Genomic DNA, 57,671 nt, shown 5'->3' on the forward strand with positions numbered 1-57,671 from the left:
GCCACGATCTCGACCTTCTCGGCCCCGGTGGTCTCCCGCACCTTCGCGATGAAATCCGCGATCTGCCCTGCCTCGGCGGGCATGTCGCCGTACCACCGCTTCCCGTTCACCACACCGCCCTGGAACAGCAGCGTGCAGTATCCGGCCCCGCGCAGTGCGCCGACCATGGTCTCCCACTGCGCGGCGGTCTGATCCGTGGAGCCGTCCCCGCCGGGCAACACCACCACCGGATACGGATGCGCGGCGGTCGGCCCGCAGTCGATGACCGGTTCGATGGTGTTCCCGGCCGGCAGCGGCCGATCCGCGGACCCGGTCTCCGGTCCGGCGTGCGCGGGCGCGGCCGACCACAGGACGGCGGCGCTCACGGCGACCGCGACAGTGCTGATGATTCTCATGGGCAACAACGCCTTTCGGCCATAATCTTGCAGTCCTCCCCAACCATGCGCTGTGCACGATACCGGCCGTCCGCGGGAATTCGGTGAAGCGAATTCGACTCGCGCACGCAGCTTCCTGGGCGAGCGAATGATTGGCAAATATATTTGCTCCGGACATAAACCCCAGTCACCACGAAAGAGTCCCGGAGCGCCCGTACTCGCGCAATCGCTGAAGATTAGCTATGAGAGGGAGATATGAGCCGGCCCGAGCCCCTGGAACCACACGTGATCGGTCTCTACTGGGACCGGGACGGCGATATCTGGCAGCGGGAGGACGGCGGCTGGCGGCTCATCCTGCAGAGCGGCGTCGCCGTCGACCCGGTCTCGCTGTGGGAGTGGGACAACGGGCACGTCTGCGACTACGCGCCGTTCGTCCCGTTGACCGCGCTGAAGGCCTAGCCCTCCCGCCTTCGAAAAGGTTCAGCGCTCCGGCGTGTCGGCGCCGAACAGGGTGACCTCCATCAGCCGGATCACCCTGGGCGGCGGGCAGATCGACGCGTGATCGCCGAACTCCCGCCCCAGATCCACCACCAGACCGAACCCGGCCTGCACCAGGATGCGCGCCTCGTTCTCGGACAGTTCCGGGCGCACCGCCACCAGCAGCCGCACCCACTCGGCCACGATGAGCCGCTGCACATTGCGCAGCATGGTGCGCTCCTCGGCCGAGACATGGCCGAACTCCGCGTAGTACACGAAGGTCAGCTCGCGCTCGGCGAACGATCCCGCGACATACAGATCCACCAGTTTGCGCAGCGCCTCGGCCGGACTCGACGAGGTCGCCACGGCGGGGCCGATCGCCCCGGACACCCGGTCCGCCGCCCGGCGGAACGCGGCGGCCAGCAGATCGCCCTTGCTGCGGTAGTACCGGTACACCGCCGAGGCCGCCGACAGATCGGCCGCCGCCGCGATGTCCTCCACGCTCACATTGGGATAGCCGCGTTGGTGGAACAGCTCCACCGCTTTCTTCAACAGCAGCTCATGCTTGAAGCTGCGCGGGATCTCCACCGCCCGCGGCGGCTCCGCCGCGGTGCCCTCCGGCGGCAGCTCGGTGTCGAGGATGGCGTCGCAGGCCGAATGCAGCAGGGCCGTCAGCGATTTCGCGGGCAGCGTGGCGTGGTGGTCGCCGATGCTGGAGATGACGCTGAGCATCGACACCGCCCGCACCGCGCGGTCGTGCCCGTCGAGTTCGGGCCGCACGTCCGCGATGAGCGCGCGCAACGTGGTCAGCGCCACGATGAACTGCTCCTCCAGGATCTGCCGATCGGTGTCGTCGAGATAGCGGCGCTCCCAGCGCACCAGGGTGACGGTGGCGCGATTGGCGATGGTCTCGGCGATCATCCGATCCAGCACTCGGTTCAGCCGGGCGCGCGGGGACAGGCCCTCGGACTCGTCGGGCAGCGTGGCCGCCTCGGCGGTGAGCCGCGACAGGCGGAGCAATTCCTCCCGGAACAGCGCGTACTTGCTCGGATAGTGCCGGTACAGGGCGGCCGACGAAATACCGAGCCGGGTGGCGATGTCCTCCATGCTCACGCCGTGGTAGCCGAGCGATCCGAAGGCGGCGGCCGAAGTGGCGGCGATCTGCGCGCGCCGATTCTTCGGGCGGCGGCGGATCACGCGCTGCGGCTGCTCCTCGACGGTCATATCGCAATGGTAGTCACCAGGCATTTCGGCCGACGTCCCGCCGCCGATCTGGGTAGTCTGCCGGGATGCGCACGGTTGACGTCGAACGCACCATCGCCGCCCCGCCCGCGGATGTCTTCGATTGGCTCACCGATGTCGCGAATTATCAACGGGTTCCGTTCGTCCGCCGCGTCACCCTGGTCCGCCCCGGCAATACCGCGGGCAACGGCGTGGGCGCGGTGCGGTTGGTGGTGACCCCGCTCATGCGGCTCACCCAGGAGATCACCGAATACGATCCGCCCCGGCTGATGCGGTACCGCGGACTGAAATCCGTTCCGCGCCTGCGGCATCAGGAGGGTTCCATCAGCTGCGAGCCGGTCGAGGGCGGCACCCTGGTGCGCTGGTCGACGACCTTCGAGATCGCCGCGCCCGTGCTCGCGCCGATGTGGACCTTCCTGTCGGCCCCGGTGGTGAGCCTCAGCTTCGACATGGTGTTGCGGACCGCCGCGCGCGAACTACGCGGTGCGTGAACGCGGCGGCCCGCACGCCGTTACCATCTGGGGCCATGGCCGAGATCAAGGTGGAGCGCCTGAACTCCGTGGCGCTGGTGACGGTGCACGACCCCGACAAGCGGAATGCGTTGACGCTGGATCTATCCGCCGATCTCGCGGACGCGGTGGCCGACGCCGAGGCCGACGAATCGGTGCACGCCCTGGTGGTCACCGGCACGCCACCGGCCTTCTGCGCGGGCGCCAACCTCACCGCCCTGGGTGAGGCGAAGGAAGAGGGCCTGCGCGCCATCTACGAAGGCTTCCTCGCGGTGGCGCGCTGCAAACTCCCGACCATCGCCGCCGTCGGCGGGCAGGCCGTGGGCGCCGGCCTGAACCTGGCCCTGGCCGCGGACCTGCGCTTCGCGAATCCCAACGCCCGCTTCGACGCTCGCTTCCTGCGCCTGGGCATCCACCCCGGCGGCGGCATGACCTGGATGCTGCAGCGCGCCGTGGGCCCGCAGCAGGCGACGGCCATGACGCTGTTCGGTGAGGTGCTCGACGCGCACGAAGCGGCCGCGGCCGGACTGGTGCACCGGGTCGTCGACGGCGACCACGCCGCCCTGGTCGCCGCCGCCGTCGAATACGCCTCCGCGACAGCGGAAGTCCCGCGCGAGCTGCTCATCACCACCAAGCGCACCATGCGCGCCACCCGCGCCCTGCCCACCCACGCCGAAGCGGTCAGCACCGAGGTGGTCCCGCAGCTGGCGTCGCTGGAGTCCCCCGAGTTCGCCGCCCGCCTGGCCGCGGCGCAGACCCGGATCAGCGGGTCGTCCGCGAACTGAGTCGATCGGAGCGGTGAAACAGCCTGTGGCGTGGACGGATTCGATTCCGTCCGCGCCACCGCTCGTTCGGGCGGGTGGGGGAGCCGGTCGCCGGTGGGGGAGTCAGTCCAGGGCGGCGAGCGCCATGCGCCGCAGGATCGGCCGTGCCTTGGTGGCGCTGGCCGGTGCGCTGTGCGGGGTCGAGTTGATCAGGCCGAAGGTGGCGTGCGCTTGGACGCGCGCGGCCTGCTCGGGTAGCTCGGGGCGTAGTTCGCGCAGCACCGCCACCCACACCTCCACGTACTGCCGCTGCGTGCGCCGCACCTGACGGCGCGCGGACTCCGGCAGATTCTCCAGGTCGCGATCCTGGATGCGGATCAGCTCGGGCTCGCCGAGCGCGAAGTCGAGGTGGAAGTCCACCAGGCCGCCGAGCGCCTCGCGCGGCGAACCCGCCGCGAGCGCCACGGACCGGCCGCCGTCGAGCAGCCGCTGACTGATGCCGACCAGCAGCTCGACCAGCAGTGCTTCCTTGTTGGGGAAGTGCCGGTACACGGCGGGGCCGCTGATGCCGGCCGCGGCGCCCAGATCGTCGAGCCGCATGCCGAGGAATCCGCGGTCCGCGATGAGGCGCGCGCCTGCTTCCAGGAGCTGCTCGCGACGTTGCGCCTTGAGTTGCTCGCGCCGGGTCAGCCCCACGGATTCCGTCGCACTGTTCACCGTGGCTCCTTTCAGCGGTGCTGGACAACTCAGTTAGTGAAGATTATCTTATTTTCCAGTTATTGGTGACTAACCGAGCGGACCGGATCGGACGCACGGGGAGGCGGAGCGGATGACGCTGAGCGAACAGACGCGGACCGGGAACCGGGACGCGCACCTGGCGTTGGTCGAGGAGCTGCGGGAGCGATTGGCCGTCAGCGCGCTGGGCGGGCCCGAGAAGTCCCGGGAACGGCACCTGGCCCGCGGCAAGCTGCTGCCGCGCCAGCGGGTGGACCAGCTGCTCGACACCGGCAGCCCGTTCCTGGAGCTGTCGCCGCTGGCGGCCAACGGCATGTACGACGACGAATGCCCGGGTGCGGGCGTGATCGGCGGCATCGGCCGGGTCTCCGGGCGCGAGTGCGTGATCCTCGCCAACGACGCGACGGTCAAGGGCGGCACCTACTACCCGATGTCGGTCAAGAAGCACCTGCGCGCCCAGGAAGTGGCGCTGCAGAACAACCTGCCGTGCGTCTACCTGGTCGACTCCGGCGGCGCGTACCTGCCGCGCCAGGACGAGGTGTTCCCCGACCGTGAGCACTTCGGCCGCATCTTCTTCAACCAGGCGAACCTGAGCGCCAAGGGGATCGCGCAGATCTCCGCGGTCATGGGCTCGTGCACCGCGGGCGGCGCGTACGTCCCCGCCATGAGCGACGAGACCGTCATCGTGCGCAATCAGGGCACCATCTTCCTGGGCGGCCCGCCGCTGGTGAAGGCGGCCACCGGCGAGGTCGTCACCGCAGAGGAACTGGGCGGCGGCGACCTGCACTCGCGCACCTCCGGCGTCACCGACCACCTGGCCGAGAGCGATCAGGACGCGCTGCGCATCGTGCGCAATATCGTGGCCACCCTCGGCCCGAAGACGCCCACCCCGTGGGACGTCGCGCCGACCGTGGACCCGATCGCGCCGCAGGACGAGCTGTACGACGTGGTGCCGGTGGACCTGCGCACCCCCTACGACGTCCGCGAGGTCATCACCCGCATCGTCGACGGCGGCGAATTCCAGGAATTCAAGGCCGAATACGGCAAGACCCTGGTCACCGGCTTCGCCCGGATCCACGGCCACCCGGTCGGCATCGTCGCCAACAATGGCGTGCTGTTCAGCGAATCCGCCATGAAGGGCGCGCATTTCATCGAACTGTGCGACAAGCGCAAGATCCCGCTGCTGTTCCTGCAGAACATCACCGGCTTCATGGTCGGGCGCGACTACGAGGCGGGCGGCATCGCCAAGCACGGCGCGAAGATGGTGACCGCGGTCGCGTGCGCCCGGGTGCCGAAGCTGACCGTGGTGATCGGCGGCTCCTACGGCGCGGGCAACTACTCCATGTGCGGGCGCGCGTACTCGCCGCGCTTCCTGTGGATGTGGCCGAACGCCCGCATCTCCGTCATGGGCGGCGAGCAGGCGGCGTCGGTGCTGGCGACGGTGCGCGGTGACCAGTCGGAGGAGGATCTGGAGAAGTTCAAGGCCCCGATCCGCGAGCAGTACGAGGCCCAGGGCAATCCGTACTACTCCACGGCCCGGCTCTGGGACGATGGCGTCATCGACCCCGCCGACACCAGAACCGTTGTCGGCCTGGCCCTCTCGGCCTGTGCGCAGGCCCCGCTCGAGCCCGTCTCCTACGGCGTCTTCCGGATGTGATGACCATGATGAACAAGGCAACCCCCGTCGTCTTCGATACCGTGCTGGTCGCCAATCGCGGCGAGATCGCGGTCCGGGTCATTCGCACCCTGCGCGACATGGGAATTCGATCGGTCGCGGTGTACAGCGACGCCGACGCCGACGCCCGCCACGTGCGCGAGGCCGACGCCGCGGTCCGGCTGGGCCCGGCCGCCGCCCGCGAGTCCTACCTGAACATCGACAAGGTGGTCGCCGCCGCCGTGCGCTCCGGCGCGCAGGCCGTGCACCCGGGATACGGCTTCCTGTCGGAGAATTCGACGTTCGCGGCCGCGCTCGAGGCGGCGGGCATCGCCTTCCTGGGCCCGTCCGCGCGCGCCATCGAGATCATGGGCGACAAGATCACCGCCAAGAACGCGGTCGCCGAATACGGCGTGCCCGTGGTGCCCGGCATCGCCAAGCCGGGTCTCACCGACGCCGAATTGATCGCGGCCGCCACCGAGATCGGCTACCCGGTGCTGGTCAAGCCGTCCGCCGGTGGCGGCGGCAAGGGCATGCGCCGGGTCGACGATCCCGCCGACCTGCCCGCCGCCCTGGTCAGCGCCCGCCGCGAGGCCGGGGCCGCCTTCGGCGACGACACCCTGTTCCTGGAACGCTTCGTCACCCGCCCCCGCCACATCGAGGTGCAGATCCTGGCCGACCAGTTCGGTCACGTGCTGCACCTGGGCGAACGCGAGTGCAGCCTGCAGCGCCGCCACCAGAAGGTGATCGAGGAAGCCCCGTCGCCGCTGCTGGACGCGCGCACCCGGGCCCGGATCGGCGCGGCCGCCTGCAATACCGCGCGCAGCGTCGACTACGTCGGCGCGGGCACCGTCGAGTTCATCGTCTCCGCGGACCAGCCGGACGAGTTCTTCTTCATGGAGATGAACACCCGGCTGCAGGTGGAGCATCCGGTCACCGAACTGGTCACCGGCGTCGACCTGGTCGAATGCCAGGTGCGGATCGCGGCCGGGCAGAAGCTGTCCGCCGCGCAGGAGGACGTCCGGCTCACCGGGCACGCCATCGAGGCGCGCGTGTACGCCGAGGACCCGGGCCGCGACTTCCTGCCCACCGGCGGCACCGTGCTCGCCCTGTCCGAGCCGGAAGGCCCGGGCGTGCGGGTGGATTCGGGCCTGCGCACCGGCACGGTCGTCGGCTCCGACTACGACCCGATGCTGTCCAAGGTCATCGCGCACGCCGCCGACCGCGGCGCGGCGATCGCCAGACTCGACGCGGCCCTGCGGGACACGCAGATCCTCGGCGTGCGCACCAACACCGACTTCGCGCGCTTCCTGCTCGCCGACCCGGACGTCCTCGCCGGTCGGCTCGACACCGGCCTGCTGGACCGCCGCGCCGCCGACTTCGCCCCGGCCGCCGTCACCGACGAGCAGTTCATCGCGGCCGCCGCGCGGCTGTGGCTGCGGCACTGGCCGGACGGCCCGGTGGACCCGTGGCAGCTGCCCACCGGCTGGCGGGTCGGCGCGCACGCGCCCTTCGGCATCCGCCTGATCGGCGGTGACCGCACCGCGCACGTGTTCTTCTCCGGCACCCCGGACCGGGCCACCACCTGGATCGAGGACGGCGAGCGGCGCACCCTCACCGTCGATTCCGACGGCGACGCGCTCACCCTCGCCATCGACGGCCTGCGCGGCCGCTACCGGGTCGCCACCGCGCCCGGGCACATCTGGGTCGCCGACCGCACCGGCACGGCCCTGCTGCGGGAGGTCGCCGAGGCCGACGTCCGCGTCGGCGACGCCCACGTCGGCGACGCCGAGATCCAGAGCCCCATGCCGGGTTCGGTCATCGCCACCCCCGCCGCCGACGGCGATGTCGTCGCGGCGGGCGCCCCCATCGTGGTCGTGGAGGCCATGAAGATGGAACACACCCTCACCGCCCCCATCGCCGGCCGCGTCGAACTGCTGGTCGAGCCGGGCGCGCAGGTGAAACTCGAACAGCCGCTGGCTCGCATCATCGCCGAGGAGAACACCCAGTCATGACCGATTTCCTGTCCACCGGAACGCTTCCGGACGAGTACCGCGAACTCGCCCTCACCGTCCGCGACTTCGCCAACCAGGTGGTGGCCCCGGTCGCCGCCAAGCACGACGCCGAGCACAGCTTCCCGTACGAGGTCATCTCCGGCATGGCCGACATGGGCCTGTTCGGCCTGCCGTTCCCCGAGGAGTTCGGCGGCATGGGCGGCGACTACTTCGCGCTGTGCCTGGCGCTCGAGGAGCTCGGCAAGGTCGACCAGAGCGTCGCCATCACCCTGGAGGCCGGTGTCTCGCTGGGCGCCATGCCGATCTACCGCTTCGGCAACGACAAGCAGAAGGCGGAGTGGCTGCCGCTGCTGGCCAGCGGGCGCGCGCTGGGCGCGTTCGGCCTCACCGAGCCGGGCGCCGGCAGTGACGCGGGCGGCACCCGCACCACCGCGGTCCTCGACGGCGACAGCTGGATCATCAACGGCTCCAAGCAGTTCATCACCAACTCGGGCACCGAAATCACCCGGCTGGTGACGGTCACCGCGGTCACCGGGGCGGTGGACGGCAAGAAGGAGATCTCCACGATCATCGTTCCCGCCGACACCCCGGGCTTCACCGCCGAGCCCGCCTACAACAAGGTCGGCTGGAACGCCTCCGACACCCACCCGCTCAGCTTCGTCGACGTCCGGGTGCCCGAGGAGAACCTGCTCGGCGAGCGCGGCCGCGGCTACGCCAACTTCCTGCGCATCCTCGACGAGGGCCGGATCGCCATCGCCGCGCTGTCGGTCGGCGCGGCCCAGGGCTGCGTGGACGAGAGCGTCCGCTACGCCAAGGAGCGCGAGGCCTTCGGCCGCCCGATCGGCAGCAACCAGGCCATCGCCTTCAAGATCGCCCGCATGGAGACCCGCGCCCACATGGCCCGCACCGCCTACTACGACGCGGCCGCGCTCATGCTGTCCGGCAAGCCGTTCAAGAAGCAGGCCGCCATCGCCAAGCTGGTCGCCAGCGAGGCCGCCATGGACAATGCCCGCGACGCCACGCAGATCTTCGGCGGCTACGGGTTCATGAACGAATATGCTGTGGCCCGGCACTATCGCGACAGCAAGATCCTGGAAATCGGTGAGGGCACCACGGAGGTGCAGTTGATGCTGATCGGTCGGGAGCTCGGCCTGTGACCGAGCGCAGCGAGCGTCCGTCGGACACGGTCGAGGTGAAGCGGGTCGTCCAGCGCGGCTTGTGGTTCGACGAGTTCGAGATCGGCGTGGTGTACGAACACCGGCCGGGGCGGACCATCACCGAGGCCGACAATGTGCTGTTCACGACATTGACCATGAACACCCAGGCCCTGCACCTGGACGCGGCGTTCTCCGACGCGCTGCCGCCGTTCCATCAGCGTCTGGTGAACTCCATGTTCACGCTCTCGACGCTGGTCGGTCTGTCGGTCGCGCAGCTGACCCAGGGGACCATCGTCGCGAACCTGGGCTTCTCCGATATCGCGTTCCCCAAGCCGCTCTTCCACGGCGACACGCTGTACGCGGAGACCGTGGTGACCGACCTGCGGGAGTCCAAGAGCCGTCCGGGCGAGGGCATCGTGACCTTCGCGCACACCGGACGCAATCAGCACGGCGACGTCGTGGCCACCGCCGTCCGCAAGACCCTGGTGCGGCGGAACCCCCTGCCCAGCTCGCTGGAGGAATCGTCATGAGTTGGGAAATGCCCGGCCCCGCTTGGCTTTTCTGCCCCGCCGACCGCCCCGAGCGCTACGGTAAAGCGCTCGCCGCGGCCGACGTGGTCATCATCGACCTCGAGGACGGCGTCGCCGAATCCGACAAGGCCGCGGCCCGCGAGGCACTGATCGCCAACCCACTCGACCCCGAGCGCACCGTCGTGCGGGTGAACGCCGCGGGCACCCTCGAGCACATGCTCGACCTGGACGCCCTGGTGCGCACCGAGTACCGCCGCATCATGCTGCCGAAATGCGAATCGGCCGAGCAGATCACGCGGCTCACCGACTACGAGGTGATCGCGCTCATCGAATCCCCGCTGGGCGCGCTCGCCGTCGGCCGGGCGGTCATGGTGCGCAATGCCATCGGTGTCATGTGGGGCGCGGAGGACCTGGTCGCCGCGCTCGGCGGCAATTCCAGCCGGCACGCGCACGGCGGCTACCGCGATGTGGCCCGGCACGTGCGGTCGCAGTCGCTGCTGGCGGCCAAGGCGTACGGCAAGTTCGCGCTGGACTCGGTGTATCTCGACATCCCGGATCTGACCGGGCTGGCCGCGGAGTCCGAGGACGCGGTGGCCATCGGCTTCGACGCCAAGGTGGCCATCCACCCCAGTCAGCTGCCGGTCATCCGGACCGCCTACGCGCCCGCCCCCACGGAGGTCGACTGGGCGCAAAGGCTTTTGGTGGAAGCACCCAACCATCGGGGTGTCTTCACCTTCGAAGGGCGCATGGTGGATATGCCGGTCATCCGGCACGCCGAGCGCATCGTGCAGCGGGCCGACGCGGCCGGCAGCGCGGGATACGCGTCGTAGGAGGTATGGCGGTGGAACCACAGTGGGTGCCGAGCGACGACGATCTCGCCGAGGCCCAGGTGACCAGCTTCGCCCTGTTCGCCGAGAAGCGGACAGGACTGTCCTTCCCGGACTATCAGGCCTTGTGGCAGTGGTCGATCGACGACCTGGAAGGGTTCTGGGGCGCGCTCTGGGACTACTTCGACCTCGGCGATCGGACCGGCGAGGTGCTCGGCTCCGCGGAAATGCCGGGCGCGCAGTGGTTCCCGGGGGCGCGGCTGAACTATGTCGAGCAGGTGCTGCGGCAGGTTCGTGACGACCGGCCCGCGATCCTGTCGGTCGACGAGACCGGCGAGATCACCGAGATCTCCTGGGCCGCGCTGGTCGCCACCGCCGCCGCGTTCGCGCGCACCCTGCGCGAACTGGGCGTCGGCCCCGGCGACCGGGTCGCCGGATACCTGCCGAACATCGCCGAAGCCGTCATAGCCTTCCTGGCCACCGCCGGTATCGGAGCCGTCTGGAGCGCTTGCGGGCAGGACTATTCCGCGCAGGCCGCCCTCGACCGGCTCGGCCAACTCGACCCGAAGGTGCTGGTCACGGCCGACGGGTACCGCTTCGGCGGCAAGGTGCACGACAAGACCGCCGATATCGCGGCGCTGCGCGCGGGCCTGCCGTCGCTGGCCGGGACCGTGGTGGTGTCGCGCATCGGTGCGGCCGTCCCGGACGCGATCGCCTGGGCGAATGTCGATCCGGGCGACGCGGATGTCGACTTCGGCATCGAGGCCGTGGACTTCGCGCACCCGCTGTGGGTGCTGTACTCCTCCGGCACCACCGGCAAGCCCAAGGGCATCGTGCACGGACACGGCGGCGTGCTGCTGGAGCACCTGAAAGCCGTTGCCCTGCAATCGGACATCGGGCCCGACGACACGTTCTTCTGGTACACCAGCCCCAGCTGGATGATGTGGAACTTCCAGATCGCCGGACTGCTGGTCGGCGCCACCATCGTCTGCTACGACGGCAGCCCCGCCGCGCCCACCCCGGACGCGCTGTGGCAGCTGGCCGCCCGCACCCGCGCCACCGTGCTCGGCACCAGCCCCGGCTATGTACTGGCCTGCGCCAAGGCCGGCTCCGTGCCGCGCACCGACCACGACCTGTCCGCGCTGCGGCTGGTCGGCATCACCGGCTCGTCGCTGCCGCCGTCGTCCTCGCTGTGGCTGCGTGACAATGTCGGCGAGCGGGTGCCGGTGGCCTCGATCAGCGGCGGCACCGATGTGGTGTCGGCGTTCATCGGCGGCGTCCGTACCGTGCCGGTGTGGCCGGGCGAACTGTCGGCCCCGTATCTCGGTGTGGCCCTGGACGCCTGGGACGAACAGGGCAATCCGGTTCGCGACGAGGTCGGTGAGCTGGTCATCACCAAGCCGATGCCGTCCATGCCGGTGTCGTTCTGGAACGACGCCGACGGCTCCCGCTACCGCGACGCCTACTTCGAGATGTTCCCCGGCGTCTGGCGGCACGGCGACTGGATCACCATCACCGGCCACGGCAGCATCGTCGTGCACGGGCGCTCGGATTCCACCCTGAACCGGCAGGGCATCCGGATGGGCAGCGCCGACATCTACCAGGCGGTGGAACGTATTCCGGAGATCGCCGAAGCGCTGGTCATCGGTGCCGAACAGCCCGACGGCGGCTATTGGATGCCATTGTTCGTGGTGCTCGCCCCCGGCGTCGAATTGACCGAGGAATTGCGCGGCCGGATCAATGCGACCATTCGCGCCGAGGTGTCCCCGCGGCATGTCCCCGACGAAATCATCGCCGCCCCCGGCATTCCGCACACCCGCACCGGCAAGAAGCTGGAAGTGCCGATCAAGAAGCTCTTCCAGGGCGCGGAAGCCGCCACCGTGGTGGCCCCCACCGCCGTCGACGTGCCCGAACTGCTCGATTGGTACGCCGCCCAGAAGCCTCGCGGATAACCGGAAACCCGCTGATGAGCGGAGTTACTCAGTGCGCACCGGGCAGGCGCCGCCGCCCGGTGCACACCTCCGACGCCAAATCCTCGTAGCCGACGGCCAATTCGGCCAGATGCTCCCAGGCCACGGTGAGATCCCGGCCGGACTCGCGCGCCAAGGCGGCATAGGCGGCGGCGGTGAGCCGGGCCAGCCGGTCGATGACCGCGCCGAGCGTCTCGGTGTGCACGCGGGCCGCGCCGTGCGATGGTGGCAATTGCGCCGTCACCCAGCAGTCGATCTCGTGCACCAAATTCGAACGGCGCGTGTCGAGTTCGGTGAGCTGCTCCGGCTGGGCGCTGAGCAGGCGCTCGTGAAGTCCGGTCAGATCGTGCGCGGCGCGCAATAGTGGATGTCCGGGAAAACCTGTCCCACGGCAAGCCTGAAGGACTTGGTTCTTGGATGGCAGTGTGTCCCTCATCGCTACTGCTCCTAATACCGCGACCTGCGAATTTCAAGAAGATTAGTCAGCGCAGATGACAGGCACATGTCTGCCGGTTCAACAGCCCACTGCCATTCCGCTAGGGGAACCTCGCGGCGCGCGGCGCGTAATCGGTGAGATCAGGCGGTGGCGCCACCGTCGATCACCAGATCGTGCCCGATGACGAAAGCGGATTCCGGCGAGGCCAGCCAGACTACCGCCGCCGCGATCTCGGCCGGATCCCCGACCCGGCCCAGCGGAATCGCCGAGGCCACCCGGGCGTCCCGGTCCGCACGAGTTTCACCGGGACGGAACGACATTCGCGTATCGGTCGCCCCCGGGCTGACCGCATTGATACGAATGCCGTCACCGATATGGTCGCGCGCCGCGGTCTGCGACAGCACGCTGACCGCCGCTTTGGACGCCGCATAGGCGGCCAGTCCCGGCCGCCGCCCGTGTGAACCGATATTCGACGCCATATTCACGATGACACCGCCGCCATTGCCGCGCATATGGGCGATCTCGTACTTCATGGACAGGAAAACCCCGGTCAGATTGACATTCAGCACCCGCTGCCAATCCTCGTCGCCGAGATCGCCGACCGCGGCCGGGGTACCCAGAATTCCGGCATTGTTGAACGCCACGTGCAGGCCGCCGTGCCGGCGCACGACCTCCTCGACCATGGCGGCCACCTGCGCCGCGTCGGTGACGTCGGCGACCACCCAGTCCGCCTTCCCGCCCTGGGTGCGAACCCGCCCCGCGGCCTCGGCCAGCTGACCCGCATCGCGGCCGGCCAGCACCACCGTGGCCCCGAGATCGGCGAACGCCTGGGCTGTCGCCCCGGCGATCGTGCCCGCGCCGCCGGTGATCAGCACAATTTTGTCATCGAATCGTGCGCTCATGACGGTCCATAGCTCCTTTTGTAGAACGATCGGTCTTGAACGAAGATAGGCGTGAAACCTGTGGATGGATCGGAAAACCGTTCAGGTGAGGACGGATACGGCGACTCGGGCAGCATCACGCAGGCGCGCAGCGGAATCCGGTGCGCGCTCCAGAACTCGCACGCCTTGAAAGAAAACCAGGATGAATCGGGCAAGTGCGCGCGGATCGGAATCCGCGCCGAGTTCACCCTGCGCGCGGGCCCGGAGCAGGGCCGAAGTCAGCGTCGTCTCGAGGTAGGCCCAACTGGACTCGACGAGTCGCGCCACGGCCTCGTCGCGGTGCGCCAGCTCGACCGCGCTGTTCACCACCATGCAGCCCAGATACGAATCGGGACTGGAAGCTTCGCGCACGAAGCGCTCCACCAGTCCCCGTACCGCCGGCAGTACCGGACCCGGCTGCGACAGCTCGGCCATGATCGCCGGATCGGTGGTCTCGAGGTAGCGCTGCAGCGCCTTCAGGTAGAGGTCGCGCTTGCCGCCGAAGGTGGCGTAGATGCTTGCCTTGGCAATCCCAAGATGCACAACCAGATCCGCCATCGATGTCGCTTCGTAGCCGTGCTCCCAGAACAATTCGAGAGCACGGCGCAACACGGTGTCCGGGTCGAACTCCTTGGTCCTCGCCATGACGAGCAGCGTACGACTATCGAGACCGACCGGTCAATTATTGATCACGGGATGAGGCCGAAGAACCGCTGGATATCAGCCGCATGCGCCCGGGGCACGTCCATGGCCAGGAAGTGGTTGCCGGTATTGCCCTCGGGCCAGTACGCGACCGCGTTGTCACGCTCGGCCAGGCGGCGCATGAGGGGCGAACCGCCGGAGTACACGCCCATCGGGACCAGCTTCTGACCGGTCGGCCAGGCGAAACCATCGTCGCCGAGGCCGTTGTACATCGGCCACGACGAGCTGGCGGCGGTATCGGTGAACCAGTAGACGGCCGCATTGGTCAGCAGCTGATCGCGGTCCACCGCCTCCTCCAGCTGGTCCGCCAGCGGCGAGAACTCCTTGAACTTGTGAACCAGCCAGGCCAGTAGCCCGATGGGCGAATCGGTCCACGCGTGCGCGAAGGTCTGTGGCGCCTGACGGAGCAGGACATGGTGATTCACGCCGGACTGCCACTTCTGCATGAGATCCCACTCCACGCGCTCCGCCGCCGTCATCGTGGGGACATCGGCCTCGGTCGGCAGCCCGATCCCGCCGTCGATGTGCACGCCGATCAGGTGACCCGGATCGGCGATCGCCATCTCCTGCACCACGTACGCGCCCAGGTCGCCGCCCTGTGCGCCGTACCGGTCGTAGCCCAGCCGGGCCATGAGCTCCACCCACATGCGTGCCACCATGTGCGGCTTCATCCCCGTCTCGCGCGGCGCCGCCGAGAAGCCGAAGCCCGGCACCGACGGAATCACGACATGGAACGCCTGCGCCGACTCCATGCCGTGTGCACGCGGATTCGTCAGCAGCGGAATGGTTTTCGAGAACTCCACGAAGCTGTTCGGCCAGCCGTGGGTGAGAATCAGCGGCAGCGCATGCGGATCATCGGAGCGCACGTGCAGGAAATGCACGTCCAGCCCGTCGATCTCGGTCAGGAACTGCGGGAACTCATTGAGCGCGGCCTCCTGTGCGCGCCAGTCGAATTCGGTGCGCCAGTACTCGGCCAGCTCACGCAGGTAATCCACCGGAACGCCGCGCTCCCAGCCGTGTCCCGGAAGCTGCCGAGTCCAGCGGGCCCGCGCCAGCCGGTCGGTGAGGTCATCGAGATCGGACTGTGGGACGGCGATCCGGAACGGGCGGATATCGGCGCTGGTCATCATGGCTCCCAATGGTGTCGGCGAACGATCTGGAGACCACGCTAAAGATTATGTAGGACTATTCTTGTCCTACTTTTGGTGGAGGGTGGTGGACATGAGCGATACGTCGGCGCGACTGCTCCGGTTGCTGTCCCTGCTGCAGACCCCGCGCGAATGGCCCGGCAGCGAACTGGCCGATCGGCTCGGCGTCAGGGACCGAACCGTGCGCCGCGATGTCGACCGGCTCCGAGAACTCGGCTATCCCGTCGAAGCGACCATGGGGGCGACCGGCGGCTATCGGCTGGTAGCCGGAGCCGCCATGCCGCCGCTACTGGTCGACGACGAGGAGGCTGTGGCCATTGCCGTCGGGCTGCGCGCGGCAGCCGGGTCCGCGATCTCCGGTATCGAGGAGGCATCGGTCCGGGCGCTCGCCAAAATCGAGCAGGTTCTGCCCGCCAAGCTGCGGCGCCGGGTGCGGGTTCTGGGTGTCGCGACCATCGCGCCCGATGCGAGCACGAACCCGGTGGATCCGGAACTGCTGACGGCGCTGGCCGCGGCGATCACCAACACCGAGCGGGTGCGTTTCGCCTATGAGGCGGCGGATGGCGTCGAGACTCGACGGAATGTCGAGCCGGTTGGGCTGGTTCCGTATCGGCACCGTTGGTATCTGGTCGCATTCGATATCGATCGTGGTGATTGGCGCAGTTTCCGGGCGGACCGGATTCGCCGGGTGCAGGCGACCGGGGCCCGGTTCGCTCGGCGTGAGCTTCCTGCCGCTGATCCGGCCGCGTACGTCACCGGTGCTCGAACGGACTGGGGTACACCGTCGTTGCACTTCTTGGTGGAGATCGAGGCTGCTGCCGAGGCGGTGATCGGGCGGCTGGGGGAGGGGGCGGGTGATGTGGTGTCCCGTGGGCCGGATGCCTGTGCGCTCGATATGTGGCGGGATGACTCACCTGAGTGGGTGGCGTATCGGCTGTTGCAGTTGGGCGTTGAGGTCACTGTGCACAGCCCGGCTGAGTTGGTGGAGGAACTGGGCAGGATCCGCGATCGTGCGGGGCGTGCGGTTGGAGACGGTAGACAAGAACCAAAAGACGGAAGGACCAAAAGATAAAAGACGCCTGGAGAAGAAAGAAGAAAAGACAAAAGAAGGAAGAACCCAAAGAAGCCGGAGCGGATATCTCGAGAAGGTGATGCGTGCAGTCCCTGGGCCGGGATCGGCGGGAAGCGGCTCTCAGCTTGGCGTCAGCCCCAGTGCGGCAGGGCAGGCGAGGTGACCACACTCTGCGTAGTTCTGCGCACGCCAGCAGGGCACGAGCAGTTCGGGAATCAAGCAGCCCGTGAGCGCCACTTTCGGCAACTGGAATCGATGGCAGCCGCGATCGCCTCGCCTACGTGATGGCGATCGTTCACCCGAGGGGTCCCGGTCGGGTCAAGACTCTTCGGAGCAATCCACCCCGTCCGCCCTCGATACGGTGAATCCTTGCCCATCACAACGGTTTTCCAGCCCTCGGCACTGTCATTCACCAGGGCGTGGCAGTGATCACACGCCAGTGTCAGGTTGTTGATATCAGTGGGACCGCCCTTGGCCCAATCATTGACGTGGTGGGCGGCGCACATCGACGCGGGTTGTTCACAACCCGGACGCGTACAACCCTTGTCGCGAGCCAGAAGCGCGAGACGCTGTGCCCGGTTGGCGGTGCGCCGGGAGCGCTGCAGGTAGATCGGCATCCCGTCACCGTCGAGGACCGCCAACACAGGGTGGGTGCCTTCGGCCATCTTCAGGGCTTCGTTGATAGAAACCTGAGTGCCGGACGCAGTGGTGGCGACGCCGGAGCCGTTTTCGAGGTCGGTCAGGCTCATGGTGAGCACGACCTCGACGGGCAGGCCACGGTGCATGCCGAGGGCACGCATGTTCACACCCGGCTGCATCAGCGCGAGCATGGCGTCGTGAGTGCGCTGCCCGGCATCACGCCGGTCCCGGCGCGCGGCAGCATCGAGAACGCTGTCGGCGATGAACCCGCCCGTGGCGGTGGGGCTTTCAGCGTCTTCGAGGTTGCACATGCCGGGCCGCGCGAGCTTCGCGAACACAGCGTCGAGGCACGCGCGCAACTCGGGGGTGATCCATCCTTCGATCCGCGACATGCCATCCACCCCGGGTCGACACAGGGTGATTCCGCGTCGGCGTCGGCGGTCGGCGTCGGAGACGACCTTCCCGTCCGGGTCGACGCGGGCGAGGATGTTGCGTCCGATCTTGGGCAGATCATCGGGCCACCCCTCGCGGGAGTAGTCGACCAGGATCTGCTCGGCTTCCACCTTCGCTTCCGGCGGGGTGTCGGTGGGCAGGTGGTGGATGACGTCGATGATGTTGCGCACGTGGTCCCGGGAAATCTGGCCAGCGGCAAAGGCTTCCGCAGCGACCGGCAGTGGGATCGGCTTCAAGTGCCCGGTCGGGTCGACCAATTGTCCGCACTGGATGGAGATCTTCGCGCGCACCGACGCATCGTGGGCTGAGAGTCCGAGGGTGTGGCGCAGAAACGGCACCATCCCGTGCATCCCGTCCCGCACGTGCAGGGACCGTTCGCCCGCTTCGATGATCAGCCGCGAATCGAGAGATGACAGTTGCCGCTTGGCCACTTCCAGTTGCCGCATCAACGCGACCACATCACCGTCGGCGAATTGCGTCAGATTCCCGTTCTGAACGGATTCGGCGAGGGTCGAGACCGCGGCCGCCAGTTGCGCGATGCCGCAGTCGTCGAGTGTCACCCCATTCGAATCCATGTACTAATTCTACCGCCGATAGAATTTGCATGGAACCCGAAATGTCCATTCTCCCAAACTAATTCACGCAGCTAGAGCTGATTTCTGCTGTGTCAGAACACCATCCACCATCTGATAGACAGAGTCCATCTGATCCAGATGCGACAGATCATGCGTAACCAGCAAAGTCGCCGCCCCATGCTCCCGCACGATCCCGGTGATCAAGTCGATGATCGCCGCCCCACGCTCCCGATCCAACGCACTGGTCGGTTCATCGATAACCAGCAGCGACGGATCGTTCATCAGCGCCCGCGCGATGTTCACCCGCTGCCGCTGCCCGCCCGAAAGTTGCGCGGGCCGCTTGTTCTCGTGCCCGCTCAATCCCACGGCGTGCAGCAGATCCCGTGCCCGCGAACGAACTCCGCGCCGTTTGCCCGGTGTCACGAACCAGCTCTGCCCCAGGTGCGCCATGGCCTCGAGCTGCTCGATCGTGCTCAATGCCGGCACCAGGTTCGACTGCTGGAACACGATCCCGATCGACTCGCGCCGCAGTGTCGCCGCATCCCGGCGGCTCAACTCCGCGAGATTCACTGTCCCCGAGTCGGTTTCGAGTTCCACCCGCCCCGAGTCCGGCCGCAGCAAGGTGGAGACGGTCGCCAGCAGCGTGGACTTGCCGGAGCCCGACGGCCCCGTGATGGCGGCGATCTCGCCGCCGCGCACGTGCAGGTTCACGTGGTCGAGCGCGGTGATGCGGTCCGCGCCGTCCGGGAAGGTGAGGGTCAGGTCGGAGACGGTGAGTGCGTTGGTCATCGCGATGCTCCTGGGAGACAAGGGGATTGTGGTCATCAGCGGGCCTGGTTCAGGGCCGTCAGCGGATCGGTGGTGACGAGGAAGCGCAGGGCGAAGGCGGCGCCCAGCAAGCCGAGGGCGATCAGGGCCGCCGCCGGGAGCAGGGTGGTGCTCGCGGCGAGGATGAACGGCACCGCGCCGCCCATGAACAGACCCGCTATGACAGTGATCCCGACGCCGACGCCCACACCGAGCAGCAGCACGATCAGGGCCTGGCTCAACGCGTCCCGGATCAGCGATCCGGTGGTCGCGCCCAAGGCCTTCAGGGTCGCGATGTCCGGCTGCCGCTGCACGGTCCACACGGTGAAGAACGCGCCGATCACCAGCGCCGAGATGGCGAACAGCATGACGGTCATCAGCGTCAGCGAGCCGTTCTCGGCCTGGTAGGAGGCCATCGCGGACAGCGAGTCCTTGCTGCTGGTGGTCGTGGTGTGCGCGGTGGCGTTGAGGGCCTTCTGCTCGCTCACCCCGGACACGGCCAGGATGGTGGCCGCGCCCGCGTGCGGGTTGAGGGCCTGCCAGTCCGGCAGCGTCATCCACACCACAGGGGTGTGCGCGTACCAGTCGTCGTCGGTGACGCCGGCCACCGTGTAGTGGGCGGAGCCCAGCTCGACGGAGTCACCGGTCTTGGCATCCAGGTTCTTCGCGGCCGCCTTGGACAGGATCACCGTGCCCGGTTCGGTAGCCACGCGCTTGCCGAAGGGGGTGCCCTGCACGCCGAACAGCGCCACCTGGGTGGGTGACGCGCCGTTGACGGTGGCGCGGGTGCGGCTGATGCCGACCGGGTCGACGGTGCCGCCCGCACGCTCCCAGGTCTGGACCTGTTCGGTGCTCAGGGTGGAGGCGTCGAAGGACGGGGTGGAGCCGGTGTCGGAGAAGACGACCGTGTCGGCTTTCAGGGCCTCGATGGCGGAGATGTTCTGATGCGCCAGACCGGCCGTCAGCCCGCTGAGGAAGCTGACCAGCAGCGCGACCAGCGTGACCACCAAGGTGATGAGGAGGAAGCGGCCGCGGGCCGCCCGCAGATCTCTGAATGCGACGAACATACTTACACTCTGTCCAGGAAAACCCCTCCGGCCATCGCGCCGCGGAACGAATCCCGGTCCGCCAACGGCACGGCGGCGTTTCCTACTTTCGATGGATGCCGGGGTAATTGCCCGGCATAAGCTGGTCGCGTGCACCGGTCCCCCCTGACACCCGTCTTCTCCGCACTGCAGCTCGGGCTGCACGTGCTGGTCGTGGCGTTGACCGCGGTGGTGGCGGTGCAGGAGGTCGTCTCCGGATCGCATCAGGTGCTGGTGGTCGTACTGGCGGCGGTCTTCCTCGGCGTCTACTTCGCCGGCGGCCGGTTCCGCCGGAACCTGATGGGAGCCCGGGTCTGGCTGGCGGCACTGACCCTGCTGTGGCTGGGGCTGGTGCTCGTCGCACCCCTGGCCGTGTACCTGGTCTTCGGGCTCTTCTTCCTCTATCTGCATCTGCTGCCGCGTTATTGGGGCGTGGTGGCGGTGACCGTCACCACCGTGGTCGCAGTGGTCGGGTTCGCGGCGCATCGCGGCTGGACGGTCGCCGGCGTGATCGGGCCGCTGCTGGGCGCGCTGGTCGCGGTCGCGATCGGGCTCGGCTACGGGGCGCTGTTCCGGGAAGCCGCCGAACGGCAGCGGCTGATCGACGAATTGCTCGCGACCCGAGAGACTCTCGCCGAACAGGAACGCACCGCGGGCAAGATGGCCGAGCGGGAGCGGCTCGCGCAGGAGATCCACGACACGGTGGCGCAGGGGCTGAGCAGTATCCAGCTGCTGCTGCACGCCGTCGAACGCGCCGCCCCCGATCATCCCGCGCTGGAACGGATTCGGCTGGCCCGCGAGACCGCCGCCGACAGTCTCGTCGAAACCCGCCATCTCATCGCGGAACTCACGCCGGCCGCGCTGGAGGGCCAGTCCCTCGCGGGCGCGCTCACCCGGATCGCGGAGCGGGCCGCCGCGCCCGGACTGGACGCGGAGGTTCTCGTCGAGGGCGATCCGCAGGCGCTGCCCATGCCGATCGAGGCCGCGCTGGTCCGCATCGCGCAGGGCGCGGTGTCGAATGTGGTGCGGCACGCGCAGGCTCAGCGCATGCGGGTCACCCTCACCTACGGCGATGACGCCGTGCACCTGGACGTCGTCGACGACGGTGTCGGCATCGATCCCGCGGTGCTGGCCGAGTCCCCCTCCGGCAGTTTCGGTTTGAACGCCATGCGGAGCCGGGTGGAGCAGCAGGGCGGCACCATGGACGTCGAGTCCGAACCCGGGCACACCGCCGTCACCGTCTACTTCCCCCTGGAGGACCAATGATCCGCATCCTCCTCGCCGACGACCATGCCATCGTCCGCGCGGGCCTGCGGGCCCTGCTCGACTCCTCCGTCACCGAAACCGATTCCGACGACATCGAAGTCGTGGGTGAGGTCGCCACCGCCGAGGAGTCCGTGGCCTTCTGTTCCACCACCGCCGTCGACCTGGTCCTGATGGATCTGCGCTTCGGCCCGGGCAAGTCCGGCGCGGACGCCACCGCCGCCCTGCGCGGCCTGCCGAATCCGCCGAACGTCCTGGTGGTCACCAACTACGACACCGACGCCGACATCCTGGGCGCCATCGAGGCCGGCGCGGTCGGCTACATCCTCAAGGACACCCCGCCCGCCGAACTCCTGGCCGCGGTCCGCTCCGCCGCCGAAGGCGAGAGCGTCCTCTCCCCGTCGGTCGCGTCCCGCCTCATGACCCGGGTCCGCAAACCCGACACCACCCTGAGCCCCCGCGAGATCGAAGTGCTGCGCCTGGTCGCCGACGGCCACTCCAACCGCGAGATCGGCAAGCGCCTCTTCCTCTCCGAGACCACCGTCAAATCCCACCTGGTCCACATCTATTCGAAGCTCGGCGTGAAATCGCGAACCTCCGCCGTGGCCAGGGCTCGAGAGCGCGGAGCCATCTGAGGTCGTAGCGTGAGGCCCATGGCCTCACTGTCCGATCAGCGCGTCCGCGATTTCCTCACCGAGGGCACCCGCACCGGCAAGCTGGCCTTCGTGGCCGCCGACGGCCGCCCCCTGGTCGCCCCGATCTGGTTCGTCCTCGAGGGCGACGACATCGTCTTCAATACCGGCAAGGACACCGCCAAGGGGCGTTCGATCCTTCGTGACGGCCGCGTCACCCTCTGTGTCGACGTGTCCGAACCCCCGTACTCCTTCGTTCAGGTCCAGGGCATCGCCAAGGTCTCCGAGGACCCCGCCGACCTGGTCCGCACCGCGACCGACATCGCCGCCCGCTACATGGGCCCGGACCGGGCCGAGGAATTCGGCGAACGCAATGGCGTACCGGGTGAACTCGTGGTCCGCCTCCGTCCCATCAAGGTCATCGCCGACTTCTCGGTCAGCGGCTGAAATCCGATTGCCCGCGCGAGTACCGCGACACCGGAAGCCTGCGCGGGGATCTGGCCGAGCTGCCCGATCTGGATTGGACGCACGCGCAATTCGCGGGACCGGTCTTCCTCTGGCTCACCATGCTCGGTGGGCAGGGCGATCGGGCGCTGATCGACCGGGTCGCGGATTCCGTTGCCGCGAGCTGGATGTACGACAAGGAGTAAGGACCAATGAACACCTGGCTGTGGATCGGGCAGATCGTGCTCGCCGCATCGTTCGTGCTCGGCGGCGTCGCCAAGGCGGCGATCGAGAAGGACAAGCTGCGCGGCGGGATGCCGTGGGTGGACGACCTGTCGCAGAACGCGGTGCGGGGGATCGGGGTCGTGGAGATCCTGGGCGGCCTGGGGGTGGTGCTGCCGTGGGCCACCGGGATCGCGAAGGTGCTGACGCCGATCGCCGCGGTGGGTCTGGCCCTGGTGATGGTCGGCGGGTTCGTGACCCACGTGCGGCGCGGGGAGTACGGGCGCTCGCTGTCGAACGTGGTGCTGTTCGTGGTGGCGGTGCTGGTGGCGGTCGGACGGTTCGCCTGAGCGGGTGTGCGAGACTCGCCCGATGACAGTGCACTTCATCGGGGCCGGGCCCGGGGCGGCGGATCTGCTGACCGTGCGCGCGGTCGAACTGCTGCGCCGGTCCCCGGTGTGCCTGTACGCCGGGACGTATCTGGACCCGGAAGTGCTGGCGTACTGCGCGCCCGGCGCCGAATTGATCGATACCCAGAAGCTGGATCTGGACGAGATCGTGGCGCACTGCGCGCGGGCGCACGCCGAGGGCAAGGAGGTCGCGCGGCTGTGCTCGGGCGATACCTCCATATATTCGGCCCTCACCGAACAGAAGCGGCGACTCGACGCGCTGGGGATTCCGTGGGACGTGACGCCCGGGGTGCCCGCGTACGCCGCCGCCGCGGCCCTGCTCGGGGCGGAACTGACTGTGCCCGAACAGGTGCAGTCGGTGGTGTTGACTCGGACACACGCGCGCTCGACGGCTATGCCCGATTCGGAGGCGCTGGCCAATTTCGCCCGCACCCGGGCCACGCTGGTGCTGCACCTGGCCATCACCCGCATCCGCGCCCTCGCGCAGGAGCTGACCGCCGACTACGGCGGTGCCTGCCCGGTGGCCGTCGTGTACCGCGCCACCCAGCCCGAGCAGCGGATTCTCCGGGGCACCCTGACCGATATCGCGGACCGGGTGGAGGCGGCCGGATTGCGGCAGGCGGCGGTCATTCTGGTGGGTCCGGCGCTGGCCGAAAGTATCGATTGTGCCCAGTCCCACCTGTACGACCCTGGTCGCGATAGGTCGCATATCACTGGGTGAAACGGTGAAATGGGACGATAGCCGACGGCTATGGCCCTTTCGGATTCCCGCTTGCGCGCTGCCGGTAGATTGGACCGAGTGTCCGTCACCAGAATCACGACCGTGACCCGGCGTTGGCCGGTGGGTGTGGTCGCGCCCATGTAACAAGATCGGCCAGCTGGGGGGATACCTCCCAGGGAGTCTCAACAACGAAAACAAGACGGTGAAGTAAGCCCCGAACGCCGGACGTCACGCTGACCGCAGCGGTGGCGTCCTGTTCGGGTTTTTCGGCGGGGAACACCGCGGGTCGTGGTGTTCCGGAAGCGAGGTTTGGGTTGGACCGGCTGGATTTCGGCGGCATCGGCGAAGCTGGCAGCGAAATCGCACCGGGGTCGGGCGAACTTTTCCCGCTGTCGCCGGCGCAGCTCGGCATCTGGTATGCCCAGCACCTGGACCCGCAGGTTCCGATCAATATCGCCCAGTTCGTGGAGCTGCGCGGGGAACTCGACATGGCGCTGCTCGAGGCCGCCATGGTGCGCGGCTCGGAGGAGTTCGGTTCCGGCTTCCTGCGCATCGTCGAGCGTGATGGCGAGCCCATGCAGATGGTGGACCACTCGCTGGACCGCACCATCTACCACGTCGATCTGAGCGCCGAGGCCGATCCGGCCGCCGCCGCCCACGCCTGGATGCGCGCCGACTACAGCGCGCCCCTGGAACTCACCCGCGACCGCCTCATCCGCACCTGCATGCTGAAACTGGCCGACGGCCATTACTACTGGTATGCGCGCATCCACCACATCGTGCTGGACGGTCTCGGCGCGGTGACCTACATGACCCGCGTCGCCGAGGTCTACACCGCGTTCGTCAATGGCGTCGAGCCCCCGCCGCACAAGCTGACCGACCTGCCCACCCTGGTCGAGCAGGAGTTCGCCTACCGCGACTCGAGCCGCTTCAAGTCCGACAAGGAGTACTGGGCCGAGCGGATCGCCGGGGTCGAGGACGGCACCAGCCTGGCCGGACGTTCCGCGCCGCCGGCGGCGATCAACCGGATCGCCACCGCCGCGCTCACCGAGGACCAGACCTCGCTGCTGGACCAGGCCGTGGCCCGCCACGAGTCCTCGCCCGCGGGTCTGCTGATCGCCGGTTTCGCCGCCTACCTCGCGCAGTGGACCGGCAGTCAGGACGTCGTCCTCAGCCTCCCGGTGACCGCGCGCACCACCGCGATCATGCGCCGCTCCGGTGGCGCGGCCTCGAACATCGTGCCGCTGCGTCTGAAGGTCGGCCACGACTCGACGGTGACCGATCTGCTCGCGCAGGTGACGGTGGCCGTCTCGGGCGCCCTGCGTCACCAGCGCTACCGCGCCGAGGACATCAAGCGCGACAGTTCTTCGGGTGACTTCTCCGGTGGCGAGGTCGGTTCGCAGTTCTTCGGCCCGTGGGTCAACATCATGTTGTTCCACAACGAGGTCGTGCTCGGCGACATCACCGGTGAGTACAGCGTGCTGTCCACCGGTTCCATCGAGGACCTGGGCGTCAACTTCTACCAGTCGGTGAAGGGCACCCGGAACCACATCGACTTCGAGACCAACCCCAACCTGTACTCCGACCACGAGACCCGCAGTCACCACGCGCGTTTCCTGGAGTTCTTCGACCGCTTCCTGGCGGCCGAGGCCGCGCAGCCGGTGTGGGGCCTGCCCATCACCACCGCGGCCGAGCGCACCCGCACCCTGGTGGAGTGGAACTCGGCCGCGCACGAGGTGCCGGTCACCACGCTGCCGGCGTTGCTGGACCAGCAGATTCCGCTGACCCCGGACAATGTGGCCGTCGAGTTCGAGGACGAGCAGCTCACCTACGCCGAGTTCGGCGAGCGGGTCAACCGCCTGGCCCGCTTCCTCATCGAGGACGGCGTCGGCCCGGAATCGCTGGTGGCCCTGGGCATGCGGCGTTCGCTGGAACTGGTCGTGGGCATGCACGCGGTGCTGCGCGCCGGTGGCGCGTACGTGCCGATCGACCCCGATCACCCGGCCGACCGCACCGCCTACATCCTGGAGTCCGCGGCACCGGTCTGCGTGCTGACCACCGCCCGCGACGAGCTCGAGCTGCCGGAGTCGGTGCGGCGCTTGGAGATCGACACCCTCGACGTGTCGGCGTACTCCGCCGAGCCGGTGACCGACGCGGACCGCCGCGCGCCGTTGCGCCCGGACAACACCGCCTACGTCATCTACACCTCGGGTTCGACCGGCCGCCCCAAGGGCGTCGCGGTCACCCACCACGCCATCGTCAATCAGGAACTGTGGATGCTCGACGAGTATCCGATGACCGAAGACGATGTGTACCTGCAGAAGACGGCCACCACGTTCGACGTGTCGCTGTGGGGCTACTTCATGCCGCTGCTGGTCGGCGCGAAGCTGATCGTGGCCACCCCGGACGGTCACCGCGATCCGCTGTACGTGGCGGAGATGATCGAGCGCCACGGCGTCACGGTCACCGACTTCGTGCCGTCCATGCTGACGGTGTTCGTCGCGCACGCCACCCGCGCCCAGTGCGCCACGCTGAAGTACGTCTTCGTGATCGGTGAGGCGCTGCCGCCGGAGACCGGCGCGGGCTTCCGCGAGATCACCTCGGCCGGCCTGCACAACCTGTACGGCCCCACCGAGGCCGCGGTCTCGGTCACCTACTGGGAGAACACCGCCGCCGACACCGTCACGGTGCCGATCGGTGTGCCCGAGTGGAATGTCGAAGTCTACGTTCTGGATTCGCATCTGCGGCCGGCCGCCATCGGCGCCGCGGGTGAGCTCTATCTGGCGGGCCGCCAGCTGGCGCGCGGCTACAAGGGCCGCCCGGACCTGACCTCGGACCGCTTCGTCGCGAATCCGTTGTCGCTCACCGGTGAACGCATGTACCGCACCGGTGACCTGGTGCGCTGGAACGGTTCCGGTGCGCTGGAGTACATCGGCCGCACCGACTTCCAGGTGAAGTTCCGCGGTCAGCGCATCGAGCTCGGCGAGATCGAGACCGACCTGCTGGCCCACCCGTCGGTCAGCCAGGCCGCCGTGCTGGTGATGGACACCGCCACCGGTCAGCAGCTGGTCGCCTACGTGGTGCCGGTCCCGGGCCAGAGCATCGACCCGGCCGAGCTGACCCGCTTCGCCGCCGAGAAGCTGCCGACCTACATGGTCCCGGCTTCGATCATGGTGCTGGAGGCGTTCCCGCTCAACACCTCCGGCAAGCTGGACCGCAAGGGCCTGCCGGAGCCGGTGTTCAGCGTCGACGCCGCCGGATACCGCGCCCCGCGCACCGCCGCCGAGGAGATCGTGGCGGGCGTGTTCGCCGACGTGCTCGGTCACGACCGGGTCGGCGTGGACGACAACTTCTTCGATCTGGGCGGCAACTCGCTGGTCGCCACCCAGGTGGTGGCCCGCATCTCGGCCGCGTTCAGTACTCGCCTGGGTGTGCGCGCGCTGTTCGAGACCCCGACCGTGGCCGGGCTGGCCGCGCGCGTGGAAGCCGCTGGGCCCGCGGATGTCTCGCGGCCGCCGCTGGTGGCGCGGGAACGCCCGGAGCGGGTGCCGCTGTCGCTGGCGCAGCAGCGCATGTGGTTCCTCAACCAGTTCGACCCGAACGTCCCGACCTACAACCTGCCGTTCGTGGTGCGGTTGCGCGGACAGGTCGACATCGAGGCGCTGCAGCGGGCGCTGACCGACGTGGTGGCGCGCCAGGAGTCGCTGCGCACCATCTTCCCGGAGTCCGGGGACGGTGGCTTCCAGCAGGTGCTGCCCATGGCCGAGGTGGATCTCGGCATCGAGGTGCACGACCTCGCCGAGGCCGAATTGCCGTCCGCGCTGGCGCAGTTCGCGTCCGCGGGCTTCGACGTCTCCACCCAGCTGCCGATCCGGGTGCGCGTGTACCGGGTCGCCGCCGGGGCCGAGACCGGCCGCCATGCCGTCGCCGACGACAACGAAGTGGATCTCGCGGTCGCGTTCGTGGTGCACCACATCGCGGCCGACGGTTTCTCGTTCGGTCCGCTCTCGCGCGACATGACCGCCGCCTACCTGGCCCGGGTCGCCGGTCAGGAGCCCGCGTGGGCGCCGCTGCCGGTGCAGTACCAGGACTTCAGCCTGTGGCAGCGCGAGCTGCTCGGCTCGGAGTCCGACGCCGACTCCATGGCCGCGCGTCAGAACGACTACTGGCGCACGGCGCTGGCCGGGCTGCCGGATCAGCTGGACCTGCCCGCGGATCGCCCGCGGCCGCCGGTGCAGAGTTTCCACGGCTCCCGCGTCACCTTCGAGATCCCGGCCGAGCTGCACGTCCGGCTCGCGGGATTGGCTCGCGCCCAGGGCGTCTCGCTGTTCATGGTCATGCACAGCGCGCTGGCCGTGCTGCTGGCCCGCCTGTCCGGCACCAGCGACATCGCCATCGGCACCCCGGTCGCCGGTCGTGGTGAGCAGGCGCTCGACGACCTGATCGGCATGTTCGTCAACACCCTGGTGCTGCGCTCGGAAGTGGATGGGGCGGAACGCTTCACCGACTTCCTGGCCCGCACCCGGGAGACCGACCTGGCGGCCTTCGCCAATACCGATGTCCCGTTCGAGCGACTGGTCGAGGTGCTCAACCCGACCCGTTCGCAGGCCCGGCACCCGCTGTTCCAGGTCATGCTGTCGTTCCAGGAGATGTCGCACGGCTCCATGGAGCTGCCAGGCCTCACCGTCTCCGCGGACGAGCTCGAGGTCGACATCGCCAAGTTCGACCTGCAGTGGACCCTGACCGAGCAGCGCGGCCTGGGCGGCGAGCCCGGCGGGCTGTCGGTGATCCTGTCCTACGCCACCGACCTGTTCGACGCGTCGACCGTCGCCGAGTTCGGGCAGCGCTACTTGCGCGTGCTCGAGACCGCGGTGGCCGCCCCGGACACCGTGGTCCGCGATATCGACGTCCTCGACGCCGGTGAGCGCGAGACCGTGCTGCACGCCTGGAACCACACCGCCCGCGAACTGCGCGGCGCGGCACGCTCCGCCTCCCCGCGCTCTGTTCTCGACCTGTTCGAGCAGCAGGTCCGGATCCGCCCCGACGCCACCGCCCTGATCTTCGATCCGGGCGAGCGCAGCGGCAGCATGTTCGGCCCCGCCGAGGAGCTGAGCTACGCCGAGTTCTCGGCCCGGGTGAACCGCCTGGCGCGCAAGCTCGTCGACTCCGGCGTCGGCCCGGAATCCCTGGTGGCGGTGGGCATCCGCCGCTCGGTGGACATGCTGGTCGCCATCTACGCCACCCTCACCGCGGGCGGCGGCTATGTGCCGATCGATCCGGACCACCCGGCCGAGCGCACCGACTACGTGCTGCGCACCGCCGAGCCGGTGGTGCTGCTCACCACCGTCGACGACGCCGTGGAATCCTCGGATTGCCCGGTGCTGCAGCTGGATTCGCTGGATCTCGACGAGTACAGCGATGCCCCGGTGACCGACGCGGACCGGCTCGCGCCGCTGCGTCCGGACAATGCCGCCTACGTGCTGTTCACCTCCGGCTCGACCGGCCGCCCCAAGGGCGTGGCCATCCCGCATGCCGCGGTGCTCAACCAGATCGCCTGGATCACCGCCGAATACGGCATCGACGACACCGATGTGATCCTGCAGAAGACGCCGGTCACCTTCGACGTGTCGGTGTGGGAGCTGTTCGGTTCGCTGGCGGTCGGCGCGCAGCAGGTCATCGCCGCGCCGGACGGCCACCGCGACCCGATGTACCTCTCGGAGGTCATCGGACGCCACCGGGTCACCATGACCTCGTTCGTGCCGTCCATGCTGAGCGTGTTCGCCTCCACGGCCTCGGCGTCCGAATGCCTGTCCCTGCGTGCGGTGCTGGTCGCCGGTGAGGCGCTGCCGCCCGCCACCGTGACCGCGTTCCGCCGCTTCTCCACCGCGGCCGTGCACAACCTGTACGGACCGACCGAGTTCACCGTGCACGCCACCGCCGCCGCCATCGACGCGCCGGTGGTCACCTCGGTGCCGATCGGCCGCCCGGTGTGGAACGCGCAGACCTACGTGCTCGACGAGGGCCTGCGCCCGGTGCCCGCGGGCGTCCCGGGTGAGCTGTACCTCGGCGGTGTGCAGGTGGCGCGCGGCTACTTCGGCCGCCCGGACCTGTCGGCCGAGCGTTTCGTCGCCAACCCCTACGGCGAGCCGGGTTCGCGGCTCTACCGCACCGGTGACCTGGTGCGCTGGAACCAGAACGACCCGGGCGTCATCGACTACATCGGCCGCACCGACTTCCAGGTGAAGTTCCGCGGTCAGCGCATCGAGCTCGGTGAGATCGAGACCGCGCTGCTGGACCACCCCAAGGTGCAGCAGGCCGTGGTGCTGGTCATCGATACCGTGGCCGGCGATCAGCTGGTCGCCTACATCGTGGCCGGCGGCCCGGTGGATCTGGACGGGGTCAAGACCTCGTTGCAGCGCACCCTGCCCGCCTACATGGTGCCGGGCTCGATCATGGTGCTGGACGCGTTCCCGCTCAACGCCTCCGGCAAGCTGGATCGCAAGGCGCTGCCGACGCCGCGGTTCGAGGTGCGCGAATTCCGCGCTCCGACAACGCCGATCGAGGAGATCATCGCCCAGATCTTCGGCGAGGTGCTGGGCATCGCCCGCGTCGGCGTCGACGACGACTTCTTCGAGCTGGGCGGCAACTCGCTGATCGCGACCCAGGTGGCGACCCGCCTGGGCACCGCCCTCGACACCCGTGTGCCGGTGCGCATGCTGTTCGAGGCGGCCACCGTGGAGGCCCTCGCGGCCCGGGTGGAATCGCATGTCGGCGACGGCGGCCGCAAGGCCCTGGTCGCCCGCGAGCGGCCCAACGAGGTTCCGCTTTCCCTTGCGCAGCAGCGCATGTGGTTCCTCAACCGCTTCGACACCGCCTCGGCGGTCAACAACATCCCGGTCGCCATCCGGCTCTCCGGTGAGCTGGACATCGCGGCCCTGCAGGTCGCGGTCATCGACGTCATCGACCGCCACGAGTCGCTGCGCACCGTCTTCCCGGAGACCGCGCACGGCCCGGTGCAGCGGGTGCTCGACGCCGCGCAGATCGTGCCGGACCTGACGCCGGTGCCGGTCACCGAGTCGAACCTGATCGACCACCTGGTCGAGCTGGCCACCATGGCCTTCGACGTCACCGGCGAAGTGCCTTTGCACGCGGCGCTTTTCGAGATCAGCGACACCGAGTACATCCTCGGCATGGTGGTCCACCACATCAGCGCCGACGGCTGGTCCATGGGCCCGCTGGCTCGCGACGTGATGGTGGCCTACGCGGCCCGCACCTCGTGGGAGGCCCCGGCCTGGGCGGAACTGCCGGTGCAGTACGCCGACTACGCGCTGTGGCAGCGCGAGGTGCTCGGCTCCGAGGACGATCCGGACGCGCTGATCTCCAAGCAGATCCGCTACTGGACCGAGGCCCTGGCCGATCTGCCCGACGAACTGGTGCTGCCCTCCGACCGGCAGCGTCCGGCCGTGGCCAGCTACCAGGGCGGCACCTACCCGTTCGCCATCTCCGCCGAAACCCAGCAGGCGCTGGTGGATCTGGGCCGCCGGCACAACGCCTCGCTGTTCATGGTCATGCACTCGGCCCTGGCGGTGCTGCTGGCCCGCCTGTCGGGCACCTCCGACATCGCGATCGGCACCCCGGTGCACGGCCGCGGTGAGGCCGCGCTCGACGACCTGATCGGCATGTTCGTCAACACCCTGGTGCTGCGCACCGAGGTGGACGGCTCGGAGACCTTCGCCGACCTGCTGGCCCGCTCCCGCGACACCGACCTGCACGCCTTCGCGCACGCGGACGTGCCGTTCGAGCGCCTGGTCGAGGTCATCAACCCGGCTCGTTCGCAGGCCCGCCACCCGCTGTTCCAGGTCATGCTGACCTTCCAGAACACCCGGCAGGCCAGCCTGGAACTGCCCGGCCTCTCGGTCAACGGCATCGACTACGACGCCCGCCTGGCCAAGTTCGACCTGCAGCTGACCCTGCAGGAGGCGCAGGACGACCACGGCGAGCACGCCGGCATGTCGGCCGAGATCTCCTACGCGCTGGACCTGTTCGACGAGCCGACCATCGCCGCCTTCGCGCACCGCCTGGATCTGATCCTGGCCGCCGTGGTCGAGAACCCGGATCTGCCGCTCGGCGATATCGACGTGCTGGTCGGCGGTGAGCGCGATCAGGTCCTGGACGACTGGAACGACACCTCGTTCAACCTGGCCTCGGTGCTGCCCGAGCTGCCCGCGGGCGAGGCCGCCACGCTGGTCTCGCTGTTCGAGGCCCAGGCGCTGACCAGCCCCGATGCGCCTGCCGTGGAATTCGAGGGGACAAGTCTGTCCTACGCCGAGTTCTCGGCGCGGGTGCACAAGCTGGCCCGCAAACTCATCGCCCAGGGCGTGGGCGCGGAATCGCATGTGGCCCTGGCCATCCGGCGTTCGCTGGATCTGGTCGTCGCCATGTACGCCGTGCTCGAGGCCGGTGGCGCGTACGTGCCGCTGGACCCGGACCAGCCGATGGAGCGCATCGACTACGTGCTCGACACCGCGCGCCCGGTCGCCATCCTGACCACCGGCCGCGACGACTTCGTGACCGGCCGCAATGTGCCGGTGCTGGAAGTCGACACCCTGAACCTGGACGCCTACTCCGACGCTCCGATCACGGATGCCGAACGGGGACAGGCGATCCGGCCCGAGCACACCGCCTACGTGATCTTCACGTCCGGTTCGACCGGCCGCCCCAAGGGCGTCGCTGTCGAGCACGGCGCGATCGTGAACCGCCTGCTGTGGATGCAGCACGAGTACCCGATCGACGCCACCGACGCGGTGCTGCAGAAGACCCCGGCCACCTTCGACGTGTCGGTGTGGGAGTTCTTCTGGCCCTTGCAGACCGGTGCGCGCCTGGTGGTCGCCAAGCCGGACGGCCACCGCGACCCGGTCTACCTGGCCCATGTCATCGCGGAAACCGGCATCACCACGGCGCACTTCGTGCCGTCGATGCTGTCGGTCTTCGTCGCCACCCTCGGCACCGACAGCGGCGATGCCGCCGCCACCGCGCCGCGGCTGCGGCAGGTGTTCGCCTCCGGTGAGGCGCTGCCCGCGCCGACCGCGCAGAAGCTGCGCGAGCTGACCGGCGCGCGCCTGCACAACCTGTACGGCCCGACCGAAGCCGCCGTCGACGTCACCTACCACGAGGTCGTGGACGCCGACACGGTCTTCGTGCCGATCGGCCGCCCGGTGTGGAACACCGAGACCTACGTCCTCGACGCCCGCCTGCACCCGGTCGCGCCGGGTGTCGCGGGTGAGCTCTACCTCGCGGGCGATCAGCTCGCGCGCGGCTACCTGGGTCGCCCGGACCTGTCTGCGGACCGCTTCGTGGCCAACCCGTTCGTCTCCGGCGACCGCATGTACCGCACCGGCGACCTGGTCTCCTGGACCGCCGCCGGGGAACTGAACTACCTGGGCCGCACCGACTTCCAGGTGAAGCTGCGCGGTCTGCGCATCGAGCTGGGCGAGATCGAGGCGGCGCTGCTGGCGCAGCCGGCCATCGCTCAGTCCGTCGTGGTGGTCCGCACCGACGCGCACGCGGGCGACCAGCTGGTGGGTTACGTGGTCCGCGAGCCCGACGCCGTGGTCGACGTCGACGGCGTGAAGGCCGCGCTGAGCGCCTCGCTGCCCGCCTACATGGTTCCGGCCGCGCTCGTGGTGCTGGACGCCTTCCCGGTCAACGCCTCCGGCAAGCTGGACCGCAAGGCCCTGCCCGCGCCGGTGTTCGAGGCCAAGCGTTTCCGCGCCCCCTCGACCCCGATCGAGGAGATCATCGCGCAGATCTTCGCCGACCTGCTCGGCGCCGAGCGCGTCGGCGTGGACGACGACTTCTTCGAGCTGGGCGGCAACTCGCTGGTCGCCACCCAGGTGGTGGCCCGCCTGGCGGCCGCGCTGAACGCCGAGATCGGCGTGCGCGTGCTGTTCGAGGCCCCGACCGTGGCCGCGCTGGCCGCGCGGGTGGAGTCGCACGCGGGAACCGGTGTGCGCCAGGCGCTCACGGTCCGCACCCGCCCCGAGTACCCGCCGCTGTCGCTCGCGCAGCAGCGCATGTGGTTCCTCAACCGGTTCGATCCCGAATCGGCCGCGAACAACATCCCGGCGGCCGTACGGCTCACCGGCGCACTGGATCTCGACGCCATGCGCGGCGCGATCGCCGACGTGATGGCGCGCCACGAGTCGCTGCGCACCCTGTACCCGTCGCACGAGGGCGTCGCCTACCAGAAGGTGCTGCCCACCGGCCGCGCCATTCCGGAGCTGGACGTGCTGGACGTGACCGAGGGCGAATTGTTCGCCGCGGTCTACGACTTCGCCGCGCGCGGCTTCGACGTCACCACCGAGACCGCGGTGCGCCTGCGCGCCTACCGCCTCGCGGCCGACGAGCACGTGCTGGTGCTGGTGGCCCACCACATCGCCGCCGACGGCTTCTCCATGACTCCGCTGGTCCGCGACCTGATGACCGCCTACATCGCGCGCAGCCAGGGCGAGACCCCGGGCTGGACCGAATTGCCGGTGCAGTACGCGGATTACGCGCTGTGGCAGCGCGAGACCCTGGGTTCGGAAGCGGACCCGCGCTCGCTCATCACCGAGCAGCTCGACTACTGGCGCGACACCCTGTCCGGCCTGCCGGACGAGCTGCGCCTGTCCACCACGCCGCGCCCGGCCGTCGCCTCCTACGATGCGGGCACCCACCGGTTCCAGGTGCCGGGCGAGCTCATCGCCGGGCTGAACCGGGTGGCGCAGGCCCATGGCACGACGCTGTTCATGGTGGTGCACAGCGCCTACGCCGCGCTGCTGGCCCGCCTGAGCGGCACCGACGACATCGCGGTCGGCATCCCGGTCGCGGGCCGTGGCGAGCAGGCGCTCGACGACCTGGTCGGCATGTTCGTCAACACCCTGGTGCTGCGCGCCCCGGTGGACACCGGCGCGAGCTTCACCGACCTGCTGAAGACCGTGCGCGAGCGCGATCTGCAGGCCTTCGCCCACGCGGACGTGCCGTTCGAGCGCCTGGTCGAGGTGCTGAACCCGGCCCGCTCGCAGGCGCGGCACCCGCTGTTCCAGGTCATGCTGTCGTTCCAGAACCTGGGGCGCGCCTCGCTGGAGCTACCGGGCCTGAGCGTCGCCGAGCTGGCCATCGATCAGCAGTCGGCCAAGTTCGATCTGCAGCTGACCCTGAGCGAGGTCGTCGACGGCGCCGCGGCGGGCCGCGAATCGGACGCCGCGGCCATGGACGCCGAACTCGTCTACGCGACAGACCTTTTCGACGCGCAGTACGCGGCCGTGTTCGCGCAGCGTTTCGTCGCCGTGCTCACCGCCGTGGCCACGGATCCGGCCCAGCTGGTCGGCGATGTCGAGCTGCTGACCGAGACCGAGCGCCGGCAGCTGCTGGTCGGCTGGAACGAGACCGCGTTCGAGCTGGACACCGCGCTGCCGGAGATCGAAGAGGGCGCGGCGGCGACGCTGGTGTCGCTGTTCGAGGCACAGGTCGCGCTGACCCCGGACGCGACGGCCGTCACGTTCGAGGGGACAAGTCTGTCCTATGCCGAGTTCGCGGCCCGCGTCCGCAAGCTGGCGCGCTGGCTGATCGCCGAGGGCGTCGGACCGGAATCCTTCGTCGCGCTGGGCATGCGCCGCTCCATCGACCTGGTCGCGGGCATGTACGCCGTGGCCGTCGCCGGCGGCGCGTACGTGCCGCTGGACCCGGATCACCCGGCCGAGCGCACCCAGTACATCCTCGAGACCGCGCAGCCGGTCTGCGTGCTCACCTCGGGTGACGAACTGGAAGGCGTTGAGGGCCGTCAGGTTCGGATCGACGAGCTGGATCTGTCGGGCTTCGACGACAGCCCGGTCACGGATGTCGAGCGTCGTTCCCCGCTGCGCCCGGGCAATACCGCCTACGTGATCTTCACGTCCGGTTCCACCGGCCGCCCCAAGGGTGTGGCCGTGAGCCACGCGGCCATCGTCAACCGCCTGGTGTGGATGCACGCCCAGTACGGGCTGGCCGCCTACGACGTGGTGCTGCAGAAGACCCCGGCCACCTTCGACGTGTCGGTGTGGGAGTTCTTCTGGCCCTTGCAGGTCGGCGCGCGCCTGGTGGTCGCCAAGCCCGACGGCCATCGCGACCCGGCCTATCTGGCCGAGATCATCGTCCGCGAGGGCGTCACGGTCACGCACTTCGTGCCGTCCATGCTCGCGGTGTTCGTGGCCGAGCCGGCCGCGGCCGACTGCGTCAGCCTGACCAACGTCTTCGCCTCCGGTGAGGGCCTGCCCGCGCCGACCGCGCAGAAGCTGCGTCAGCTGACCGGCGCGCGGCTGCACAACCTGTACGGCCCCACCGAGGCCGCGGTCGACGTGACCTTCCACGAGGTCGTCGACGCCGACATCACCTCGGTGCCGATCGGTGCGCCGGTCTTCAACACCCAGGTGTACGTGCTGGATTCGCGCCTGAACCCGGTTCCGGTGGGTGTCGCGGGTGAGCTCTATCTCGCGGGTGACCAGCTGGCCACCGGCTACGTGGCCCGCCCCGACCTGACCGCGGATCGCTTCGTGGCCAACCCGTTCGGCGACGGCGCGCGCATGTACCGCACCGGTGACCTCGTCACCTGGACCGGCCACGGCGAGCTGGAATACCTGGGCCGCACCGACTTCCAGGTGAAGCTGCGCGGTCTGCGCATCGAGCTCGGCGAGATCGAGTCCGCGCTCACCGCGCTGCCCGCGATCGCGCAGTCGGTGGTCGTGGTCCGCCACGACGAGCGCACCGGTGATCAGCTGGTCGCCTACCTGATCGCCGCCGACGGTCACCTCGACGTCGACGCCGTGAAGGACGTGCTCTCCGAACAGCTTCCGGCCTACATGGTCCCGGCCGCCTTCATGGTGCTCGACGCCTTCCCGCTCAACGCCTCCGGCAAGCTGGACCGCAAGCAGCTGCCCGCGCCGACCTTCGCCGCCAAGACCTTCCGTGCCCCGGCCACCCCGGTGCAGCAGACGGTCGCCGGGACCATCGCCGACGTGCTCGGCCTGGACCGGGTCGGCCTGGACGACGACTTCTTCGAGCTCGGCGGCAACTCGCTGATCGCCACCCAGGTGATCGCGCGCCTGTCCGCGGCGCTGGACGCCGACATCCCGCTGCGCGCCCTGTTCGAGGCGTCCACGGTGGCATCGCTTGCCGCGCAGCTGGAATCGCGCGTCGGCACCGGCGCTCGCGCGGCGCTGGTCGCCCAGGAGCGTCCGGAGCTGGTGCCGCTGTCGCTCGCGCAGCAGCGCATGTGGTTCCTGAACCGCTTCGACAACCGCACCGCGGTCAACAACATCCCGGTGGCGCTGAAGCTCACCGGCGCCATCGACCCGGCCGCCTTCACCGCCGCTCTCGGCGACGTGCTGGCCCGCCACGAGTCGCTGCGCACCGTCTACCCCGAGATCGAGGGCGACGGCTTCCAGCGCGTGCTGCCGCTGTCCGAGATCGACTTCGAGGTGCGGACCGAGTCCGTCACCGCGGCCGAGCTGACCGCGCGCATCACCCAGCTGGCGAGTGTCTACTTCGACGTCACCCGTGAACTGCCGTTCCGCGCCACGGTATTGAGCCTGGGCGAGACCGAGCACGTGGTGGTGCTGGTGCTGCACCACATCAGCGCGGACGGCGCGTCGCTGCGCCCGCTGCTGCGCGACGTGGTCGCGGCCTATCTGTCCCGCGCGACCGGCGAGGTCCCGGCCTGGTCGCCGCTGCCGGTGCAGTACGCCGACTACACGCTGTGGCAGCGCGAGATCCTCGGCGCGGAGACCGACGCCGAGTCCATCGCCGCCCAGCAGATCGGCTACTGGACCACCCAGCTGGCCGACCTGCCCGAGCAGCTGGAGCTGCCCGCCGACCGGCCGCGGCCCGAGGTCGCCACCAATGCCGGTGGCGTGCACGACTTCTCGATCGACGCCGACCTGCACCGCGCCCTCACCGGCGTGGCCCGCGAACACGACGTCACCCTGTTCATGCTGGTCCACGCGGCGCTCGCGGCCTGGTCCGCGCGCCTGTCGCGGGCCACCGACATCGCCATCGGCACCCCGATCGCGGGCCGCGGCGAACGCGCCCTCGACGACGTGGTCGGCATGTTCGTCAACACCCTGGTGCTGCGCAGCGAGGTGCGGCCGGACGCGGCCTTCCGCGATCTGCTCGCCCAGGTGCGCCGCACCGACCTGGCCGCCTTCGCGCACGCCGACGTGCCGTTCGAGCGGCTGGTGGACGTGCTCAGCCCGGTCCGCTCGCAGGCGCACCACCCGCTGTTCCAGGTGGCGCTGACCTTCGAGGCCGCCAGTGCCAAGGACGCGGCCGCCGTCGAGCTGCCGGATCTGGCCCTCGAGGTCGTCGAATTCGATCCGGGCACCGCCAAGTTCGACGTGCAGCTCACCGTGAGCGAGCGCGCCGACGGGTCGCTGGGCCTGTCCTGGAACTACGCCACCGATCTGTTCGACGCCGAGACCGTCATCTCCTTCGCCGAGCGCCTGGTCCGCATTCTGCGCGCCGTCGCCGAAGACCCGTCGGCCCTGATCGGCGACATCGACCTGCTGGGCGAGGGCGAACGCCACGACGTGGCCGAGTACTGGGTCTCCGCGGGCGACGACATCGTGGAGCTGGCCGAGACCGCGCGCGCCGCGGTCGCCGAGGCCGAACTCGCCGTCGCCGAGGGCATCTCGGGCATCGCGCCCGAGGCCGCGGCGCTGGCCGCGCTGGGCGGGGCCGCCGAGCGCCTGTCCAACCCCCTCGACGCGCTGGCGAGCCCGTTCGCCGCGTCCGAGGCCACCATCTCGGGCCTGTTCGACCTGGCCGTGGCCGCCCACCCGGAGCGGGTCGCGGTGCGGTTCGGCGACGAGGAGCTCACCTACTTCGAGCTGGATCGCCGCGCGAACGTGCTGGCGCGCAGGCTGATCGGGGAGGGCGCGGGTCCGGAGTCGCTGGTCGCGGTGCTGCTGCCGCGTTCCGCGGACCTGGTCGTGGCGCTGCTGGCCGTGATCAAGACCGGTGCGGGTTACGTGCCGATCGATCCGTCCTACCCGGCCGATCGCATCGCCTTCGTGCTCTCGGACGCGAAGCCGACCAGCGTGATCACCGACTCGACCGTGCAGGTCGAGCTCCCGGCCGAGCTGAACACCGTTCTCCTGGACGGCTTCTCGCTGGAGGCCGGGAACATCGTGGACGCGGCCGACGGCCCCGTCACCGATGCCGACCGCCGCGCGGCGCTGAACCCGGACCACGTCGCCTACGTCATCTACACCTCCGGTTCGACCGGCCGTCCCAAGGGCGTCGCGGTCGCGCACCGCAATGTGGTGCGCCTGATGGCGAACACCGATCGCGAGTTCGGCTTCGGACCCGACGACGTGTGGACCCTGTTCCACTCCTACGCCTTCGACTTCTCGGTGTGGGAGCTGTGGGGCCCGCTGCTCTACGGCGGCAAGCTCGTCGTCGTCGACTACTACGTGTCGCGCTCGCCGGAGCAGTTCCTGGAACTGCTGCGCCGCGAGCGGGTCACCGTCCTCAACCAGACCCCGTCGGCGTTCTACCAGCTGGCCGAGGCCGACCGCATCGCGGCCGCCGCCGGCGACCAGCCGGACCTGGCCCTGCGCTACGTCGTCTTCGGCGGTGAGGCGCTGGAGCTGCGTCGTCTGTCGGATTGGGTTGCCCGCCACGGGGATTCCACCCCGTACCTGGTGAACATGTACGGCATCACCGAGACCACGGTCCACGTGTCCGTGCGTGTGCTCGACGCCGACACCATCGCCGCCGCCACCGGTTCGGTGGTCGGCCGGGCCATCGCCGGTCTGCGCGTGTACGTCCTCGACGACCGCCTGCACCCGGTGCCGGTCGGCGTCGCGGGTGAGATGTACGTCGCCGGTGCGCAGTTGGCGCGCGGCTACCTGGGCCGGCCGGACCTGTCCGCGGCCCGCTTCGTGGCCAGCCCCTTCGGCGCGCCGGGCACCCGCCTGTACCGCTCCGGTGACGTGGCCCGCTGGAACCGCTTCGGCGAGCTCGAATACCTGGGCCGCGCCGACGACCAGGTCAAGGTCCGCGGTTTCCGCATCGAGCTCGGCGAGATCGAGTCCGCGGTGCTGGCGCAGGCCGGGGTCGCGCAGACCGCGGTCATCGTGCGCGAGGACCAGCCGGGCGATCAGCGCATCGTCGCCTACGTGGTGCCGCAGGACGGGGTCGCGCCCGCCGTGGACGCCGTCCGCGACGGCGCGGCCGAGCTGCTGCCCGCTTACATGGTCCCGTCGGCCGTCGTGGTGCTGGACCGGATCCCGCTGACCGTCAACGGCAAGCTGGACCGCCGTGCCCTGCCGGCCCCGGCCGCGCAGGCCCGTGCCTTCCGCGCTCCGGAGACCCCGACCCAGGAGACGGTCGCGGCCGTCTTCGCCGAGGTGCTGGGCCTGGATCGGGTCGGCCTGGACGACGACTTCTTCGACCTGGGCGGCAACTCGCTCATCGCCACCCGTGTGGTGTCGCGCATCGGCGCGGCCCTGGACACCACGGTCGCGGTGCGCACCCTGTTCGAGGCCACCACGGTCGAGGCCCTCGCGGCCCGCATCGAATCGCACGCCGACGGCGCCTCGCGCGCCAAACTGACCGCCCGCGCCCGGATTCCGGGCGAGCTGGTGCCGCTGTCGTTCGCGCAGCAGCGCATGTGGTTCCTCAACCAGTACGACACCTCGTCGGCGGCCTACAACCTGCCGCTGGCGATTCGCCTGACCGGCGAACTCGACACGGCCGCACTGGAACTCGCGGTCGCCGACGTGGTCCGCCGCCACGAGTCGCTGCGCACCAAGTACCCCGAGCACGGCGGCACCCCCATGCAGGTGGTCGTCCCGGCCGAGGAGATCGCCCTCGATCTGCGGCCGGTCACGGTCGCCGCGGCCGAGCTCACCGCCACGGTGACCGCGTTCGCGACGCTGGGCTTCAATGTGGCCGAACAGGTGCCGCTGCGCGCCCGCCTGTTCCGCGCGGGCGGTGAGGCTAAGTCCATCGACGGCACCGCCGTCGCCACCGAGCACGTGCTCGTGGTGGTCGTGCACCACATCGCCGGTGACGGTTTCTCCATGTCCCCGCTGGCCCGCGACGTCATGGTCGCCTACACCGCGCGCACCCAGGGCGCGGTGCCCGGCTGGGCCCCGCTGGCCGTGCAGTACGCCGACTTCGCGCTGTGGCAGCGCGAAGTGCTGGGCTCGGAAGAGGATTCGTCCTCGATCATGGCCCGCCAGGTCGCCTACTGGCAGCGCGTGCTCGGCGGCGTGCCGGACGAGCTGGCCCTGCCCACCGACCGTCCGCGCCCGGCCATCGCCTCGCACCGCGGCGCGACCCTACAGCGGACGCTGTCGCCGGAGCTGATCGCGGCGCTGGAAGACGTTGCCCGCCAGCGCGGTTCGTCGTTGTTCATGGTCATGCACAGCGCCCTCGCGGTGCTGCTGGCCCGCCTGTCCGGCGGCGACGACATCGCGGTCGGCACCCCGGTCGCCGGTCGCGGTGAGGCCGCGCTCGACGACCTGGTCGGCATGTTCGTCAACACGCTGGTGCTGCGCACCGGCATCGAGGCCGGCGAGTCGTTCACCGACCTGCTGGATCGCGTCCGCCACACCGACCTCGACGCCTTCGGCAATGCCGACGTGCCGTTCGAGCGACTGGTGGAACTGCTCGCGCCCGAGCGCTCGCAGGCCCGCAACCCGCTGTTCCAGGTCATGCTCGCCTTCCAGAACCTGGACCGCACCAGCATCGAGCTGCCGGGTCTGACGGTCTCCACGCTGGACCTCGACGAGAACATCTCCCGCTTCGACCTGCAGTTCACGCTGTCGGAGCAGGACTCCGGCATGGCCCTGGCCCTGACCTACGCCACCGATCTGTTCGACGCGGCCACCGCGGCCGGGTTCGCGCAGCGCTGGGTGCGGGTGCTCGAGGCCGTCGCCGCCAACCCGGAGATCGGTGTCGGCGCGATCGACATCCTGGACTCCGGCGAGCGCGCCGACCTGGTGGCCCGGCTCGGCCTGCCCGCCGTCCCCGCGCGCACCCTGCCCGAGCTGATCGCCGACGCCGTCGCCATCGATCCCGCCGCGCCCGCGGTGGTGTTCGAGGGCAGGAGTCTGTCCTACGGCGAGCTGGATTCCCGCTCGAACCGTCTGGCGCGCTTGCTCATCGAGCGCGGCATCGGCACCGAGGATCTGGTCGCCGTCGCCGTGCCGCGTTCGGACGAGTCCTACTTCGCCGAATGGGCGGTGTCCAAGACCGGTGCGGCGTTCGTGCCGGTGGACCCGAGCTACCCGGCCGACCGCATCGCCCATATGGTCACCGACTCCGGTTCGCCGGTCGGCCTGACCGTGGCGTCGGTGCGCGCGGACATGCCGGACTCGGTCGAGTGGCTGGTGCTGGACGACCTGGATCTGGGTGCGTTCGCGGACACCGCGATCGACGCCGCCGAGCGGGTGCGCCCGCTGCGCCCGGAGCACCCGGCCTACGTCATCTACACCTCCGGCTCCACCGGTGTGCCCAAGGGCGTCGTGGTCAGCCACGCCGGTCTGGCCAACTTCACCGTCGAGCAGGCCGAGCGGTACGCGCTCGACTCCTCCTCGCGCGCACTGCATTTCGCGTCGCCCTCGTTCGACGCGTCGATGCTGGAATTCCTGCTCGCCATCGGCAAGGGCGGCACCCTGGTGGTCGTCCCGCCGGGCACCTACGGCGGCGAGGAGCTCGCCGCGCTGATCCGCCGCGAGCGCGCCACCCACGCGTTCATCACCCCGGCCGCGCTGTCCACCTTCGGACCGGCGGGCCTGGACTCGCTGCGCGTGCTGGTCGCCGGTGGTGAAGCCGTCCCGGCCGACCTGGTCGAGAAGTGGGCGGTTCCATTGGCGGACGGCACGATGCGTGCCTTCCACAATGGCTACGGTCCGACCGAGACCACCATCATGACCAACATCAGCGACGCGCTGGTGCCGGGCGATCTGGTCACCATCGGTGGTCCGATCCGGGGCATGCAGTCGCTGATCCTCGACAACCGCCTGCGCCCGGTGCCGGTGGGCGTCGCGGGTGAGCTGTACCTGTCGGGCATCCAGCTGGCGCGCGGCTATCACGCGCGGCCGGGCCTGACCGCCGACCGTTTCGTCGCCAACCCGTATGTGGACGGCGCGCGCATGTACCGAACCGGTGACGTGGTGCGCTGGACCCCGGACGGGCTGGTCGAATACGTCGGCCGCTCCGACTTCCAGGTCAAGGTGCGCGGTTTCCGTATCGAGCTGGGCGAGATCGACGCGGCGCTGGCCTCGCACGAGACCGTAGACTTCGCGGTCACCGTGGGCCACAAGAACGCCGCGGGCGCGACCTCACTGGTGTCGTATGTGGTTGCCACGCCGGGTCATTCGATCGATGTGGCGGCCGTGACCGCGCACGTCGAGCAGCGTCTGCCCGCGTACATGGTGCCGTCCTCGGTCATGGTCATCGACCGGGTGCCGCTGACCCCGGTCGGCAAGCTGGACCGCCGGGCCCTGCCCGAACCGGTCTTCGCCACCGAGGTGGTCTTCCGGGCCGCGCGCAACACCCTCGAGCAGACCATCGCCGAGGTGTTCGCCGAGGTGCTGGGCCTGGAGCGGGTCGGTATCGACGACTCGTTCTTCGCGCTCGGCGGCGACTCCATCGTCTCCATCCAGCTGGTGTCGCGGGCCAAGGCACGCGGCGTGGTGTTCTCGCCGCGCGACGTGTTCGAGCAGCGCACGGTGTCCGGTCTGGCCGCCATCGCGGAAACCTCGGACAGCCAGGGCGATTCGGCCCCGCAGCTGACCGAGCTGCCCGGCGGCGGCGTGGGTGTCATGCCGCTGACCCCGGTGGTCCGGTTCATGGCGGGCCGCCCGGGCGAGTTCGGCCGCTTCAACCAGACCATGGCCCTGGAGCTGCCGCACGGCATCGACCGCGCGGGCATCGCCGCCACCGTCGGCGCGGTCATCGACCGCCACGACATGCTGCGGGCGCGCCTGCGCCGGGTGCCGGACGCGGACTGGATCGTCGAGACCGCCGCTCCCGGCACCATCGACGCGGATTCACTGATCGACCGCACCGAGTTCGACGCCGCCGTCACCGACGAGCGGCTGTTCGAGATCGCCGCGGCCGCACTGGATGCCACGCTCGACAAGCTGGATCCGGCCGCGGGCCAGGTCATCCGGTTCGTGTGGCTGGAGCCCTCGGACGACAGCCGCGCCGGACGCCTGATCGTCGCCGGTCACCACCTGGTGGTCGACGGCGTCACCTGGCGAATCCTGGTGCCGGACTTCGTCGCCGCCTGGGGCCAGCTGTCCGCCGGACAGACCCCCGAGCTGGTCGCCCCCGCCACCAGCATGCGCACCTGGGCGCACGCCCTCGAGCGGGAGGCCGCCACCGAGGAGCGCGTCGCCGAGCTCGCGTTCTGGCGCGACGTCGTCGAGAGCCCGGACCCGCTGCTCACCGAGCGCGCGATGGACCCGGCCGTGGACGTCACCGCGACCATCGTCAAGCACCGCGTCGAGCTGTCGGCCGAGGCCACCCGCTCGCTGCTGACCACCGTGCCCGCCCTGTTCCACGGCGGCGTGAACGACGGTCTGCTGACCGCGCTCGCCTTGGCGGTGGCCAAGTTCCGCGCCGGCAAGGGCCTGGGGGAGAAGTCCGCCCTGGTCCGCCTGGAGGGCCACGGCCGCGAGGAAGAGGTCGTGCCCGGCGCCGACCTGTCCCGCACGGTCGGCTGGTTCACCGCCATCTTCCCGGTGCGCTTCGACCTGTCCGGCATCGACGTGGACGCCGCCCTCACCGGCGGCGCGGCCATGGGCCGGGCCATCAAGACGGTCAAGGAGCAGCTGCTCGCGGTGCCCGACAAGGGCATCGGGTACGGCCTGCTGCGCTACATGAACTCCGACACCGCCGCCCAGCTGCCCAAGCAGCTGCCGGGCCAGGTCAGCTTCAACTACCTGGGCCGGGTCAACGAGGGCGACGTGCCCGAGGCGCTGCGCGGCTTCGGCTGGATCCCGGCGGCCGACCTGGCCGACCTGGCGGGCTCCTACGACGCCGACATGCCCGCCATGGCCCCGATCGACATCAACGCCATCGTCGCGGGCGACAAGCTGACCGCGCAGATCGGCTACCCGAGCACGCTGATCTCCGCCACGGAGATCGCCGAGTTCGCCGCCCTGTGGGTGTCCGCGCTCGAAGCCGTTGCCGCGCACGCCGATTCGGCCAAGGGCGGGCACACCCCGTCCGACTTCGGCCTGGTCCGCGTCACCCAGCGCGACATCGACGGGTGGGAGAAGCGCTACGGCTCCCTGCACCAGGTGTGGCCGCTGTCCGCGCTGCAGGCCGGTCTGCTCTTCCACGCGCAGCTGGCCGCCACCTCGGTGGACGTGTACACCGCGCAGGCGGTGCTCACCCTCGAGGGCCGCGTCGACGCCGACCGGCTGCGGTCGGCCGCGCAGGCGCTCATCGAGCGACACGAGATCCTGCGCACCGCTTACGTCAACGACGCCTCCGGTGTTCCGGTGCAGGTGGTCATCGACGGCGTGAAGGTGGCGTGGACCAACCACGACCTGACCGACATCGCCGACGCCGACACTCGCGCCGCCCGCGCGGCGGAGATCATCGCCGAGGACCGCGTCCAGCGCTTCGACCTGACCGCGCCGCCGCTCATCCGCTACACGCTGGTGCGCACCGACGCCCACAGCTACCAGCTGGCCGTGGCCAACCACCACATCCTGCTCGACGGCTGGTCCATGCCGCTGCTCATGCAGGACCTGCTGGTGCTCTACGCCACGCACTCCGACACCGCGGTGCTGCCGCCGGTGCGGTCCTACCGCTACTTCCTGGAATGGGTCGCGCAGCAGGATCGTTCGGCGTCGCTGGCGGCCTGGCAGAAGTCGCTGCTCGGCGTCTCCGAGCCGACCCTGCTCACCCGTCCCGACACCGGCCGCGAGATCACCGCGCTGTCCGGCGAGTACTTCTTCGACCTGGACGAGGCCGCGACCGCGCGCCTGACCGGGCTGGCCGCCGAACTCGGCGTCACCCCGAACACCGTGCTCCAGGTCGCCTGGGGCATCCTGCTCGGCCGCCTCACCGGTCGCGAGGACGTGCTCTTCGGCACCACCGTGTCCGGTCGCCCGGCGCAGCTCTCGGGCGTCGAGTCCATGGTGGGTCTGTTCATCAACACCGTGCCGGTGCGGGTCGCCTTCGACCCGGCCGAGGCGGCGAGCACGCTGCTCACCCGCACCCAGGGCGAGCAGGCCGACCTGCTCGACCACCACTACGTGGGCCTGGCCGACATCCAGTCGGCCGCGGGCATCGGCGGACTCTTCGACACCCTGGTCGTGTTCGAGTCCTATCCCGTCGACGCCGAGGGCATCCGCTCGCAGGCGGCCGATATCGACGGCATGGCCGTCACCGGCCTGGACGCCGCGGACGCCACCCACTACCCGCTCACCCTCATCGCCCAGCTCGACACCCGCCTGCGCATCCGCGCCGGCTACTTGCGCGACCTGTTCGACGAAGCCACCGTCGAGCGCATCGCGGACCGCCTGATCCGGGTCCTCACCGCGATCACCACCGATCCCGCCGCCGCCGTGGGCGATATCGAGCTGGTCGACGCCGCCGAGCGCACCCAGGTCGTCGAGAGCTGGAACGAGACCGCCTTCGACGTGGAGGCCGTGCTCACCGAGCACAAGGCCGAGAAGGCCACCCTGGTCGCCATGTTCGAGGCGCAGGCCGAGCGGACCCCCGAGGCGACCGCGGTCGCGTTCGAGGGGACGAGTCTGTCCTACGCCGAGTTCGGCGAGCGCGTGCACCGCCTGGCCCGCTGGCTCGTCGAGCGCGGCGTCGGCGCGGAATCCTTCGTGGCGCTGGGCATGCGCCGCTCGCTGGACCTGGTCGTCGGCATGTACGCCGTCGCCGTCACCGGCGCCGCCTACGTCCCGATCGACCCGGATCACCCGGCCGAGCGCACCGAGTACATCCTCGAGACCGCCGACCCGGTGACCGTGCTGACCTCCGGGGAGGACCTGCCGGTCGACACCGCGCAGGTGCGCATCGACAAGCTGGACCTGGCGAGCTACTCGGCCGCGCCGCTGACCGACGGGGATCGTCGTGCGCCGCTGCGGGATTCGAACACCGCGTACGTGATCTTCACGTCGGGTTCGACCGGTCGCCCGAAGGGTGTGGCGGTGCCGCACTCGGCGATCGTGAACCGCCTGGTGTGGATGCAGGCCGAGTACGGTCTGACTGCCGACGATGTCGTATTGCAGAAGACTCCGGCCACGTTCGACGTGTCGGTGTGGGAGTTCTTCTGGCCCTTGCAGATCGGCGCCAAGCTGGTCGTGGCCAAGCCCGAGGGCCACCGCGACCCGGCCTATCTCGCCGACCTCATCGCCCGCGAAGGCGTCACGGTCACCCACTTCGTGCCGTCCATGCTGGCGGTGTTCGTGGCGGAGGAGGCGGCCGCGCGGTGCAGCAGCCTGCGCATGGTCTTCGCCTCCGGTGAGGCGCTGTCGCCCAAGCCGTCGCACAAGCTGCGCGAGCTGACGGGGGCCGAGCTGCACAACCTGTACGGCCCCACCGAGGCCGCGGTCGACGTGACCTACCACCAGGTCGTGGACGCCGACGTGGACTCGGTGCCGATCGGCCGCCCGGTGTTCAACACCCAGGTGTACGTGCTGGATTCGCGGCTGCGGCCGGTTCCGGTCGGCGTCGCGGGCGAGCTGTACCTCGCCGGTGACCAGCTGGCCCGCGGCTACGTGGCGCGGCCGGACCTTTCCTCGGATCGCTTCGTGGCCAACCCCTTCGGGGATTCGCAGCGCATGTACCGCACCGGTGACCTCGTCACCTGGACCGCGGATGGGGAGCTGGAGTACATCGGCCGCACCGACTTCCAGGTGAAGCTGCGTGGTCTGCGCATCGAGCTCGGCGAGATCGAATCCGCGCTCACCGCACTGGATTCCATCGCGCAGTCGGTCGTCGTGGTGCGCAACGACCCGCACGCCGGTGACCAGCTGGTCGGCTACGTCATCGCCGCGGCGGGCCGCAGCGTGGACGTGGACGCGGTGCGCGCCGAGATCGGCGAGAGCGTGCCGTCCTACATGGTGCCGTCGATCCTGATGGTGCTCGACGAGTTCCCGCTCAACGCCTCCGGCAAGCTGGACCGCAAGGCGCTGCCCGCGCCGGTGTTCGAGGCCGCGGTGTTCCGCGCCCCCGTCACCCCGGTCGAGCAGATCGTGGCCGGTGTGTTCGCCGAGATCCTCGGCCTGGAGCGAGTCGGCCTCGATGACGACTTCTTCGCCCTCGGCGGCAACTCGCTCATCGCCACCCAGGTGGCGGCGCGCCTGTCCGCCGCGCTGGACACCCAGCTGGGTGTGCGTGAGATCTTCGAGTCCTCGACCGTCGCGGCACTGGCCGCCAAGGCCGAAACCCACTCCGGCTCCGGCACTCGCCTGGCGCTGGTCGCGCAGGAGCGGCCCGAGCGGCTGCCGCTGTCGCTGGCCCAGCAGCGCATGTGGTTCCTCAACCGGTTCGATCCCGAATCGGCCGTGGACAACATCCCGGCGGCCGTGCGCCTGTCCGGTCTGGTGGACCGCCAGGCCCTGCAGATCGCCGTCGCCGACGTGCTGGCGCGGCACGAGTCGCTGCGCACCCGCTACCCCGAGATCGACGGCCAGGCCTACCAGGAGATCGTCCCGACCAGCCAGGTCATCCCGGACCTGACCCCGGTCGAGGTCTCCGAAACCGCACTGCCGCAGGCGCTCTCGGAGCTGGTGCTGACCGGCTTCGACGTCACCGTGGACGTGCCGTTCCGGGCCCGCCTGTTCGAGGTCAGCCCCACCGAGCACGTGCTCGCGCTGGTGGTGCACCACATCTCGGCCGACGGTTTCTCCATGGGCCCGCTCACCCGGGACGTCATGACCGCCTACGGCGCGCGCGTCGAGGGCGGCGAACCCGGCTGGCAGGTGCTCGACGTCCAGTACGCCGACTACGCACTGTGGCAGCGCGAGGTGCTCGGTGACGAGCGCGACGCCGAATCGGTGATCTCCCAGCAGATCTCGTACTGGCGGGAGTCGCTGCGCGGGCTGCCCGACCAGCTGGAGCTGCCGTCCGACCGGCCGCGTCCGGCTGTGGCCTCGGGCCGCGGCGCCACCCACGTGTTCGACATCGACGCCGAAACCCACGGCGCGCTGGCCGAACTCGCCCGCACCCGCGGCACCACGCTGTTCATGGTCATGCACTCGGCGCTGGCCGTGCTGCTGTCGCGCCTGTCCGGCGAGTCCGACATCGCCATCGGCACCCCGGTCGCCGGTCGAGGCGAACGCGCCCTCGACGACCTCATCGGCATGTTCGTCAACACCCTGGTGCTGCGCACCGAGGTGGACGGCAGCGCCGGCTTCACCGAACTGCTGGACACGGTGCGCGGCACCGACATCCAGGCCTTCGGCCACGCCGATCTGCCGTTCGAGCGGCTGGTGGAGATCCTCAACCCGGCCCGCTCGCAGGCCCGGCACCCGCTGTTCCAGGTCATGCTGTCGTTCCAGAACACCGGCATCACCGAACTGGAGCTGCCCGGCCTGACCGTCAGCGCCGTCGAACTGCCGATCGACACCGCCAAGTTCGACCTGCAGCTGGTGCTCACCGAGAACGCCGCCGCCCCGCAGTCCGGCATCACCGCCGAACTCATCTACGCCACCGACCTGTTCGACGCGGCCACCATGGCGCGCTTCGCCGACCGGTTCGACCTGCTGCTGAAGGCCGTCACGGCCAAGCCGGAGCGGGCCGTGGGCGATATCGACCTGCTGGTCGGCGGCGAGCGCACCCGCGTGCTGCGCGACTGGAACCGCACCACCGCCGACGTCGTGTCCGTGGTCGCGGAGCTGACATCGGGCACCCTGTCGGCCGAGGACACCGCCGCGGGCGAGACCGTGCGCAGCGGCACCGGCGACGCGGGCGAGACGCTGGTCGCGCTGTTCGAGGCCCAGGCCGAGCGGACCCCCGCAGCGACCGCCGTCGCGTTCGAGGGAACAGCTCTGTCCTACGCCGAGTTCGGCGGACGCGTGCACCAGCTGGCCCGCAAGCTCGTCGAGGCCGGCGTCGGCCCGGAGAACATGGTGGCCCTGGGTATGCGCCGCTCGCTGGACCTGGTGGTCGCCATGTACGCGATCGTCGAGGCCGGTGGCGCGTACGTGCCGTTGGACCTGGACCAGCCCGCCGACCGCATCGACTACGTGCTCGAGACGGCCCGGCCGGTGTGCGTGCTCACCACCGAGCGCGACGGGTTCACCCACGCCACCGTGCCGACCCTCGCCGTGGACACCGCGGACCTGTCGGGCTACTCCGACGCCGCGCTGACCGACGCGGATCGCCGTGCGCCGCTGAATGCTTCGAACACCGCGTACGTGATCTTCACGTCGGGTTCGACCGGTCGCCCGAAGGGTGTGGCGGTGCCGCACTCGGCGATCGTGAACCGCCTGGTGTGGATGCAGGCCGAGTACGGTCTGACCACCGACGACGTGGTGCTGCAGAAGACTCCGGCGACCTTCGACGTGTCGGTGTGGGAGTTCTTCTGGCCCTTGCAGATCGGCGCGAAGCTGGTCGTGGCCAAGCCGGACGGACACCGCGACCCGGTGTACCTGGCGGAAACCATTGCCCGCCAAGGCGTCACGACCGCGCACTTCGTGCCGTCGATGATGGCCGTGTTCGTGGCCGAGCCCGCCGCCGCGCGGTGCACGGGCCTGCGTCTGGTGTTCGCCTCCGGTGAGGCGCTGCCCGCGACGACCGCCCAGCAGCTGCGCCGGGTCACCGGCGCGGCCCTGCACAACCTGTACGGCCCCACCGAGGCCGCGGTCGACGTCACCTACCACCAGGTCGTCGACGCCGACACCGAGACCGTGCCGATCGGCCGTCCGGTGTTCAACACCCAGGTGTACGTGCTGGATTCGCGCCTGCACCCGGTCGCCCCGGGCATGGCGGGTGAGCTCTATCTGGCCGGTGTGCAGCTGGCGCGCGGCTACGTGGCCCGCCCCGATCTGTCGGCGGACCGCTTCGTCGCCAACCCCTTCACCCCGGGCCGGCGCATGTACCGCACCGGTGACCTCGTCACCTGGACCGCGGACGGCGAGCTGGAGTACATCGGCCGCACCGACTTCCAGGTGAAGTTGCGCGGTCTGCGCATCGAGCTCGGCGAGATCGAGGCCGCGCTCACCGCGCACGACTCGGTCGCCCAGGCCGTGGTGGTGCTGCGCTCCGACGCCCGCACCGGCGACCAGCTGGTCGCCTATGTGGTCCCGGCCGACGCCGCGACCAGCGAGCCGATCGCGCTCGACGCCGACGCCATCGATGTGGAAGCCCTGCGCGCCCATCTGGGCGAGCAGCTGCCCTCCTACATGGTTCCGGCCGCTTTCGTGGCCCTGGGCGGGTTCCCGCTCAGCGCCAACGGCAAGCTGGACCGGCGCGCCCTGCCGGAGCCGGAGTTCGCCGCCCGCGAATTCCGCGCCGCCGCGACCCGGGCCGAGGAGATCGTGGCCGAGGTCTTCGCCGAGGTGCTCGGACTCGAGTCCCCGGTCGGCGCCGACGACGACTTCTTCGAACTCGGCGGCAACTCGCTGATCGCCACCCAGGTCGTCGCCCGCGTGGGCGCGGCCCTCGACACCCGGATCCCCGTCCGCGCCCTGTTCGACGCCCCGACCGTGGCCGCCCTCGCGGCGCGGGTCGAGGCGCAGGCGGGCACCGGCAGCCGCCGCGCCCTGGTGGCGCAGGCCCGTCCGGACGAGATCCCGCTGTCGCTGGCCCAGCAGCGCATGTGGTTCCTCAACCGCTTCGACACCGCCTCGGCCGTCAACAACATCCCGCTCGCGGTGCGCCTGACCGGCGACCTCGACACGGAGGCCCTGCTGGCCGCCGTCGGCGACGTGCTCACGCGGCACGAGGTGCTGCGGACCGTCTACCCGGAGAACGCCGAAGGCCGTGGCGTGCAGGTGATCCTGCCCCCCGGCCAGGTCGAGCGGAGCGCGACCGCGACCGAGGTGACCGAGGCCGACCTGCGCGAGCGCATCGCCGAACTGGTGCTCACCGGCTTCGACGTGACCGCCGCCGCCCCGGTGCGCGCCGAGCTGTTCCGGGTCTCGGATGCCGGGGTACCCACGCACGTCCTGGTTTTCGTGGTCCACCACATCTCCGGTGACGGCTGGTCGGTGCGCCCGCTGGCCCGCGACGTCATGCTCGCCTACGCCGCGCGCGCCAATGGCGAAGCGCCGCAGTGGGCTCCGCTGCCCGTCCAGTACGCCGACTTCGCGCTCTGGCAGCGCGAGACCCTCGGCTCCGAGGACGACGCCGACTCGCTGATCTCGCAGCAGGTGGCCTACTGGAGCAACGACCTGGCGGGCCTGCCCGACCAGATCGACCTGCCCTCCGACCGGCCGCGCCCGGCCGTGGCCTCCAATGCCGGTGGCGTGCACGAGTTCGCCATCGACGCCGAGCTGCTGGCCGGACTCGAGGGCCTGGCCCGCCAGCACGGCGCCTCGCTGTTCATGGTCGTGCACGCGGCCTTCGCGGCCCTGCTGGCGCGCCTGTCCGGCGGCGACGACATCGCCATCGGCACCGCGGTCGCGGGCCGTGGCGAGCAGGTGCTCGACGACGCCATCGGCATGTTCGTCAACACCCTGGTGCTGCGCACCGGCGTCGACTCGGGGGAGAAGTTCACCGAGCTGCTGGCCCGCACCAAGGACAGCGACCTGGCCGCCTTCGGCCACGCCGACCTGCCGTTCGAGCGGCTGGTGGAGATCCTCAACCCGGCTCGCTCGCAGGCCCGGCACCCGCTGTTCCAGGTCATGCTGTCGTTCCAGAACACCGGCGAGGCCACCTTCGCCCTGCCGGGCCTGGAAGTGGCGGGCGTGCCGCTGGACGTGGTCACCGCCAAGTTCGACCTGCACCTCAACCTGACCGAGCGCGCCGACGGAAACGGCATGACCGCCGAATTCGCCTACGCCACCGACATGTTCGACGCGGGCACCATCGCGGGCTTCGGTGAGCGCCTGGTGCGCCTGCTGTCCGCCGTGGTCGCCGAGCCGACCGCGCTGGTCGGCGACATCGAACTGCTCGACGCCGCCGAGCGCCGCCAGGTGCTGCGGTCCTGGAACGCCACCGAGTACGACGTCAAGCGCGTCGCGCTGGGCGGCAAGAAGAAGATCGACACCGAGGTCACCCTCGCGTCGATGTTCGAGGACCAGGCCAAGCGGACGCCGAACCTCACCGCGCTGGTGTTCGAGGGGACGAGTCTGTCCTACGGCGAGTTCGCGGCCCGTGCCCACCAGCTGGCCCGCCACCTCATCGCCGAGGGCGTCGGACCGGATTCCTATGTGGCCCTGGGCATGCGCCGCTCCTTCGAGCTGCTGGTCGGCATGTACGCGGTCACCCTCGCCGGTGGCGCCTACGTGCCGCTGGACCCGGACCACCCGGCCGAGCGCAACCAGTACGTGCTCGACACCGCGCAGCCGGTGTGCGTGCTCAGCACCGCGCGTGACGAGTTCGGAACCACCACGCGCACACTGCTGATCGATGAGCTGGACGTGTCCGGCTACTCGGACGGTCCGATCACCGACACCGACCGCATCGCCCCGCTGCGCGGCGACGACGTCGCGTACGTGATCTTCACGTCGGGTTCGACCGGTCGCCCGAAGGGTGTGGCCGTGAGCCACACCGCCATCATCAACCGACTGGTCTGGATGCAGACCGAGTACGGCCTGTTCGACGACGACGTGGTGCTGCAGAAGACCCCGTCCACCTTCGACGTGTCGGTGTGGGAGTTCTTCTGGCCCTTGCAGATCGGCGCCTCGCTGGTCATCGCCAAGCCGGACGGCCACCGCGATCCCGGCTACCTGGCCGACCTGATCATCGCCACCGGTGTCACCACCGCGCACTTCGTGCCGTCGATGATGTCGGTGTTCGTGGCCGAGGAGAAGGCCGCCGAATGCACCTCGCTGCACCAGGTGTTCGCCTCCGGTGAGGCGCTGCCCGCGCCGACCGCGCAGAAGCTGCGCGAGCTGACCGGGGCCCGTCTGCACAACCTGTACGGCCCGACCGAGGCGGCCGTCGACGTCACCTACCACGAGGTGGACGACGCCGACACGCTGTCGGTGCCGATCGGCGCGCCGGTCTTCAACACCCGGGTGTACGTGCTGGATTCGCGTCTGCACCCGGTCGCCCCGGGTGTCGCGGGTGAGCTGTACCTCGCGGGCGTCCAGCTGGCGCGCGGCTACGTCGCCCGCCCGGAGCTGACCGCCGACCGCTTCGTCGCGGACCCGTTCCACGACGGCGAGCGCATGTACCGCACCGGCGACCTGGTGAAGTGGACCGGCCGTGGCGAACTGGAGTACCTGGGCCGCACCGACTTCCAGGTGAAGCTGCGCGGTCTGCGCATCGAGCTCGGCGAGATCGAGGCCGCGCTCACCGCCATCGACTCCATCGCGCAGTCGGTGGTCGTGGTCCGTGCCGACGACCGCCTCGGCGAGCAGCTGGTCGGCTACGTCATCCCCACCACCGGGCACACCGTCGACCTCGACGCCGTGCGCGCCGAGCTCCAGGACGGCCTGCCCGGATACATGGTCCCGGCCGCCTTCGTGGTGCTGGACGCCTTCCCGCTCAACGCCTCCGGCAAGCTGGATCGCAAGCAGCTGCCCGCGCCGGTGTTCGAGGCCAAGGTCTTCCGCGCGCCGTCCACCCCGATCGAGGAGATCGTGGCGGGCACCTTCTCCGACGTCCTGGGCGTCGGACGGGTCGGCGTCGACGACGACTTCTTCGAACTCGGCGGCAACTCGCTGATCGCCACCCAGGTCACCGCCCGCCTCGGCGCGGCCCTGGACACCCAGCTCGCGGTGCGCGATCTGTTCGAGGCATCCACTGTCGCGGCGCTGGCCGCCCGCGTGGAGCGCAATGCCGGTTCCGGCCGGCGCCCGAGCCTGGTCGCCGGCGAGCGGCCCGCGCACCTGCCGTTGTCCCCGGCGCAGCAGCGCTACTGGTTCCTCAACCAGTTCGACACCACCACCTCGGCGGTCGACAACATTCCGCTGGCGGTCCGCTTCACCGGCGCGCTCGATCTGTACGCCATGAAGCAGGCCATCGGCGATGTGATCGCCCGCCACGAGGTGCTGCGCACGGTGTACCCGCGTACCGCCGAGGGGCCGCACCAGGTGGTGCTGTCCGCCTCGCAGACCGACCTGACGCTGGTGCCGGAGGACGTGACCGAGGCCGACCTGCTCGGCAAGATCATCGAATTCGCCATGACCACCTTCGACGTCACCGTCGAGGTGCCGTTGGCGGTCAAGATGTTCCGGATCACCGACAGTGCGACCACCCAGCACGTGCTGGCGTTCACCGTCCACCACGTCTCCGCCGACGGCTCCTCCATGGGCCCGATGGCGCGCGACATCATGGCCGCCTACGTGGCCCGGGTGAACGGCGACGTCCCGCAGTGGGCGCCGCTGCCGGTGCAATACGCCGACTACGCGCTGTGGCAGCGCGAGGTGCTCGGCCGCGAGGACGACGCCGAATCGCTGGCCGCCCAGCAGGTCTCGTACTGGACCCGCGCGCTGGCCGGGCTGCCGGACCAGCTGGAGCTGCCCACCGACCGGCCGCGTCCGCCGGCGCAGTCGTTCCACGGCAAGGCGCTGCGCTTCGACATCGACGCCGAACGCCACGCCAAGCTGCACGAACTGGCCCGCGCCAACAACGCCTCGCTGTTCATGGTCGTGCACGCCGCCCTCGCGGTGCTGCTCGCCCGCCTGTCGGGCACCGACGACATCGCGGTCGGCACCCCGATCGCGGGCCGTGGTGAACGCGAACTCGACGACCTGATCGGCATGTTCGTGAACACCCTGGTGTTCCGCACCCAGGTCGACGGCAACGCGAGCTTCGCCGACCTGCTCTCCGAGGTCCGCGAACGCGACCTGGAGGCCTTCGCCAACGCCGACGTGCCGTTCGAGCGCCTCGTCGAGGTGCTCAACCCGGTCCGCTCCACCGCGCGCAACCCGCTGTTCCAGGTGGGCCTCTCGTTCCAGAACCTGGCCGAGACCGCCTTCGAACTGCCGGGCCTGCACGTGGCCGCCGTCGAGTTCGAGTCGCAGCTGGCCAAGACCGACCTGCACGTCACGCTGTACGACCGCTACACCGAGGACGGCACCCCGGCCGAGATCCTCACCGAATTCGGTTACGCCGTCGACCTGTTCGACGAAACGACCGTGCGGGCGTTCGCCGACCGGTTCGTGCGGGTGCTGGACGCCATCCTGGCCGACACCACGGTGGCGGTCGGCGACATCGACCTGCTCGACGAGGACGAGAACACCCGGATCCTGCGCCGGTGGAACAACACCGCGCAGGACATCGACGCGGTCATGGATGGCGGCTCCGAGGCCACCCTGGTCTCGCTGCTCGACCGCTCGGTGGCCGAGGACCCGAAGTCCGTGGCCATCGTCGCCGACTCCGCGGACGGCGTGGAGAACCTGACCTACGCCGAGCTCGACGCGCGGGTGAACCAGCTCGCCCGTGAGCTCATCGCGCGTGGCATCGGCACCGAAGACCGTGTGGCCCTGGCCATTCGCCGGTCCACCGATCTCGTCGTCGCGATGTACGCGGTGGCCAAGGCCGGTGCGGCGTACGTCCCGATCGATCCGGATCAGCCCGCCGAGCGCGTCGGCTACATCCTGGAGACGGCCGCGCCGAAGGCCGTACTGACCACGGCCGCGGTCGGTTTCGACACCGAACTGGCCGAGGTGCTGCGCATCGACGAGCTGGACCTGAGCGTCCACTCGGCCAAGCCGGTCACCGACGCCGACCGGGTGCGGGTGCTGACCGCCGCCAACACGGCGTACGTCATCTTCACCTCCGGTTCCACCGGCCGCCCCAAGGGTGTGGCGCTGCCGCACGGCGCGGTCGTGAACCAGTTGCTCTGGAAGGTCACCGAATTCGGCCTCGACCCGGCCGACGCGGTGCTGCTCAAGACCGCCGCCACCTTCGACCTCTCGGTCTGGGAGTTCTGGTCCGCCGCGGCCTGCGGTGGCCGCCTGGTCATCGCCGCGCCCGACGGGCACAAGGATCCGGCCTACCTCAACGAGCTCATGGCGCGGGAGTGGGTGACCACCCTGCACGTGGTGCCGTCCATGCTGGACGCGTTGCTCACCGACGGGCTGCCGGACTCGCTGTGGCGCATCCTGGCCATCGGTGAGGCGCTGCCCGGACCGCTGGCGCAGCGCGTGCTGCGGGAGCGTCCGCGCACCGAGCTGTTCAACCTGTACGGCCCGACCGAGGCCGCGGTGTCCATCACCAACCACCGGGTCACCGAACGCGACGAGCTGTCGGTGTCCATCGGATCGCCCGAATGGAACTCCCAGGTGTTCGTGCTGGATTCGCGTCTGCGGCCGGTGCCGGTCGGCGTGTCCGGCGAGCTGTACCTGGCCGGCGCCCAGCTGGCGCGCGGCTACTTCGGCCGCCCCGACCTCACCTCCGACCGCTTCGTGGCGAACCCGTTCGCCGACAACGGTTCCCGCATGTACCGCACCGGTGACCTGGTGGCCTGGCAGGCGAACGGCGAACTCGAGTACCGGGGCCGCACCGACTTCCAGGTGAAGATCCGCGGCTTCCGCATCGAGCTCGGCGATATCGAATCCGCGCTGCTGCGCCTGGATTCCATCGCGTCGGCCGCCGTGGTCGCGCACACCGACCCGGTGCTGGGCGACCGCCTGGTGGCCTACGTGGTCGGCGCCGACGGCGATCCGGACAAGCAGGCGCTGCAGTCGGCGCTGGCCGCCGAACTGCCGTCGTACATGATCCCGTCGGTCTTCATGCCGCTGAACGCGTTGCCGCTCAACGCCA

The 57,671-nt window shown here is 69.8% G+C and carries 26 protein-coding genes (2 of these 26 running past the window's edge); 16 read left to right on the forward strand and 10 right to left on the reverse strand.

Annotation, left to right across the window (positions count from 1 at the left end; translation table 11 throughout):
• Positions 1–395 carry the 5' end (the start) of a hypothetical protein gene (locus tag ABZ382_RS21110; RefSeq protein WP_357091196.1) on the reverse strand. 481 nt of this gene lie to the left of the window's left edge, so 395 of the gene's 876 nt are visible here — the first part of the coding sequence; it begins with the start codon at positions 393–395; its stop codon lies beyond the left edge, outside the window.
• A 234-nt stretch (positions 396–629) separates the two neighbouring features.
• On the opposite strand from ABZ382_RS21110, the gene ABZ382_RS21115 reads away from it, so the two are divergent.
• On the forward strand, positions 630–833 hold the full coding sequence (locus ABZ382_RS21115) for a hypothetical protein (protein WP_357091198.1): 204 nt from the start codon (positions 630–632) through the stop codon (positions 831–833).
• A 21-nt stretch (positions 834–854) separates the two neighbouring features.
• Here the strand turns inward: ABZ382_RS21115 and ABZ382_RS21120 are convergent, their stop codons facing one another.
• Positions 855–2,075 (reverse strand): TetR family transcriptional regulator, encoded by a 1,221-nt coding sequence (locus ABZ382_RS21120; protein ID WP_357091200.1) that lies wholly within the window; start codon positions 2,073–2,075, stop codon positions 855–857.
• A gap of 65 nt (positions 2,076–2,140) precedes the next feature.
• On the opposite strand from ABZ382_RS21120, the gene ABZ382_RS21125 reads away from it, so the two are divergent.
• Together ABZ382_RS21125 and ABZ382_RS21130 are read left to right on the forward strand one after the other, a co-directional pair.
• Positions 2,141–2,584: an SRPBCC family protein gene (locus tag ABZ382_RS21125; protein ID WP_357091201.1), complete on the forward strand. Its 444-nt coding sequence runs from the start codon at positions 2,141–2,143 to the stop codon at positions 2,582–2,584.
• Between the two features lie 35 nt (positions 2,585–2,619).
• A complete protein-coding gene (locus ABZ382_RS21130) occupies positions 2,620–3,387 on the forward strand; it encodes an enoyl-CoA hydratase (protein WP_357091203.1) in 768 nt (255 codons plus the stop codon).
• 102 nt (positions 3,388–3,489) lie between these two features.
• Here ABZ382_RS21130 and ABZ382_RS21135 read toward each other — a convergent pair whose 3' ends face one another.
• The gene (locus ABZ382_RS21135) at positions 3,490–4,083 is read right to left on the reverse strand and encodes a TetR/AcrR family transcriptional regulator (RefSeq protein ID WP_357091205.1); all 594 of its coding nucleotides are present in this window, start codon (positions 4,081–4,083) and stop codon (positions 3,490–3,492) included.
• A 112-nt stretch (positions 4,084–4,195) separates the two neighbouring features.
• Between ABZ382_RS21135 and ABZ382_RS21140 the strand changes: the two genes are divergently transcribed.
• Genes ABZ382_RS21140 through ABZ382_RS21165 form a run of 6 tightly spaced genes read left to right on the forward strand, consistent with a single transcriptional unit; the run spans position 4,196 to position 12,236 of the window.
• Positions 4,196–5,758, forward strand: coding sequence for a carboxyl transferase domain-containing protein (locus tag ABZ382_RS21140; RefSeq protein WP_357091207.1), 1,563 nt, complete (start codon positions 4,196–4,198; stop codon positions 5,756–5,758).
• A gap of 5 nt (positions 5,759–5,763) precedes the next feature.
• Positions 5,764–7,770 (forward strand): acetyl/propionyl/methylcrotonyl-CoA carboxylase subunit alpha, encoded by a 2,007-nt coding sequence (locus ABZ382_RS21145; RefSeq protein WP_357091209.1) that lies wholly within the window; start codon positions 5,764–5,766, stop codon positions 7,768–7,770.
• Positions 7,767–8,927, forward strand: coding sequence for an acyl-CoA dehydrogenase family protein (locus ABZ382_RS21150; RefSeq protein WP_357091211.1), 1,161 nt, complete (start codon positions 7,767–7,769; stop codon positions 8,925–8,927). The genes ABZ382_RS21145 and ABZ382_RS21150 overlap by 4 nt, the downstream gene beginning before the upstream one ends.
• Positions 8,924–9,457 (forward strand): MaoC family dehydratase, encoded by a 534-nt coding sequence (locus tag ABZ382_RS21155; protein WP_357091213.1) that lies wholly within the window; start codon positions 8,924–8,926, stop codon positions 9,455–9,457. Before ABZ382_RS21150 ends, ABZ382_RS21155 begins: the two co-directional genes overlap by 4 nt.
• Positions 9,454–10,287, forward strand: a complete 834-nt coding sequence (locus ABZ382_RS21160; protein WP_357091215.1) for a CoA ester lyase — start codon at positions 9,454–9,456, stop codon at positions 10,285–10,287. The genes ABZ382_RS21155 and ABZ382_RS21160 overlap by 4 nt, the downstream gene beginning before the upstream one ends.
• 5 nt (positions 10,288–10,292) lie before the next feature.
• A complete protein-coding gene (locus tag ABZ382_RS21165) occupies positions 10,293–12,236 on the forward strand; it encodes an acetoacetate--CoA ligase (protein ID WP_357091217.1) in 1,944 nt (647 codons plus the stop codon).
• A 28-nt stretch (positions 12,237–12,264) separates the two neighbouring features.
• Here ABZ382_RS21165 and ABZ382_RS21170 read toward each other — a convergent pair whose 3' ends face one another.
• The 4 genes from ABZ382_RS21170 to ABZ382_RS21185 form a co-directional block, all read right to left on the reverse strand.
• Positions 12,265–12,690, reverse strand: a complete 426-nt coding sequence (locus ABZ382_RS21170) for a DUF4254 domain-containing protein (RefSeq protein ID WP_357091219.1) — start codon at positions 12,688–12,690, stop codon at positions 12,265–12,267.
• A 140-nt stretch (positions 12,691–12,830) separates the two neighbouring features.
• Positions 12,831–13,592, reverse strand: a complete 762-nt coding sequence (locus ABZ382_RS21175) for an SDR family oxidoreductase (protein ID WP_357091221.1) — start codon at positions 13,590–13,592, stop codon at positions 12,831–12,833.
• Positions 13,593–13,673: 81 nt separating this feature from the next.
• On the reverse strand, positions 13,674–14,255 hold the full coding sequence (locus ABZ382_RS21180; protein ID WP_357091222.1) for a TetR family transcriptional regulator: 582 nt from the start codon (positions 14,253–14,255) through the stop codon (positions 13,674–13,676).
• Positions 14,256–14,299: 44 nt separating this feature from the next.
• Positions 14,300–15,439: an epoxide hydrolase gene (locus ABZ382_RS21185; RefSeq protein ID WP_357091224.1), complete on the reverse strand. Its 1,140-nt coding sequence runs from the start codon at positions 15,437–15,439 to the stop codon at positions 14,300–14,302.
• A gap of 94 nt (positions 15,440–15,533) precedes the next feature.
• Here ABZ382_RS21185 and ABZ382_RS21190 point away from each other — a divergent pair, with 94 nt between their 5' ends.
• Positions 15,534–16,532, forward strand: coding sequence for a YafY family protein (locus ABZ382_RS21190; RefSeq protein WP_357091226.1), 999 nt, complete (start codon positions 15,534–15,536; stop codon positions 16,530–16,532).
• Positions 16,533–16,747: 215 nt separating this feature from the next.
• Here the strand turns inward: ABZ382_RS21190 and ABZ382_RS21195 are convergent, their stop codons facing one another.
• The 3 genes from ABZ382_RS21195 to ABZ382_RS21205 form a co-directional block, all read right to left on the reverse strand.
• Positions 16,748–18,199 (reverse strand): DUF222 domain-containing protein, encoded by a 1,452-nt coding sequence (locus ABZ382_RS21195; protein WP_357091227.1) that lies wholly within the window; start codon positions 18,197–18,199, stop codon positions 16,748–16,750.
• Positions 18,200–18,262: 63 nt separating this feature from the next.
• Positions 18,263–18,988: an ABC transporter ATP-binding protein gene (locus ABZ382_RS21200; protein WP_357091229.1), complete on the reverse strand. Its 726-nt coding sequence runs from the start codon at positions 18,986–18,988 to the stop codon at positions 18,263–18,265.
• 35 nt (positions 18,989–19,023) lie between these two features.
• The gene (locus tag ABZ382_RS21205) at positions 19,024–20,073 is read right to left on the reverse strand and encodes an ABC transporter permease (RefSeq protein ID WP_357091231.1); all 1,050 of its coding nucleotides are present in this window, start codon (positions 20,071–20,073) and stop codon (positions 19,024–19,026) included.
• Positions 20,074–20,202: 129 nt separating this feature from the next.
• Between ABZ382_RS21205 and ABZ382_RS21210 the strand changes: the two genes are divergently transcribed.
• From ABZ382_RS21210 to ABZ382_RS21235, 6 genes are all read left to right on the forward strand, one after another.
• The gene (locus ABZ382_RS21210) at positions 20,203–21,357 is read left to right on the forward strand and encodes a sensor histidine kinase (protein ID WP_357091233.1); all 1,155 of its coding nucleotides are present in this window, start codon (positions 20,203–20,205) and stop codon (positions 21,355–21,357) included.
• A complete protein-coding gene (locus ABZ382_RS21215; RefSeq protein WP_357091235.1) occupies positions 21,354–21,989 on the forward strand; it encodes a response regulator transcription factor in 636 nt (211 codons plus the stop codon). Before ABZ382_RS21210 ends, ABZ382_RS21215 begins: the two co-directional genes overlap by 4 nt.
• An 18-nt stretch (positions 21,990–22,007) precedes the next feature.
• On the forward strand, positions 22,008–22,433 hold the full coding sequence (locus ABZ382_RS21220) for a PPOX class F420-dependent oxidoreductase (RefSeq protein WP_357091237.1): 426 nt from the start codon (positions 22,008–22,010) through the stop codon (positions 22,431–22,433).
• A 209-nt stretch (positions 22,434–22,642) separates the two neighbouring features.
• Positions 22,643–23,002 (forward strand): DoxX family protein, encoded by a 360-nt coding sequence (locus tag ABZ382_RS21225; protein WP_357091239.1) that lies wholly within the window; start codon positions 22,643–22,645, stop codon positions 23,000–23,002.
• A 22-nt stretch (positions 23,003–23,024) separates the two neighbouring features.
• On the forward strand, positions 23,025–23,783 hold the full coding sequence (gene cobM / locus ABZ382_RS21230) for a precorrin-4 C(11)-methyltransferase (protein ID WP_357091241.1): 759 nt from the start codon (positions 23,025–23,027) through the stop codon (positions 23,781–23,783).
• 314 nt (positions 23,784–24,097) lie between these two features.
• Positions 24,098–57,671: the 5' portion of a non-ribosomal peptide synthase/polyketide synthase gene (locus tag ABZ382_RS21235; RefSeq protein WP_357091243.1), read on the forward strand. It continues 10,490 nt past the right edge of the window; 33,574 of the gene's 44,064 nt are visible here — the first part of the coding sequence; the start codon lies at positions 24,098–24,100; its stop codon lies off the right edge, out of view.

Origin of the sequence: Nocardia sp. NPDC005825, assembly GCF_040630175.1 — a bacterium.
Classification (GTDB): Bacteria; Actinomycetota; Actinomycetes; order Mycobacteriales; family Mycobacteriaceae; genus Nocardia.

Coding starts and splice junctions, on each gene's coding strand:
- ABZ382_RS21115 (WP_357091198.1), top strand. CDS start 630: ATGAGCCGGCCCGAGCCCCTGGAACCACACGTGATCGGTCTCTACTGG.
- ABZ382_RS21120 (WP_357091200.1), bottom strand. CDS start 2,075: ATGACCGTCGAGGAGCAGCCGCAGCGCGTGATCCGCCGCCGCCCGAAG.
- ABZ382_RS21125 (WP_357091201.1), top strand. CDS start 2,141: ATGCGCACGGTTGACGTCGAACGCACCATCGCCGCCCCGCCCGCGGAT.
- ABZ382_RS21130 (WP_357091203.1), top strand. CDS start 2,620: ATGGCCGAGATCAAGGTGGAGCGCCTGAACTCCGTGGCGCTGGTGACG.
- ABZ382_RS21140 (WP_357091207.1), top strand. CDS start 4,196: ATGACGCTGAGCGAACAGACGCGGACCGGGAACCGGGACGCGCACCTG.
- ABZ382_RS21145 (WP_357091209.1), top strand. CDS start 5,764: ATGATGAACAAGGCAACCCCCGTCGTCTTCGATACCGTGCTGGTCGCC.
- ABZ382_RS21150 (WP_357091211.1), top strand. CDS start 7,767: ATGACCGATTTCCTGTCCACCGGAACGCTTCCGGACGAGTACCGCGAA.
- ABZ382_RS21160 (WP_357091215.1), top strand. CDS start 9,454: ATGAGTTGGGAAATGCCCGGCCCCGCTTGGCTTTTCTGCCCCGCCGAC.
- ABZ382_RS21165 (WP_357091217.1), top strand. CDS start 10,293: ATGGCGGTGGAACCACAGTGGGTGCCGAGCGACGACGATCTCGCCGAG.
- ABZ382_RS21170 (WP_357091219.1), bottom strand. CDS start 12,690: ATGAGGGACACACTGCCATCCAAGAACCAAGTCCTTCAGGCTTGCCGT.
- ABZ382_RS21175 (WP_357091221.1), bottom strand. CDS start 13,592: ATGAGCGCACGATTCGATGACAAAATTGTGCTGATCACCGGCGGCGCG.
- ABZ382_RS21180 (WP_357091222.1), bottom strand. CDS start 14,255: ATGGCGAGGACCAAGGAGTTCGACCCGGACACCGTGTTGCGCCGTGCT.
- ABZ382_RS21185 (WP_357091224.1), bottom strand. CDS start 15,439: ATGACCAGCGCCGATATCCGCCCGTTCCGGATCGCCGTCCCACAGTCC.
- ABZ382_RS21190 (WP_357091226.1), top strand. CDS start 15,534: ATGAGCGATACGTCGGCGCGACTGCTCCGGTTGCTGTCCCTGCTGCAG.
- ABZ382_RS21195 (WP_357091227.1), bottom strand. CDS start 18,199: ATGGATTCGAATGGGGTGACACTCGACGACTGCGGCATCGCGCAACTG.
- ABZ382_RS21200 (WP_357091229.1), bottom strand. CDS start 18,988: ATGACCAACGCACTCACCGTCTCCGACCTGACCCTCACCTTCCCGGAC.
- ABZ382_RS21205 (WP_357091231.1), bottom strand. CDS start 20,073: ATGTTCGTCGCATTCAGAGATCTGCGGGCGGCCCGCGGCCGCTTCCTC.
- ABZ382_RS21215 (WP_357091235.1), top strand. CDS start 21,354: ATGATCCGCATCCTCCTCGCCGACGACCATGCCATCGTCCGCGCGGGC.
- ABZ382_RS21220 (WP_357091237.1), top strand. CDS start 22,008: ATGGCCTCACTGTCCGATCAGCGCGTCCGCGATTTCCTCACCGAGGGC.
- ABZ382_RS21225 (WP_357091239.1), top strand. CDS start 22,643: ATGAACACCTGGCTGTGGATCGGGCAGATCGTGCTCGCCGCATCGTTC.
- cobM (WP_357091241.1), top strand. CDS start 23,025: ATGACAGTGCACTTCATCGGGGCCGGGCCCGGGGCGGCGGATCTGCTG.